The organism is Acinetobacter schindleri CIP 107287 (assembly GCF_000368625.1).
Taxonomy (GTDB): Bacteria; Pseudomonadota; Gammaproteobacteria; order Pseudomonadales; family Moraxellaceae; genus Acinetobacter; species Acinetobacter schindleri.
The window spans coordinates 1-56,452 of record NZ_KB849576.1; the positions used below are offsets into that span (position 1 = coordinate 1).

Below are 56,452 nucleotides of genomic sequence, written 5' to 3' on the forward strand. Positions count from 1 at the left end.
CCCAGTAAACGGCGGCCGTAACTATAACGGTCCTAAGGTAGCGAAATTCCTTGTCGGGTAAGTTCCGACCTGCACGAATGGCATAATGATGGGGGCGCTGTCTCCAGCAGAGGCTCAGTGAAATCGAAATCGCCGTGAAGATGCGGTGTACCCGCGGCTAGACGGAAAGACCCCGTGAACCTTTACTGCAGCTTGACATTGAACTTTGATCTTACTTGTGTAGGATAGGTGGGAGGCTTTGAAGTCGCGACGCTAGTTGCCATGGAGCCGTCCTTGAAATACCACCCTGGTAATATTGAGGTTCTAACTCTGTCCCGTTATCCGGGACGAGGACCATGTCTGGTGGGTAGTTTGACTGGGGCGGTCTCCTCCTAAAGAGTAACGGAGGAGTACGAAGGTGCGCTCAGCGTGGTCGGAAATCACGCGTAGAGTATAAAGGCAAAAGCGCGCTTAACTGCGAGACCCACAAGTCGAGCAGGTACGAAAGTAGGTCTTAGTGATCCGGTGGTTCTGTATGGAAGGGCCATCGCTCAACGGATAAAAGGTACTCTGGGGATAACAGGCTGATACCGCCCAAGAGTTCATATCGACGGCGGTGTTTGGCACCTCGATGTCGGCTCATCTCATCCTGGGGCTGAAGCAGGTCCCAAGGGTATGGCTGTTCGCCATTTAAAGAGGTACGCGAGCTGGGTTTAGAACGTCGTGAGACAGTTCGGTCCCTATCTACCGTGGGCGCTGGAAATTTGAGAGGATCTGCTCCTAGTACGAGAGGACCAGAGTGGACGAACCTCTGGTGTACCGGTTGTGACGCCAGTCGCATCGCCGGGTAGCTATGTTCGGAAGGGATAACCGCTGAAAGCATCTAAGCGGGAAGCCTACCTCAAGATAAGATTTCCCTGTGACTTTATGTCACCTAAAGAGCCGTTGAAGACTACGACGTTGATAGGTTGGATGTGGAAGTGTAGCGATACATGAAGCTGACCAATACTAATTGCTCGTGAGGCTTGACTATACAACACCCAAACAGTTGTTGTATAACGCTCAATTGATTCGATATTAAGCAAAACAGCTTGATTTAGTGATTGCTAAAGAACAAACTACAGCAACTCAGATATTTCTATTAATGAACGATGTTCAAAACACTGTTTTGAACGAGTGCAAGATTTGACCAAGCATTGGCATCTAAATAAGACCAAACGCAAAGTCATAAACAGTTGTGCTGGCGACCATAGCAAGAGTGAACCACCTGATCCCTTCCCGAACTCAGAAGTGAAACCTCTTAGCGCTGATGGTAGTGTGGGGTTTCCCATGTGAGAGTAAGTCATCGCCAGCTCATTATTCTAAACACCCTCTGTCAAATGACAGGGGGTGTTTTTTTTATGGCCAAGATTTAAGAAAGCATCTAAATATTAAGTTTTATATAAAGCTACAGCAGAAAATTTGCTCATTATATAAAGTCATAGTGGTTGTTATCTTCTAGGATGAATTCCCTGTAATAGTGGTTGTTATCTTCTAGGATGAATTCCCTGTAATAGTGGTTGTTATCTTCTAGGATGAATTCCCTGTAATCGATTTTAGTAGTGTTTTTTAGCTGATGCTTAAGTGCAGTATCGCTATTAAATACTTCGCTACAGTGCCTAGGAGGGCGGGTGAAAGGTGAATAACTTTGTTTACCTACCACCATGGTGGTAATAAAACGTTTTGCGAGCTATCGGTAGATAGACTTGTAGCTAGATGGACTCAAATGCCTTATATGAAGGGTATTGATATCTACGGTGTATATTTCATAAAGGATGAAAGATTTACATATAAATATTATTTTTTAGTTATATGCTGTATGTTTACATAGAAATAAAAAACCAGCTCAAAGCTGGTTTTTTATTAGATGGATAATTTAAGCAAACACTTTCATAACCTGATCTAGAAGTACCCATAGGATCACAATCGCCACTACAGGCTCTGCAATTTTTGCCCAAGTTGGCGCATTGACTACAACCACATCTTCAACGTCATGTTCTAGGGACTGATTGTTTTGGCTGACCATCTGATTAAACTCCTTCATCGTTGCCTCCAATGATAGCTCTTCTTGTGGCATTGGTTTAGAGCCTTTCAGTTCTAACAGATTATTTGTTGTCCAAACCCAATCATCTGCTTGACCAGAAAGATGCTCGATCTGACCATATAACAGTTCCTGAATACTGTTCAGATTATGATTGCCGGTATCATGTAGCTGTTTAAGCTCTATGAGCTGAAGTTTGAAAATCTCATAAATATTAGCTTCTTGTACTTCACGAGAAAGAGTAGACTGATTGGATTTAAGTGTACTCAGATGACGGGCAATTTCCTGAATATATAGTTCATCAGGATGATTAATTTCATTATAGATCTTATTCGGATTAAGCTTCCATTCACTAACCAGCTTACCTAAAGTCAGCGCACTGATTTCGGCAATGTATGCACGACGTTCCTGCTTTGGATACTGACTTAGAAGCTCAGGCTTTTGAGTTTCTATCTGTTCAACAAAATATTGTACTAAATCAAAAGCCATTCACTTACTCCGTTCTTATTTAATCTAATAACCTGAGGCTTGGTTTTTTCTTTGGTGTTTCAGGTTCTTCTTCAATGTTTGATTTTAAAGCATCTTCTTCAGTTTGTGTATGCTCATATTCATTTGGATCAAAGAATAGTCCCTGACCATTTTCACGTGCATAGATACCCAGTACCGCAGCCATTGGTACATAAATATCACGTGATACACCACCGAAACGTGCTGAGAATGTAATCGCGTCATTGCTCATATGTAGCGCATGTACGGCGTGCGGTACGATATTTAGAATGATCTGGCCATCTTTAATAAACTGTTCTGGAACCATGGTATTTGGACGCGTAGCATCAACCAACAGGTATGGTGTCATATTGTTATCACAGATCCATTCATAAATCGCACGAGACATATAAGGACGTGTAGGCGTGAGGTTGAATTCCTGTTCAGACATAATGAGTACTCGATTAATTTGATAACTGGGCAGCGTAGCGGTTCTTTTCCTGCAACGTCATTGATTTGATAAAAGCAGGACGGCTAAAGATTCGCTGGCAATACAGATAGAATGGGCGGCATTGCTGTTTAGGTAATTCTACACCCATACTGTGCAAACGGATAAACATCGGCGCAAGCATGCAGTCCAAGATACTGAACTGCTCTGACATGAAATAGGGAAAGTGCTGAAATAGTGGCATCAGGGATACCAGAATATCGCGAAGCTGTTTTTGCGCCTGAGCTTTCGCAGCGGGATCTAAAGAATCCGGGTGTTTGAGCATGATATCGGCCAGTTTAAGCCAGTCATGTTCGAAGCGCCATAGATATTGGCGTTGCTCGGCTCGCGGCATCGGTGCATCGGCATAGAGCTTGTTCTGACGATAGCGATCATCAATATATTCAGAAATAATCTGGCTAATAAATAATTTCAGATCATTTTCAATCAGCATCGGTAGCTGATTATAAGGATTTAGACTGGCCAAGTCCTCATCGTCACTATCGACCAAGATTAAATGATATTTAATTTGTTTTTCGGTAAGAACGTAGCGAATCCAATGGGAACGAAAGTCATCGGCATGGCTATATAAGGTGATTCCTTGAAGTGGCGCGCTTTCGACTGACATAAATCCTGAGCAAATTTTAGTGAGTAGAATAGGATACTAAAAATCAACCTAAAAAGCACGAAGCATAAAAGACCAATTGGCTTTTGACAGGGTAGATTATAAGAAAAAATGAAAGGAGCAGAACAAGATGATCATGAATTTAGGTTTAATCATAGTGTTTGTGATTATAGGTATAGCCAACTATTATCTGACCAAGTCCTTCTGGTGTCATGAAGGGGTATGGGGTAAAGATGTTCATGAACAATAATATATACAATTCTATTCAGTGGTAAATTTAAAGCCATAAAAAAACCCTGGAATAAACCAGGGTTTTTTGTCCTATTCGGTAAACGAATTAACGTTTAGAGAATTGAGGACGTTTACGAGCTTTACGTAAACCAAGTTTCTTACGTTCAACTTCACGAGCATCACGAGTAACGAAACCAGCTTGACGAAGAGCAGGTTTAAGAGTTTCGTCAGCTGCGATCAATGCACGAGTAATACCGTGACGGATAGCGCCTGCTTGACCACCGATACCACCACCAGCAACAGTGATGTAAAGGTCGTATTTGTTAGTTGCTTCAAGAAGTTCTAACGGTTGGTTAACAACCATACGAGCAGTCTCACGACCGAAGTATTGTTCTAAAGAACGGTTGTTAATTACGAGTTTACCAGTACCAGCAGATAGGAAAACACGTGCAGTTGCGGTCTTACGGCGACCTGTACCATAGTTTGTAGCCATGTGCTGTATCCCTTAGATGTCCAAAACTTGTGGCTGTTGAGCTGTGTGAGGATGCTCAGTACCAGCGTACACTTTCATTTTCTTGATCATTGCATAACCAAGAGGACCTTTTGGCAACATGCCTTTAACAGCGCGTTGGAAGATCTCTTCTGGTTTGTGTGCAACTAATTTCTCGAAGTTAGTTTCACGGATACCACCAGGGAAACCAGTATGGCGATAGTATTTCTTATCAAGTGATTTTTTACCAGTCACTTGAACTTGCTCAGCATTAATAACAACGATGTAATCGCCAGTGTCAACGTGAGGAGTATAAGAAGTTTTGTGCTTACCGCGTAAACGACGAGCGATTTCCGTCGCAAGACGGCCTAGAGTTTTGCCAGAAGCATCAACAACGTACCAGTCGTGTTGAACTTCAGCTGGCTTAGCGCTGAGAGTTTTCATTAAACCACTACCTATTATAGTTGGTTTGGACGGTAGAATCTGTCCAAACAAAAGGAGACGAGATTCTAAACGAATACGTGAAGAATCACAAATGAAAATTAAAAATTTCAAGCGCTGTATTTTATATAATCTATGAGCATAAGGGAAGAAAAATTAAGCAAAATGCATAAAAATAACTGGCGAGATTTGTAACGCAGATTTCTCTGAGAATCATAACAGTCCAAAACACTGTACAGATCGCTGCACGCAAGCCTGTTTGAAACAGGCTATACTATTGAAGGCCTTAGTGAATAGAGAAGAAGATGCTGCCTTTATATGTCACCAGCGGTGAACCTGCCGGAATTGGTCCTGATATCTGCTTGAGTCTGGCAAATCGGGTTGATGAGCGTCCGATTGTGGTACTTGCGGATCTGGAAATGTTGGGTCAGCGTGCCCAGCAGTTAAATCTGGCAATAGAGCTGATTGAATATAAGGGACAAGAGTCTTCTTCTGAAGAAGGTCAACTCTATGTAGAGCATGTACCTTTAAAACAACAAGTGATATTGGGTGAGCTCAATAGCCATAACGCTGCTTATGTATTGGAACAATTACGTCGTTCAGCTGACTATGCCATGACCGGGAAAAGTGTTGGTGTGGCAACAGCACCAGTGCAAAAGTCAGTCATTAATGATGCCGGAATCCATTTCAGTGGGCATACTGAGTATTATCAGGAATTTGCTGGTGTGCCTCGTGTGGTGATGATGCTGGCAACTAAAACCTTACGTGTCGCTTTAGCAACAACGCATCTTCCGTTACGGGCAGTCGCGGATGCAATTACGCCTGAGCGTCTGCATCAGGTGATTGATATCCTGATTCATGATTTGAAATCAAAATTTAAAATTGAGCATCCGCATATTTTAGTTTGTGGTCTGAATCCTCATGCCGGTGAGGGGGGGTATCTTGGTATGGAAGAGATTGACGTGATCAATCCAGTGCTGGAAACTTACCGTGCTCAAGGCATCAATATGAGCTTGAGCTTACCTGCTGATACCTTATTTACCCCGGAAAATTTAAAAGATGCGGATGCTGTTCTGGCGATGTATCACGATCAGGGCTTACCTGTGTTAAAATCGCAAGGCTTTGGTGAAGCCATCAATATTACTTTGGGCTTACCGTTTATTCGAACTTCTGTCGATCATGGCACAGCACTCTCCCTCGCAGGTACAGGCCTTGCGAAAAGCTCTAGCTTACATGTCGCTGTGGATTTGGCGCTGGATTTAGAGCGTCAGTGATCTCGTCTTTATTACACGTTGGAAATGTCTATGTATCAGATTAATGCCTTAAACCCGAAAGATGAAGGGCATCACACGCGTAAGCGTTTTGGTCAAAACTTCTTACATGACCAACGTGTCATTGCTAAAATTGTCCGTTCCGTGAATCCACGTGCAGGCGAAAATATTGTTGAAATTGGTCCAGGTCTGGCCGCTTTAACTTCACCTTTGATTGGTGAATGTGATGCTTTAACCGTTCTGGAGCTTGACCGGGATTTGGCAGCTGGCTTGCCGGGTCGTGTTCCGCATCCTGAGCGTTTAACGATTGTTGAAACAGATGCATTGAAGTACGACTTCACCAATTTATTTAAAGAAGGTCGTCCATTACGTGTAGTTGGTAATCTGCCATATAACATTTCGACACCATTATTGTTCCATCTCTTGGAATTCGGTGACAAAGTTAAAGACATGCACTTCATGCTGCAAAAAGAAGTGGTCGATCGTATTACCGCTTCACCGAACACCAAAGAATATGGCCGTTTGTCGGTGATGATTCAGTATTACTGCAAACCGACATTCTTGTTTGAAGTGCCACCAGGTTCGTTTAATCCGCCGCCAAAAGTGACTTCTGCGGTATTCCGTTTAGAACCCTATGACGTTAAACCGATCGTGGCGAAAAATGAAAAAGCTTTGGCACGTCTGGTATCCCACGTATTTACCCAGCGCCGTAAAACTTTGCGTAATAGTCTGAAAGGCATGTTGGTTGAAGATGGTTTTGAAAAGGCAGGTGTAGACCCAATGGCACGTCCAGAGACTCTGACACTTGCTCAATTTGTGGCTTTATCTGATCAAATGGTAGCTTAAAAAGAATGACTCGCACTGTTCGATACAATTATGTGATTGGTGATGTGCAAGGCTGTTTTGAGGCCTTGAAGGCATTACTGAAAGAAATCCGCTTTGATCCGGATCAGGATTTTATCTGGTTTGCGGGTGACCTAGTCGCTCGGGGTGAAAACTCGCTGGGCGCGTTGCGCTTCATTAAAAAGTTGGTCGATAATGGTGTCGCTGCAACAGTGCTGGGCAACCATGATTTGACTTTATTGGCTTATGCACGCGGCATTAAGCCGATTAAAGACAAGGACAATGTCCGTGATGTGATTGATGCCATCGACAGTGATGATCTGATTGACTGGCTGCGGAAACAGCCTATGTGTCTGTTCCCGAATGAACAGACAGTGCTCACGCATGCCGGTATTCCTAAACTTTGGGATGTTACCAAGACTGCTGAGTTAGCCAAAGAAGTAGAAGCAGTCATAGGTCATGATGATTTTGAAGTCATGGATGCGTTCCTGAGCGACATGTTTGGCAAAGAGCCAGCACTCTGGTCAGATGAGTTAGAGGGTCATGAGCGTATACGTTGTATCGTGAATTACCTGACGCGGATGCGTTTAACCGATATAGAAGGACGTTTAGAATACAGTTTTAAAGACTCTCTGAATGATCCAATGCCAGAAGGCTTCAGACCCTGGTTTGAGTTTGAGTCGAAAGCTGCCAAGACGCATCAAATTATCTTCGGGCATTGGGCAGGATTACAGGGTAAGACGATTTCCGAACATGTTCAAAATGTCGATGGTGGCTGTGTTTGGGGCAATCAGTTGCTGGCTTATCGATTAGAAGACCAGCAGATGTTCGCGGTTCATAATCCCGTGCTTTAAGATATCCAGAACTAAAAAGCCACGTTTCAACGTGGCTTTTTTATAGCAGAAATAATGTAAATTAATCCTGACGAATCCAGGTCTGACTACGGCCTAATGCCGATACACCGATATAGCCACGTAAGGTGAGACGCTTGCCAGTCGCATTCAGGCGAGCTTTGGCATCATAAACTTTGCCGGTCAGTGGATCGATGATCCGACCCTTATCATAGTTATTGGCTTTACCTACTTGTTTTAAGCCGGTAAGTACATCCATGCCTAGAATCGGTTGATTGGTATACGGTGCCGGGCAGTTGTTACAGCTTTTTTGTGGGGTATAACCAGGGCGAGGCGTTACTTTCACGATTTTACCCACGTAGGTACCGTTATTTTCTTGACGAATTTCAATAATGGCTTTAGGGGAGCCAGTTTTATCATCAATTTGTTGCCAAGTGCCGGTCAAATCCTGTGCAAAAGCTGACACAGTCATACATGCACCCATTAGCATCATTGCGATTTTAGATTTTTTCATATTAATCATCCCCATGTGGTTTGTTACAGACAGTCACTAGTTATTTTTTGATCAGTCTGCACTAAGAATTCAGTTGTGTTTAAGTCCCATGACCGAAACTTGAGTATGGTCATATAAATTTAAGGAATTTCCATCGACAGCGACCTGATTAATCAGGTCATGAATATGTATATCGGATGCTGATTGCAGCGTAGCGTTTCCAGCATGATGTAATGCAGTGAATTTCAATTTGTTGAAGGCTTCTGGCTCCAGTATTTCAAATGAGTACTGAGTGGAGGGCAAATGATCAGCACCTTGTTTTCTTGGCTTATTACCAAAAAGTGGGTGGGATAATGAGTTGCCTAAATTTCTAGATAAGCCACCTCTATTATATTTCGCCGATTTAATCAGGATCATGGCCGGATCTGTCTTGTCATGCATCTGCTGCCAAATATTTATCCAATTCTCTCCACAAGAAATTGGGTTTAAAGCAACACCAGATGTCCTGAAAACATTCATTGTTTTCATTCAATTTCCTTGTATTTCAAAATCAAATATCCATTTGATTTGCTTCACTCTTGCTGTATATGAAGTTTTAATACACAAAGATTAAAAAAATCTGTATGTTTATTATTCATACAACCTTATATAAAAAAATGCAAGTTGAATATAGGCAGAGATTCATACTTAAGTCTTAAAGATTATAACAATATTCTTGTTGGTGGAAACGTGATTTTTAACCCATATTGAATGATGTATAGGAAAGTGAGAGAAAAATATTTAAAATAACTGACCAAAGAGACAGCGTGTAGCCAAGTTGAAAATAGGGGAATTTAGTCATATTAAAACGCTTGAAAAGATTATAAATATATAAAATTACTAAGTTAAAATCTGTCATTTAGGTCAATTTAATTACTGGTATGAAACTTAAATGAATTTATGAAGTGACTAATTTGTCATTAGAATTTAATAGTTCATATTTTTATCTAAATCGATATAAGAATAAAATGACTATATAAAATAGATATAGTCATCTAAAAATGACGATGTGGTCAGATTAAAGATTCTGAAGATATAGAATAAAAGTCGGTAGCCAGAGGGCCGTAAAGACAGCATTCACTGCCATACCAAATGCTGCGTATCGACCTGCAACACTACCACGCTGCCAGGCTTGCGCTGTACCAATCGCATGGGCGGCAAGACCCAGTGCAAGACCAGAAGCACGTTCGTCATTGATATGACGCAGAATGAGGGGGGAAAACGCAGCCCCAATGACACCAGACAGAATTACAATCAGAATCACCAGGCTAATTGGTGCATCCAGTAAAGTCGCAATATTAATCGCAATTGGGGTAGTAACTGCACGAGTGGCAAAGGCCATGATGTCACCGGCTGCCATATGTAACAGATAAGCGAGTCCCATGGGCAGGGCAACTGCACTGATACTGGCGAAGATCAGAATGCCAATCACACCTTTTAATGGCAGGTCATCATAGCGCATCGCTGCCAGAGGAATTGCCAAGGCCACCGTAACATAACCTAAAAGACGGTTAAACAGGGGATTGGTGTCTTCTGTATAATGTTCATAAGGAACACCCAGTACAAACAGAATAGCCAGCACGAAGAACATGCCAAAGACAATGACCGGAATTTTAGGAATCACACGGTTACATGGTTTAGCCGCAAGATAGGCCACTAGCGTGATCAGGAAACCATAGAGTACAGATAACATAATGATCTCCTAAAGCCAGCGCTTGGCCATTTTTGCATAGACCCATAATGGAATGAGCGTACTAACAAACAGAATTAGCAGAAAGGCTGGAATTTTATGCCCCATATGCACCAGCATCATCAATGAGCCGGCACTGACAGGTAAAAATGCAAAGGCACTTTCTTTCATAATCTTGTTATTGGTATCTACCAGTCGGGCAGGAATTTTGCTCCAGCGACGCCAGCTAAACAGGACGATGAGCAGGCTGATCAAACCGACCAGATTGCCTAATTCAGGGTGCTCTAGCTGGGTCATGATCCATACTGCTGCTTCCCGAAAGACAATAATTAGAAGCAGCGTGCCGATCCATGCTGGCCAATCTATATGCTTAATCCAGTTCATTTTAGAGTCTATTTAATTTGATTTATCGAGTTTTAGTCGATCTTACGCGGTATTTCAAATTCTTCAAGTGGCCGTTGAAACTGAACTGCTTGCTCACCCAAAATATCTTCTAGGGATAGATGTGCCTGGCGGATGATCTGTGCCAGTTTCTGTGGAGCAATACTGACCTGCAAATGCAGCTGACCTTGCTCGTCATAATGTTCGGACTGAATCACGTTCAGATCATAAAGTTGATTACGCAGTTTGCCATGTGCAGGCTGTAACTTAAGTTCAAACTTTTGCAGTTCTCCCATCAACGCTTCATGTACCGCCTTACGTAGCAGGTCAATCCCTTCTCCAGTGTGAGCAGACACATACACCCGTTCTGGCTGATTAGGTTTGTGATAGATAATCTTGGCGTCTTCACCGCTTTGGTCAATTTTATTATAGACACGAAGTACTGGAACATTAGCCCCGATTTCCTTGAGCACACTTTCTACTGCATCAATTTGTTCCAGAATTTCCGGACTGCTGGAGTCAATCACGTGTAGCAACAGGGTGGCTTCTAAAGTTTCTTCCAAAGTCGCTTTAAAAGATTCCACCAGGGAGTGAGACAGGTTACGCACGAATCCTACCGTATCTGCCAGTACTACAGTGCCAATGCCTTCCCAGTCCAGACGGCGCAAGGTTGGATCCAGAGTGGCAAACAGCTGATCAGCTGCATAAACATCGCTATCTGCAAGAATATTAAACAGGGTAGATTTACCGGCATTGGTATAACCAACCAGAGAAATGGTAGGTACAGCAGCTTTCTGACGGGCTACACGACCTTGCATCCGGGTTTGACGGACTTTATCCAGTCGGGCTTTCAGTTGCCCCATCCGTACACGCAGCAAACGTCGGTCAGTTTCTAATAAAGTTTCACCAGGGCCACGTAAACCAATCCCCCCTTTCTGGCTATCCAGATTGCCACGACTACGAATCAGGCGAGAAGAAAGATGCTGTAACTGGGCCAGTTCGACCTGTAATTTACCTTCATAAGTGCGAGCGCGCAGCGCGAAAATATCCAGAATGAGTTCTGTACGGTCCACCACCCGACATTTAACAACGCGTTCAAGGTTACGTGCCTGCGCAGGGGTCAGGGTATGATCAAAAATCACCAGATCAGCTTCAAGAGCTTCAACTTTTTCTGCAATTTCCTCAGCCTTGCCGGAGCCGATAAAATATTTAGGATCGGGTCTTAAACGCTGAGCATGCATATGCTCAAGAATTTCTGCCCCTGCTGAACTGGCCAACAGGTGAAATTCTTCTGCATCCAGATCCTCCAGCATCTGCACGGTCACACTGACCAGAATGACACGATCTTTGGCACGATGCTGTTCAAAATATTCCACTCAGTCCACACTCTACTTAAAAATTTTTTTAATAGAATTCATTTTAGTGGAAAAAGACAGGGACAGGTAGCATTGCTCTGTGAGTTTTGGGTTAGAGTGCAGCAACAAAAAGTTGAGCCAGGCCGACTAAAACAGCCGCATAGAATGCGGTTGCCACAAAAATGTATTTCAGTGCTTGTGTGAGTTGAAGGGTTTCAACCGTAACCTTTGGATCTTGCTGCATGATAAAACTTCATAATTTACTCATTCAATGGAAATATAATAATTCATCGTTTAATTGAATAAAAATTGCAAAATTTAATCCGTCTGAACGGTTTTTATAATCAATGCATGTTCAGAATGAACAGTATAGAATGGTAAAGATACGTGAAGATGATGACCTGAATCGACCTGGAAATAGTGATCCTTGTATGCACTCGACTATAAATAATGAAACATCTGAAATTCGTGGTTTAGCAAAATTTTTGCTCTATAGCAGAAAAATGGTTGCCTCTGTCGCAGCGGTGAGTGAAGGGTTCTATCTAGTTTACCGACACGGTTTATACAAGAATCCGAATAATCCACATAACACGCGATATGTGCAGTATTTCTGTCGTCAGCTATGCAAGGTATTTAATATTGAAGTGCAGGTACATGGCACTATTCCACGAGAACCCGCACTTTGGGTGAGTAATCATGTGTCCTGGCTGGATATTGCAGTACTCGGTTCTAGTGCACGGGTGTTTTTCCTAGCTAAAGCCGAGATTGAACAGTGGCCGCTGCTTGGCAAACTGGCGAAGGGCGGGGGAACTTTATTTATCAAGCGTGGGTCGGGAGATTCAGTCCGAATCCGTGAGCAGATTACCGGATTTTTAAAACAGGATATTCCAGTGCTGTTTTTCCCTGAAGCCACCACTTCAGATGGACGTGCAATCAAGAAGGTCCATGGCAGGATTCTGGGTGCAGCAATTGAAGCAAAGCGCCCGGTACAGATTTGTCTGATTTGTTATGTCAATCAGCAGGGGGAACTGGATACAGTTGCGCCTTTTATTGGTCAGGTCGGTTTCGCTGAGCATGTACGTAAAGTATTAGAGATGCCAAATGTCACGGCACATTTAATGGCATTACCGGGCATTTCTACAGAAGGTCATACGGTGGATACGCTGACGCCGTTGGTGCAGGAAAAGATGAATGAAGGTCTGAAGTATTTACAGAATAAGGTCCTGAAAACACCCTTGGAAGTTACTGCATCAGTTTCATAGGTAAAACAAACAGTATCATTTTCCAAAAAACTAAAATGAGCGCTTATTGGCGCTCATTTTTTTATATTTAGCATTCAGTAGTTTATTGTTTTAACCGGTGTGATCCAGGCGTGAACCTAGGGTTTCGAGATGCATCGGGAAAACATTATTTTTACGGTCTTCAAAATAATGACGTAAGGTTCTTTCTACGCTCGGGAATGCCAGCTCTGCCCAAGGAATATCTACTTCGTCAAACAGGCGTGATTCAATGGTTTCTTCACCAGCGCCAAATTTGCCTTCCACCAGTTGAGTTTTAAACAGCACATAAATCTGACCGATCCGTGGAATATTGTACATGCAGTACAGCTGTTCGATTTCCACTTCAGCTTCGGCTTCTTCACGGGTTTCACGTGCTGCGCCTTGTTCCATAGTTTCAAACAGTTCCATATAGCCGGCAGGTAAGGTCCACAGGCCATAACGGGGTTCAATCGCGCGCCGGCATAGCAGTACTTTGTCTTCCCAGACCACTAGGGAACCGCAAATAATCTTTGGATTAATATAATGAATAAAACCACAGGAGCTGCAGACATGACGAAGTTTTTGATCACCTAAAGGTATTTTTTCAGTTGTCTTATGTCCACAGGCCGTACAAAAGTTCATATTCATCATCAATGACAAAAAGTAGACTCAGGATAACTGAAAAATTGAAATTTGGCATCAATTCTATCCTCAGGAATCAAAAATCAGCTATGATGAAATCATAATGAGAATGAGGAAGGCGTGGATGGATGAACGCGATTTAACACACAGATTACAGCAACGTTTGCGCTTTTCCAGGCGGATTCAGCCAGCGCATGCTGCCGTGTTAATTGCGATTACGGATGAGTCGAATCCCAAGGTCTTACTCACCCGCCGTTCGGCTTATCTGTCCAATCATGCCGGTGAGGTTTCTTTTCCGGGTGGTAAGCGTGATCCGCAGGACACCAGCAATATCGTCGTAGCGCTACGCGAAGCCTATGAGGAAACCGCACTAAATCCTTTTGATGTGCAGCTCATTGGTGATCTGCCCATGCAAAAGGCACGAAATGGCATGTTGGTAAAACCGATTGTTGGACTGATTCCACCGAAAGTTCAGCTGGTTCCACAACCTACTGAAATTGACCGGATTTTCTTTGCCTCACTGCGGCATTTACTTGAAGCCAAACCCACACCTTATGAAGTACGCTTTGCCCAGCAGTCGTTATATTTCCCGAGTATGCGCGTGGAAAATGAAGTGGTCTGGGGACTGACTGCGCGTATGCTGATTTCTTTATTTCAGTATGGCCTCGACTATAAAAAAGACTGGCCATTCTTACTTAATTCACCAGCTTTTAAACGATCAAAATTCTTTCAGGACTGAAGAGGATATTCAGGCATGTTGTATAAATTTCAGGGACATTCTCCAAAAGCGCTGCAACAACCATGGGATGGTTGGGTCGCACCCACAGCGACCGTGATTGGTCAGGTTGAATTGGGCAAACAGGTCAGTATCTGGTTTGGCGCCGTGGTGCGTGGTGATAACAGCAAAATCCATCTTGGAGACTATACCAATGTGCAGGAAAATGCCGTGCTGCATACTGATGCGGGGATTGAAATGCATATTGGTGATTATGTGACGATTGGTCACCAAGCCATGCTGCATGGCTGTACCATTGGTGATAATAGCCTGATCGGGATTCAGGCTATAATTCTCAATAATGCCGTGATTGGTAAAAACTGTATCATTGGCGCGAATGCGCTGATTCCGGAAGGAAAAGTGATTCCGGACAATTCTGTGGTGATGGGATCGCCGGGCAAGGTGATAAAAACCCTAGATGAAGATACTGTACAAAAGCTGAAAATGAGCGCACTGCATTATGCCAACCATTTTCAGAAGTTCCAGCCACTGGAACAAGTTGAGCTTTAAGCAACTCATCTACCTGTATTTATTAACCTGGCGATGGCCAGGTTTTTTTGTATCTGTTTCGGGAAAATCTCGCGTAGCGGATATGAGTGGAGTATCATATCCGCGTTTTTTATATTCTCTGAATTAAGGTTGTGCATGAAAGTGCTGGCATTGGAAACTGCCAATGAGCAGTGTTCCGTTTCTGTGATTGATGACACTCAAGAATTATTTTTCCAACTTGATGCGCGCGCAAAGGCACAAACGCAAACAATTCTCCCAATGATCGAGCAGGCTCTAAAAGATTTAAGCCTGGCGGTTTCTGATTTGACGGCGATTGCATTTAGTCGTGGACCGGGTTCATTTAGCGGTGTGCGTATTAATGCCGCGGTAACACAAGCTTTGGCCTGGTCGAATGACCTGCCAGTGGTACCCGTTTCGACCTTACAGGCCTTGGCACAAGCGGCATACCGTTTGCATGGTCTGACCGAAGTGACCGCGGTACTCGATGCGCGTATGAATGAAGTTTATATCGCCAGCTATCAGCTGGATGCTCAAGGCATCATGCAGCCAGTAGATGAAGAACAGTTGCTTGGTTATGAACAGGGTAGTGCCACAGTAAAATTTGTTGTAGTCGGCTCAGGCGCTCATCTGGTTCAATCAGAAGAGACTGAATACAAGAATGTTACTGCGACTGCACAGGATATTGCCACGATAGCGCGTGTGGCAGCAGCATCAGAAAACTGGGTTAGTGCTGAATTGGCACTGCCGGTCTATTTACGCGATAACGCATGGAAAAAAATTCCAGAACAAGGCAAAGCATAATTAATCAGGATTAAGCATGGATCTATTACTGCTGCTGAAAGCGGCAATCATGGGTATTGTTGAGGGTATTACTGAGTTCTTACCGATTTCTAGTACAGGGCACTTGATTCTGGCTTCAGAATTAATGAATTTCTGGACCAAGGAAAAGAGTGATGTTTTCGTGATTGCCATCCAGATGGGGGCAATCGCAGCAGTGATTTATGAATACTGGACACGTCTGTGGGGAGCCGCCACCGGGATTGTCAGTGGTGAGCCACAAGGACGCCGTCTCGGTATTGGTCTGATTCTGGCTTCGATTCCAATTATACTTATCGGGCTGACTTTTGGTCAGACTGTAAAAGAATTGTTATTCAACAATATTGCAATTGCGATTGGCTTGATTGTCGGTGGTCTGATCATTATCTGGATTGAAAAGAATCCACCTCAAGTCCGTGCCCAAGAAGTTGAAGACCTGACCATTAAAGATGCTATCTGGATTGGTCTGATTCAGGTTTTATCGCTGATTCCAGGTACTTCACGTTCTGGTGCTACCATTATCGGGGCGATGTTCCTGGGAGTATCACGTAAGGCAGCGACTGAGTTTTCCTTCTTTCTGGGTATCCCGGTAATTGTCGGTGCAGGCCTGTTAGACTTATACCAGAGCTATGACGTGTTTAGTGGGACTCAGGACTGGGTGGTACTTACTGTTGGTCTTTTAGTGTCCTTTATTTCAGCATTGTTATTGATCCGTGCGTTAGTCGCTTATGTCGCGAAGCGTGATTTCATGATTTTTGCCTGGTACCGTATTGTATCGGGACTGCTCATTTTATTGTTTGCATACACAGGCTGGACATTATGGTAAGCGAGATTCGCTTATACACTGAAACTGCATATATCGAGAAAGCACAGCACTTTGAGGCTGTGCTTTCTTCTCGTGGTGTACAGGTTCAGATTGAGACCGTAGAAAAACTCAATGCGCGTTTCTTTCGCCTGAATCCCGAACTGGCACTGTGTGTTGATGCGGACGGTTTATGGCTATCTGCCAATGGCATGAAAATGCAACCGGACTGGAAAGCGGAAGTGGGGCGTTTAAAACGTGCTTCACTGAAGTCGGAAATGATTGCACGTGCTTGCAACTTGGGTGAAAAGCCGACCCTAATTGATGCGACTGCCGGTCTTGGTCATGACAGCCTGTTGATGGCACATCTTGGTGCGCATGTCACTCTGGTCGAACGTCATCCGATTCTGTTTACCTTGCTGGAAGATACCCATACGCGTGCGCAGAATGATGCTTTCCTGAATCCGGTTGTATCGCGTATTCATCTGGTCTTCTCTGATTCTGCTGACTATTTAATCCAGCAGGCAGCAGAAAACGCCGTGGTGGATGTCGTTTATCTGGATCCGATGTTCCCGCAGCGTGACCAGAATCAGCAGGCACCCAAGAAACAGGCACAGGTGAAAAAACAGATGCAGCTATTGCATATGCTCTTGCCTGAAGATGGTGAAATGGACCTTGGCGATAACCTGCTAGAACTGGCACAGAAAATTGCTAAACGGGTGGTGGTGAAACGTCCACGTCTTGCCGTTTTTCTGGCTGATAAAGCACCCGATCATCAATGGCAAGGGGATGCTTGTCGCTTTGATGCGTATTTTCAGCATGATCTTGTAGCTGAATAAGATAATTGCTTCAAAATTCGCCAAGGATTTGTTATATAGTTAAAAATAGCATTGATAAAAGTCCTATCAAGCATAAACTTATTCTGCGAATTAGCGAGCCACTTGATCTCCCCGAAATCCTATGATCGACTTCAAACCATCCATTAATTTTTGGCACGATTTTAAGAGCAATCAAATTGCCGGAATATGGTTGTTTCTGGGGTCGAGGCGTTCCCTGCAAATGGTACGTCCCTCCATTCTTCAACTGGTGTTCTGGGGCATTCTGGGTGGTTGTGCCAACAGCCTGTTCAGCTGGCTCAGTTCAGGCCGGATTGGGGAATTTAACTCCCAAGGTCTGGTTAGCTACGCACTCTGGCCTTTTATTGCCCTGATTGTCGGGATTTTTCTGTCACAGCGGATCAATAATCCGCGTTTGATGCTGGTGCCGGCCTTGCTCTGGCTGGTACTGGATACGCACATCATGCTATTTCAGTGTCTGATTCAGTATCTGGGCGATCTCGACTATCTGCCATATATTCTGTATGACTATATCCCGACCTTATTTGTGATGCTGTTTGTCTGGCAAAGTCTGGCTGTGGTCTGGGTATTCTCACGTGAGCTGAAATGGCCGTGGTGGGAACGGGCACTCATTATGCTGGCAACCCTGTTTACCTTGGTCGTTTGGCAAATATCTGTCAAAGATCAGCCGATCTGGAAAGTAGAAGAAGTCCCGCCAAGTTTTGCTGAAGATGCCTTCTATGCACAACCTAATTTACTAAACAAAGCGCTGGATTCTATTGAATATGGCGAGTTTGCGCAGTCACACTGGTATTTTGTGGGTGTGGCAGGTGCAAGCTATCAAGATGTATTCTATTCAGAGATTGAACGGATCAAGGAACAGTTTGATACCCGCTTTGGAACCTTTGGGCGTTCGATTGCCTTGGTAAATCATCCAGCAGCTCGCACCGAGATGCCAATTGCTTCCAAAACCAGTATGGAACTGGCTTTACGCCGTATTGGCCAGCAGATGAATCGCGAAAGTGATGTGCTCTTCCTGTACATGACCTCGCATGGTTTGCCAAACGTATTTGAAATGGAAAATGCACCGCTAGATCTGGCACAGGTCGATCCAAAGTGGCTGCGTGACACGCTGGATGCATCCGGTATCCGCTGGCGAGTTATTGTGATTTCTGCCTGTTACTCCGGCAGTTTTGTTTCTGCACTGCAAAATGAAAATACCTTGATCATCACCGCTTCAGCAGCAGATCGCCAGTCCTTTGGCTGCTCGAATGAAGCCGACTATACCTACTTTGGCCGTGCCTTCTTTGATGAAGCGATGCGTGAGCAGGACAGCTTAAAGGAAGCTTTTACACAAGCCAGCCAGACGGTAGCGAAGTGGGAAAGTGCACAAGGCTTTGAACCGTCTGAACCACAGTGGGTTATCGGTAAGAATATGGAATTGATGTTACCTCAGCTTGAACAACGTCTTTTCCCGCCAGCGACAATAGCTTCAGCTTCCCAGTCAGTCGCTTTGGCGCCCTAAACTGATCAATGACTTTAGAAAATACAAAAAGGAATCATGATGGAACTGCTACAGAATAATAGAAGTTTTGAAGGTGAACAGCGAATCTATCGCTTTGATTCTAAAGTGCTAAAAAATTCAGCGCGCTTTGGTATATTTCTGCCGCCGCAAGCCTTGGCAGGACAAAGCTGCCCAGCGTTATTCTATTTGGCAGGTCTGACCTGTACTGAAGAAACCTTTGCGATTAAAGCGCATGCGCAGCGTCTGGCAGCACAGCTTGGCTTAATCCTGATTACGCCAGATACCTCGCCACGTGGTGAAGGGGTAGCTGAAGGGGATAACTGGGACATCGGACAGGGTGCCGGTTTCTATATCAATGCAACGCAGTTTCCTTGGGCTGAACACTTCCAGATGGAAAGCTTCATCATGAATGAGCTTTATCCCTTGGTAAATGAAGAATTTGAAATTCAGCCGGGCAAAATCGGTATTTTTGGACATTCGATGGGCGGTCATGGTGCCTTAACCTTGGCATTTAAATATCCAGAAAAATTTGTCTCTGTTTCTGCCTTCGCTCCGATCTGTGCACCAAGCCAATGCCCTTGGGGTGAAAAGGCCTTTAGCAATTATTTAGGTGAAGATCGTGCAGAATGGGCCAAACATGATGCGACTGAACTGGTCAAAGCCAAAGGCGCACTTTATCCGGATATCCTGATTGACCAAGGCTTTAATGATCAGTTCTATAGCCAGCTGAATCCTGCCTTATTCCAGCAAGCTTGTGATGCCGTGGGACAAAAGCTTACCTTACGTGAACATCAGGGCTATGATCACGGTTATTACTTTATTCAAAGCTTTGTTGATGACCATCTACAGTTCCATGCGGTACAGCTCGAAAACTGATTTTTAGCTATAATCAAAAGCAAATGACTCATGACATGGATGCAAATATACATGACATCCATGTCTGATCATGCGCTATACTTGCAAAGATTTATATAATAAAAACAAGGCAGTTTATGCAAAATACCAGTGATATAGACGCATCTACAATTCCTCCAGTCATTCCACCATTCCCACCTGATATTTCAGCCATGCCGGAAGTAAGACCTATACGGGTAGGCGAATTACAGTATTTTCGTTTTCATGGGACTGCCAGTGAATATTTCGGTATCTGGATTGTGAATATCCTGCTGACGATAGTCACTTTAGGATTGTATTCACCTTGGGCCAAGGTACGCCGTCTGCGTTATTTTTATGGTAATACTGAATTTGTACAACGCCGTTTCGACTTTACCGGGGTACCAGTCAAAATTTTGATGGGGCGTCTGATTGCGCTAGGACTATATTTTGCCATTTCGATTGCTTCAAACCTGTCTACTACAGCGACACTGGTCGGGTTACTGATTCTTTATCTGGCAGTGCCCTGGCTGATTCGGGCGACACTACGATTTAATGCCCGCAACAGTAAATTTGGCAATGCCCGGTTTTATTTTGGCGGTACCAATAAGGAAGCTTACTGGACCTTTATCAAAGCCATCCTGATTTATATCCTGACCCTAGGGATCTTTTTCCCGGTATTGGTCTGGCTATATAAACGTTATTGCTTTGATCATCTCTATGCAGGCCAGTTGAAATTCAAGCTGAATGCCACATGGGGCGATTACATGAAGGCCATGTATGTCCCATTGTTTATTTTCATGGGTTTTCTGGTTGCGGTGATGATCTTTGGCATAGGTTCCAGTTTTGCCAATCTTGGCAATCCTGGAGTTTTAAGCTCGCTAATCGGCTGGATTGTGGCGATTTATCTATTTGGTTTTTTCATCATTTTCCCCCTGATGCAGGCCCGGATTTTTATTACCACCTGGAACAATACATCTATCAGTCGTAGCCAGTTCAAGACCGAGTGTACCCAATGGCACTATACCTGGATTCTGGTGACTAACTGGATCGCACGTATTCTGAGTTTAGGTTTGCTTACACCATGGGCAGCGATTCGTCTATATCGCTATCAGGTGGAATCATTAACCCTGAATTTACGTAATGATCCGGACATGATGATGAACAGAGCACAGCAGGATCACAGTGCGCTGGCAGAAGAGATCAGTGACATCTTCGATATTGATGTGTCGTTATAACAGGAGAAAAGTATGTCTACTCAGGTCACTGACGTCATTTTCTATGATGGCATTATCTCAAAACCGCAACCGGCGCAGGTGTCCCGGATTGATGATCAGTCGGTACTGATTCGTTATGGCGAAGCTTATGCACAGCAGCGGCGTTATCTGTATGCAGACATGCAGCTGATTGGAGCACTTGGAAAAATTCAGCCAGTGATTGAACTCCAAGATGATGCCCGCCTGGAGTTTTCTTCTGAGCTGCCAGAATGGTTTAATTTACAGCGTAAGGGATTACAGCACTCGATCTGGAAACTGGAACGCACCCCGGCTTTAATTCTGTTTAGTGTGGCATTTGTACTGGCACTGGGTTTTGCGACAATTAAATGGGGCATTCCAGCAGCTTCCTATCATGTGGCTCATCATCTGCCTGCCAACACTTTGACGCGTATGGGCGATGAAGCAGAAAGCTATGTCCTGAAGATGACTGAAGACACTAAACTGCCTAAGGCACGTCAGCAGACGATAGTAGCTCAATATCAACAACTGGTTGCAGGAGATCAGCCGGCGAAAGTGGTGTTCCGTCAAGGTGGAGCAATCGGTGCCAATGCACTGGCGATTCCAAACAATACCATTATCCTGACTGATGAACTGGTCGCACTGGCTCAGGATGATCGGGAAATTATGGGGGTGTTGGCACATGAACAGGGCCATCTGGTACAGCGGCATAGCCTGCAACAGGCACTTTCCAGTTTAGGGTTTAGCGTAATTTTAATCATGATTACCGGTGATGGTTCAGACCTGCTTACCAATTTACCGGTGGCCATGGTCGGCGCCAGCTATTCGCGTAATTTTGAGGCTGAAGCAGATGACTATGCTTTAAATGCGATGCAGGCTCAGCATATCCCTACCATTCATTTTGCCAACTTCCTAGAACGCTTGGCTAAAGACAGTGGGGAAGATAAGGAGGCCGAAAGCTCAGTATGGGATTTCTTTAGTAGCCATCCTGCAACACAAGAGCGGATTAAGGCGGTAAAAGCATTTGAGGCAGAACATACACTACGACAGCCCTGAGGCTTAGAGTTGCTGAATTTGCCATTCTGCCTGTAAAGGCTCCTGACCCATCCGTTCGAGATGCTCAATGACCACCTGCTGTAGTCGCGGCAGGTCGACATCTTCCTGCTGTGCCCGAATCTGTACCCGTAAATGCTGATCCGTAGGTATCATTTCCACCATCGCATTCGGCATGTGAATTTGAATATTCTGTTCAGTCGAGGCCACTTCAAATTTGTGTTGCCAATGTTTCATTAACCGTAAGGCAATACGTTGAGCTTGTAAGGTCGGAATATCAGCATAACTTTCTTGCATGGTTTGAATGATCTTGTTGAGAGGTATTCATCATAGGCGGGAGCATCCATAACCGGCAAGTCTTGTCCTATAACAATTTGTTAAGCGGATGCGATTATTCAGGCGAACAGACGCAGGCGCAAATACAATTTGTTATAATGCGGTATTCATCTCATATTCAGCCAGGTTCTTCCATGTCCAAGCCGTATTTAATTGCACCTTCTATTTTGTCTGCTGACTTTGCCCGCTTAGGTGAAGAAGTTGAAAATGTACTGGCAGCAGGTGCTGATGTTGTTCATTTTGATGTCATGGACAACCACTATGTGCCAAACCTGACTTTTGGGGCAGGTGTGTGTAAGGCATTGAAAAAATATGGCATTAAGGCACCGATTGATGTGCATCTTATGGTCAAACCGGTCGATCGCATGATTGGTGATTTCCTTGAAGCCGGTGCGGACATTATTACTTTTCATCCGGAAGCTTCTGATCACGTTGACCGTTCTTTGCAGCTGATTAAATCTGGCGGTGCTCAGGCGGGTCTGGTATTTAATCCGGCAACACCTTTGCATTACCTTGATTATGTACTGGATAAAGTGGATCAGATCCTGTTGATGAGTGTAAACCCGGGCTTTGGTGGTCAGAAATTTATTCCGATGACTTTGGATAAATTACGTCAGGCACGCAAGATCATTGATGCTTCTGGTCGTGATATCCGTCTAGAAGTAGATGGTGGTGTAGGACCAGCCAATATCCGCGAAATTGCAGAAGCGGGTGCGGATATGTTTGTGGCAGGTTCAGCGATCTTCGGTAAACCGGATTATAAAGCTGTGATTGATGAAATGTGTGCAGAACTGGCGAAAGTAGGACAAGTCACTGTCTGATCGGAATTTTATGTTATTCACAGCAGACTGTGGATAACTTTATGGATAAGTATATGGATATCTATGTGGGTAACCCTATGGATATCCAGCATAAATTGTAATCAATTGTAGCTTGGTTGTTTAAGCATTATACAAAATATGTATAAAAAGAACTCAATTTGGGTCCTTTTTCTATTTTGAAAGGCTTACAAATTCTGGTGTTTTATTCATCAGCGCTTACAAATCAAGCTTCATAAAAAGTGATCAACTTATTTTAAATTCGTGTTTCATTGTGTAACTTCTCCGAACAATTTTAAATTTAATTCATGTGCATAACTTAATTATTTGATGGGGATAAACTTCTTGTTTTGGAGCAGTGCTGAGCACCTTGTTGTCATTTTTAAAGTGACTGAGAACTCTGTTTTATTCTTAACTGTGTATCTAAAGTAGCGATTTTTTCGAGGGCTGTCTTGGGTGCTTGAGTTAAGCTGAGTTAAGTTACATCTCATACGGTCAATTTTTGTAATCTGCACTATATTTTTGCAAGTAATTTTATACAATCTCACAGTTTTAGGAGGAACGACCTCCCTTGATGTAAAATATTGCTTTTACTCAGGAAAAATCGTCAGGACGGCCTGATTTCTTAATTCATGAAGGAGGGTATATGGCCTGGTTTTTACTCATACTGGCAGGTCTTTTTGAGGTAGTGTGGGCCTACTCAATGAAGCTATCGGAAGGCTTCAGCAAACTGACCCCCAGCATTATTACTATCTTTTTCATGTTTCTAAGTTTTGCACTGCTGGCTTACGCTATGCGTACGCTACCTTTAGGCACCGCCTATACCATCTGGACCGGAATTGGTGCAGTTGGTTCTTTCCTGATTGGGATTTTTATTTTGGGAGAACCTGCGACTGCCATGCGCATGCTAGCAGCTGTCTTGATTATTTCCGGTCTGGTTTTGATGAAACTCTCATCTTCTTAAAGTTTATAGGGTGTACCCTAATGTAAATGTTTCAGTATTTATTTATATCAGCCTTATATTGATCATTGCGTTAAAATAATCTTTCTATGGCAATCCAACAGGGTGAAGACATGAACTTAAGCTATATCTATATGGATTCACCTGTAGGGCAATTGCGATTGGTCGCCAGTACTGAGGCACTGGTTGCGGTGCTCTGGGATTGTGAAACGCCGAACCGGGTAAAGCTGGCAACTTTAATGGAAGATCCTGAGCATCCTGTTCTGGTTGCGACTAAAGTACAGTTGGAACAATATTTTGCTGGTCAACGTAGCTGTTTTGATGTGCCACTCGATTTTGCTGGTACACCATTTCAGAAAAGTGTCTGGCAGGCCTTGCTGAATATTCCTTATGGAGAAACTCGAACCTATCGTGATATTGCCCTGGAAATTGGTAATCCGAAAGCGGTTCGTGCCGTGGGGGCTGCCAACGGTCGTAATCCGATTTCGATTATTGCTCCATGCCATCGTGTGATTGGTGCCAATGGCGCTTTGGTGGGTTTTGCAGGTGGACTGGAGCGCAAGGAAATCCTGTTAAATATTGAACGAAATAAGTAAGATATATTCTATCCTAATAAAAATCTGACCTGACAAAATGAATCCATTTTTTGCTCCAGTGATTGAAAATTTCTGGTGGCTGTTTCTTTTATTTTCCTTAGCAGCTTTATTCAAGCTATTTAAACCATATCTCAAAGGGAAATTCGGTGAGTTTACCGTTGTTGTGCATGCTAAACGCTATCTTAAACAGCCGCATTATATTTTGATGAATGACCTGACCTTTGAGGATGGGCAAGGGGCTACTACCCAGATTGATCATTTACTGTTAAGCCCATTTGGGCTATTTGTGATTGAAACCAAGAACTATAAAGGCTGGATTTTTGGTGGTGAACGTCAAAAAATGTGGACTCAAAAACTTTATAAACAGAGTTATAAATTCCAGAATCCGCTGCATCAGAATTATAAACACGTCAAAGTGCTGGAACAGGTTCTGACAGACGTTTTAAGTCCAGAACATATCCATTCACTGGTGGTGTTTATGCCAGAAGCTGAGTTTAAGACCGCGATGCCAGCAAATGTTTTTCGTAATGCCAGCTGGACGGATTACGTGAAAAGCTTTCAGGAGCCGGTAATTTCTGAAACCAAACTCAATCGGATTCAGCTGCATCTGGAGAAGGCTATGCTGGAGAAATCCAGGCAGACCAATCGTCAACATATAGAAGGCTTAAAGCAGCGTAAGCAAGTTAAATAAAAAATCCCTGAAAAGTTCAGGGATTTTTAGCTGAATGCTGAGCAGCTTTGAGCTTTTCAGTAATTTCTTCCAGCGGTTTTACCCGTTTTACTTCATCCCACAGCGACTTCGCTTCAGGATAATGCTTGGACATCATGCCGAGCCACTGCTTATAACGACCGACCATATTCATTTCTTTTTTATAGGAACCATTCAGAAAACGAATTTGCAGACCAAGCAGTTCGTTCCAGCTAATGAGTGGATCATCACTATTTTTACGGATACATTGAGTCAAATCAGGCGTCGTTACTGCACCGCGTCCAATCATCAGATCTTCACATCCAGATTCCAGCTGACATTGCTTGGCATCCGCATTTGTCCAGATTTCACCATTAGCAATGACATTAATCTTTAAAGCTTCACGAATCGGTTGCAGCTGGTCCCAGAATGCAGGGGGGGTATAGCCATCCGCTTTAGTCCGTGCATGCACTGTTACCCAGGCAGCACCAGCATCTTCAATGGCATGGGCATTTTCCAGCATAAAGTTACGGTCCATATAGCCAAGCCGCATTTTTGCAGATACCGGAATATGTGCAGGAACCGCATCACGCACTGCTTTCACCAGCTCATACACGACTTCTGGCTCATCCAGCAGCACTGAACCGCCACGATGACGGTTGACGGTTTTAGCCGGACAGCCAAAATTCATATCAATTGCGGGTGCCCCCATAGCAGCAACTTTGACTGCGTTGGCTGCCAGCATTTCCGGATTATTCCCCAAGAACTGTACATGTACCGGTGTACCGGCTGCAGTTTTACCTTCATTTAGGAGTTCAGGGCAATAATTATAGTAAACATGGTCCGGCAGCAGCGAATCTGTGACACGAATAAACTCGGTCACACACCAGTCAAAGCTTCCGACGGATGTCAGTACATCGCGCATAATCGGGTCCGTTAAGCCTTCCATGGGTGCAAGAACAAGTTTCAACGTGTTCACCTGTGAATTTGAAAAACGGTGTTATACGGCTTTTTCGCCTGAATGTCCAGGCAGTTTAAATTTCATGCTTATAAAGGGAGGGAGCGTGAGAATGGATTTAGTACATATCGATAGAACGACTGTCTTCAGCACAATAAAATAATAGAGTTTTACATATTGATGGCTATATTGAAAAGAATAATAAATCTTCAGGATGGCAGTATGGAACAGCCTCATTTCAAGGATTATTTCTCCCAGCAGTCACAAGACTACGCTTTATTTCGTCCACATTATCCAGACATGTTGGGCAAGATATTGTCAGAGCTGTCACCTGATATACAACTGGCTCTAGACGTTGATTGTGGTTCAGGGCAGTTTTCAGAGGTCTTGGCAAATTACTTCGATCAAGTGATTGCAATTGATGGCAGTGCTGAACAGCTTGCCCAAGCCAAGTCTCATCCAAAAATACAGTATCTTCAAGCTGCAGCAGAAAATATTCCTCTGGTTGATCAGAGTGTTGATCTGATTTCGGTAGCGCAAGCTGCACATTGGCTGGACCTGGACAAGTTTTATGCAGAAGTCCAACGTATTGCGAAACCAAATGCCATTCTGGCTTTGATTACTTATGGTGTTTTTAATGTTGATGAGGAGCATTTGAATCATTATTTCAGGCATTTTTATGAAGTGACACTTGCATCATACTGGCCACCAGAACGTCATCATGTAGATGAAGGTTATCAAAATCTGGCATTTCCATTCCAAGAAATTTCAATTTCGTCCCCTGTGCTGCAAGTTGAATGGAACTTTTACTAGCTGATTGGTTATATGAGTACCTGGTCAGCTGTTAAAGTAGCCACTAAAGCTTTGGGACATAACCCACTCAATATACTGGCAGATACCATGTTATCCGAATGGGAAGATCCGGAATTGCCCAGAGTCATCCGCTGGCCCCTGTCGGTACGGGTAGGCAGAGTAAATCCAGATTAAGTTTTGGCAAATAAAAAGCCCAGTAGTTGGGCTTATGAAAATATTAATTTTAAAAAAATCTTAAACTTACTTATTCAACAACATTTCCAGCACAAACTTGGAACCGATAAAACCTACAGCCAGCAAACCAAAACCGATTAAAGTAAAACGAACCGCTTTTTGTCCACGCCAGCCAAATTTCCAGTGACCAATCAGTAAAGCGCCATAGACCAGCCAGGAAATAATACTAAATGCTGTTTTATGTGCGAGGTGTTGGGCGAAGAAATCATCAATGGTAAAGAAGCCGAAACCTAAGGCAATAGTCAGTAGGACAAAACCGGTCATCAGCATATCAAACAGCAATGATTCCATATCCTGATACGATGGTAACAAATTGACCCAGACCCGGCGTTTCTGTTTTTTCTTGAGTTCACGGTCCTGAAAACGCAGAATCACCGCCTGAATGGTGGCCATCAGCAGCACTGCATAGGCAGATAATGACAGGATAATATGAATATCAAGACCAAGCGAGTTCTGCACAATGATTTTGGCTTGTGGGGTAAAAGCAAAGCCTAAAATCAGGCCAGTCGCTGCAACCGGAATACCAATCAGATTCAATGGCAAAATAGGGCGATAGGTACTATAAGCCAGACTCAGTAAAAGCATCAGTCCGGAAGTAAACGAAACCAGAACAAAAACATCATAATTTATCCCCATCGGGGTGTGCATGTCACCATAAAGAACCATGCCATGTAATACCAGACCAAGAGCGGCCGTGATACCAACAAACCACTGATTTGGAATACGTTTCGACATTAAATGAACAAACAAATACCAGAAAGATGCGGTATAGGCGACTAATGCCAAAATTGTATAAACCAGAGGGAGGCTAACCATGTCTAACCTTTTTAAGGGTGATGAATATTCATTTATATAAATTCGATGCGAACTACAGTATCCTATAGCATTCTATGCATAAATTTTCTATTTTAAGAAACAATTTTTTGCTCACGGCTATTTTAAGCGGATTTTGCAATGTTTGATACCTTAACAGAACGACTCACGCAGAGTTTAAGAAATGTTACTGGCTCAGGGCAGCTAACCGAAGACAATATTAAAGATACGTTACGTGAAGTACGTATGGCACTTCTTGAAGCCGACGTTGCGTTACCTGTAACTCGTGAATTTATCGCGAAAGTTAAGGAAGAAGCATTGGGCCAGGAAGTGATGACTCAGTTATCTCCAGGCCAGGCCTTCGTCAAGATTGTCTATGACGAATTAACCAAGATGATGGGTGCGGCGAACGAGAGCCTCGACCTGGCAGCAAAACCACCTGTGGTTGTGCTACTTGCTGGTTTGCAGGGTGCGGGTAAAACCACGACTGCTGCAAAACTTGCACGTTTCTTACAAGAACGTCAAAAGAAAAAAGTCGCGATGGTGTCTGCCGACGTATACCGTCCAGCAGCGATCAAGCAGCTACAAACGGTTGCGGGTGAAGTAGGTGCGATTTTCCTTGAATCGAATGCCAATGAACGTCCAATTGATATTGCCAACCGTGCCATCGAACAAGCAAAAATCCAGTTTGCTGATGTCCTGATTGTCGATACCGCAGGCCGTCTGCATGTCGATGATGACATGATGGATGAGATCAAAGAGTTGCACGCTGCGATTAGCCCAACTGAAACCCTGTTCGTGGTCGATGCCATGACTGGTCAGGATGCGGCAAATACTGCAAAAGCCTTCAACGATGCTCTACCTTTGACTGGTGTAATCCTGACCAAGACTGATGGTGATGCTCGGGGTGGTGCAGCACTTTCTGTTCGTGCCATTACCGGCAAGCCAATCAAGTTCCTGGGGATGGGTGAAAAGCTGGATGCGCTTGAGCCATTCCATCCGGAACGTGTGGCACAGCGTATTCTTGGTATGGGTGACGTGCTTTCTCTGGTCGAAGAAGTTGAACGCAAAATCGACAAAGAAAAAGCCGAGAAAATGGCGAAAAAACTGCAAAAAGGCGGCAGCTTCAACTTTGAAGATATGCTGATGCAGTTTGAGCAAATGAACAAGATGGGTGGCATGATGGGCTTTCTGGATAAACTTCCAGGAATGAGCAGTGCTGGCCTTCAGGATGCAATTGCTCAAGCCAACCCTGAAAAACAAATCAAGAAAATGGAAGCGATCATCCAGTCTATGACTGTTAAAGAGCGTCGTAACCCTGACTTGATGAACCCAAGCCGTAAGAAGCGTATTGCAGCAGGCTGTGGTATGGATGTTGCTGAAGTGAATAAACTGATCAAGCAGCATGCCCAGATGGCGAAAATGATGAAGAAATTTGCCAATCCATCAGGTATGGCAAAAATGATGAAGTCACTCGGCGGCTTGCAGAAACAGTTTGGCGGCGGTGGTGGCATGGGTCCACTGTTCGGCGGCAACGACAAGAAATAAGTTCTTTGTTTAAAAAAAGGTGCTTCATGCGCCTTTTTTGCTTTTTAAGATATACAGTTTAATCAAAGCATACATTTACTTACCCAATCCTGTCGTTAGCTGAGGCAGACTCTTTAAAAAATGCAAATACAGGAGTAATAAAATGACGCAAGTGATTGTGGTACACGGCTATACGGCTGGTCCAGATGAAAACTGGTATCCCTGGATTCAGCAAAAAGCTAAGGAAGAACATGTAAGCCTAAAAGTTTTACGACTTGATCCCTCTACCACACCTCGGCTGGAAACCTGGCAAAAGCAGATGCAGGAGCAGATAGAAAGCGTCGATGAGAACAGTATCTTTATCGCTCACAGCTTAGGAACTATTGCAGCTTTGCATTATTTATCTCATAAATTGAAACAACAGAAGATCAAGCAACTCGTACTCATCGCTGGTTTTAATGGTCGACTCGGACGTCTGGAAGAGGTTAATCCATTTATTGATGCTGCCCAAATTGACTTTGATTTATTGAAGCAGCAGATTCAGGAACGAGTGGTCATCTACTCTGAAGGTGATGATCGGGTAGCACCAAAATTTAGTCTGGAGCAGGCAGAAAGTCTGGATGCACAAGTGATTAAGGCTCAGCATTTTGGTCATTTTATTGACTCGCAAGGCTGCACTGAACTGCCTGAAGTCTGGCAAAGTATTGAACCAAATCTTATACGCCAATAAGCGTTTCGAGGCTGAAAGATTAAACTTTACAAAATGGGTGCTAGTGGTCTGGAAATTTGCTTGAAAGCTTTGTAAAACATGTTAAAACAATGAGCCGGTAGCATCATTATTTTAACAATTAGTATAAGTATACAGCTATGACAAATAAATCAGGAAACGTTTATATCATTCATGACTATCAGTCGACCTCTAATGACCATTGGTATCCGTGGTTAAGTCGACAGGTCAAGAAACTTGGTATTGATGCTAAGCGCATCATGTTAGCCAATCCATTAGAACCGAAAATGCAAGATTGGCAACAAAGTCTGGCAGTGCAGATCCCGCAAATGGATGCCGATACCATTCTGGTAGCACACGGGTTGAGCTGCCTGAGTGTGCTGAAATTCGTAGAACAGCACTATCTGACTCACCGTAAAGCTATTCGTGGGGTAGTGATGGTGGCAGGTTTTGATCAGCCGCTGGTGATGTGGTCAGAACTGAATGATCTAGTGCGCAGTGTAAAACTGGATTTCAAAACACTTTCTAAAAGCTATAAATACGGGGTTATGTACATTTCTAACAATGATCCACATGTACCCACTGCCATGTCTTTAAGTCTGGCCCATCGACTTCTCAATACTCAGATTTTTGAAGTCTTGCAGGCCGGACATTTTGAAAAAACTGATGGTTATGCGGATTTCCCACAGCTACTGGAAGTTATCCACCGGCTGTATGGTCTAAATGAGCTGCAAAATGCTGCAGGCCTTTAAGTAACAGGTCGGGTTCAATCACGGGCTGGAAGGATTGTAAATGCTGTGCAAACAGTGGCGCATCACCACCTGTAAGAATCAGCTGGGCAGGGAAGTCACTTAATACCTTTTCAATGGTGCTGAGTAGACCGAGCAGAATACCGTGATGTACGGCATCAATGGTATTGCGTCCCGGGCTCAGCTCTTCAAACGCAGCATCTGGAATTTTAATGCCTTTGGTATTCTGAATCAGGGCATCTCGCTGTAGATGTAAGTTTGGCAGGATAAAACCCCCCAGATGTTTTTGCCCTTGAGCCAAGTCAATGGTGAGAGCGGTACCACAGCTAATGACGCAATAGTTTTGTGTATTCGATGTTGCAACTGCCAACACCTGTAACCAACGGTCAATTCCGAGTTGAGCCGGATCATCATAACCACAGATCAGGCCTGCATATTCAGCATGAACTTTGGCAAAGATCACTGGAATATTCAGGCGTTTTAGAATTTTCAGGATACGTTCATTATTTTGCTTATCTAGTACAGAAGAGATTCCCACCTGATGCAAGCCTGATCCCATAAAATGCTGAATCAGACCCAGCAGTAAATCCGCTGGAGACTGTAGATGCATTTCAGCCGCATGTTCAATGATACGATCTTGTTCCGTGATCCAGTATTTAAGACGTGTATTGCCAATATCCAGCCATAATTTTTTCATTGATCTTGCCTTAGCTACCAGTCTTTAAACGTAATTGCCCTTGATAAAAGGTCTGAATACCAGATTCAGTCTCAATCTGCACCGCGCCATCTTCCTGAATACCGGCAAAGATACCGGCATATTGTCCTTGTAGGTCAGTAAATTCCACCTGTTGCTGAATAAAAGCGGCATAATGATTAAAGCGGGCCGCCAGATTGTGGCTGCCATGATTAAACCATTGACCCGCCTGTTGAATGGCCTGATAGAGTTCAGCAATCAGCTGGTTGCGTATCACTGTAGCCAGGCCCAGTTCAGAAAGGGAAGTGATCGGCTGATCCAATTGTTCTGCTTCAATCGGGGCCAGGTTAATTCCCACACCGACCACTGCCTGATGGGTAGAGATCGGCTCTACCAGAATGCCGCCCCATTTGGCATTCTGACTATATAAATCATTTGGCCATTTCACTTGCAGATCAAGCTTTTGCAAGCCAGGCATTTGCAGAATATTGAGTGCAACTTCAAGCGCGAGACGACCATCAATCGGTATCTCTGTATTCAGCAATGTGCTTAAATAGATATTGCCTTCCGGAGAAATCCATTGGCGTTGACGCTGGCCTCGGCCCTGAGTTTGGGCACGACTGCTGACCAATACCTGTCGAATGCCTTTTTGAGCGAGATCCCGGACATCATCATTGGTCGAAGTGGTGACGGGTTTCAGCAACAGGACTTCAGGCAGTTGTCCTGCATCTTTAAGCAGTTGTTGCAGTTCGCGAGTTTCTATATCCATCTGAATTTAAACGTGGTAAATGTCGTTATGGAGTTAATCATATATTTGTTGATTGGTGCAATTGCTGGTTTCACCGCAGGCCTGTTTGGAGTGGGTGGTGGCCTGATTGTTGTGCCGATTCTGTACATTGTATTTACCCAGCTCCAGTACGATCCAAGTGTCATCATGCACATGGCAGTGGGAACCTCTTTGGCGACGATTATTGTGACCTCAATCAGTTCGGTCATGGCACATCATCTCAAAGGTGCAGTACTTTGGCCCGTTTTCCGCAATCTGGCACCTGGTTTGGTGATTGGGTCTTTCCTCGGTGCAGGCATTGCAGACTATTTACCGGGTCAAGGCCTGCAGCTTCTGATCGGTTTCTTTGCAGTATGGGTAGCTTTACGAATGTTTAGCCGTGCCAATGTCAAGATTGATCCAGCAAGCACACTACCTTCTACGCCAAAACAAATGGCGACTGGGGCTGGAATTGGTATTGCCTCTGCAATCTTTGGAATTGGCGGCGGCAGTCTGACAGTGCCATTTTTAAACCGTTGTGGCGTAGTGATGCAAAAAGCCGTAGCGACTTCAGCTGCATGTGGACTCCCCATAGCGATTGCTGGCGCACTCGGATTTATGTGGTTTGGTAAGCAGTCGGATGTTACGGTACCGAATACCATTGGCTATATTCATATATATGCTTTTATCGGCATCAGTATCATGAGTTTTTTTACTGCCAAAGTGGGGGCAAAAGTGGCACATCTATTGTCACCGGTCATGTTGAAGAAATGTTTTGCGGCCTTATTAAGCGTTGTCGGTAGCTATTTTATTTATCAGGGTGTCAGTGCCTTTCTGTAAGGTAATTTCTTTAATGCAGATTTCAGAAAAGAGAGTTTAAGTACTCTCTTTTTCTATTTGATCAATATGTTTATGCTGATAAAGAGAATAAAAACAGAATAAACAACCGCTAAACTGGTTTATATAGAGGCTGGTTGGCTGCATAGACAGAATATTGTCTGACAATGTCAAAGCATTCCTTTAATAAAATAGGTTAAATAAATGAAAAGTCATTCAGCATGACAAGAACTGCATCAATAAAAATAAAGACAGGATGGCCATGCACGAGGAAAAAGCAAACAGCTTGTCTGAGCAGATCGCCAGGCATATCAGTGAACAGATTATTCGTGGTGAGCTTGTGGAAGGTGAGCGGATCCAGGAACTGAGAATTGCATCAGAACTTGATGTCAGTCGTGGTTCTGTACGCGAAGCATTATTATTGCTGGAACGCACCCAGCTCATCGAAATCTACCCGCGCCGCGGTGCCATTGTCTCGGAAATGTCTGCACTGCAAGTTCGTGCCCTGTTTGAAATGTGCTGTCTTCTGCTAGGTCAGATCGTACACCGTATGGCTGAAACCTGGCGCCCGCATGAGGCAGAGCGTGTTCAGCTATTATTAGAACAATTAGAAGCGGAAACCCGTCAAGGTCACACCGAAAAGTTTTATGATTTGATCTTTCAGGGCTTGGCGCAGCAGCAGGACATGGTTGGCAATCCCTATCTGATGCGTTACTACCATGAGCTACTGCCTTCACTGCGGCGCAGTTACTTTTTAACCCTGAATATTTCCAAGCGCGAGCTACAGGAATCTTTTGATCTGTTTAAGCTGGTAACTGATGCAATTCTGAGCCGAAAATCACATCAGGCCACTTTATTTATGGAAGATTTTTGTCGACACTTGCGCAACCTTGTGTTGGAATCACTAACACGGATGAAACAAATTGAACTTGCGTGGGCGAGACGCTCGCGCCGTTAAATCAGGACATTATGCGTTTAAGCAGTTTAAAACTTTCAGGCTTCAAATCTTTTGCCGATAGTACAACTTTACACTTTAAAGATAACCGGACTGCCGTTGTGGGGCCCAATGGTTGTGGCAAGTCCAACGTCATTGATGCAATTCGCTGGGTGATGGGGGAATCGAGTGCGCGCCAGTTACGTGGCGGCAGCATGCAGGACGTCATTTTTACCGGAACTGCGAAGCGTAAGCCAGTGGGTGTGGCGAGTGTAGAGCTACGCTTTGAAAATACCTACGGAAAACTTGGCGGTGCGTATAATGCCTATAACGAGCTGGCCGTACGCCGTCAGGTCAACCGGGATGGCAAGTCTGAATATTTCCTGAATGGTACCAAATGCCGCCGTCGTGACATCACTGATATTTTCCTGGGTACCGGTCTGGGACCACGTTCCTACGCCATTATTGAACAGGGCATGATTAACCGTCTGGTCGATGCCAAGCCTGAAGAAATGCGGGTTTATATCGAAGAAGCAGCGGGCGTATCGCGCTATCAGGCCCGCCGTCGCGAAACCATGCAGCATCTGGAACATACCACCCAGAATCTGTCTCGCTTAGAAGATATTGCTTCCGAACTCAAGTCCCAACTCAAAACCTTAAAACGCCAGTCCGAAACTGCAATTCAATATAAAGAACTCGAAGGGCAGATCCGTACCCTGAAAGTTGAAATCCTGTCATTCCAGTGCGAGCAAAGCCAGCGCTTGCAGGAAGAATATACCGTTGAGATGAACACGCTAGGTGACAGCTTCAAGTTAGTACGTTCTGAACTGACCACGGTTGAGCACGATCTGGGGACAACCAGTGAGCTGTTCCAGCGTTTGATCCAGCAGTCCACCCCATTACAAAATGAATGGCAACAGGCTGAGAAAAAGCTGGCTGAACTGGAAATAAACCTGAAGCAGAAACAGTCTCTGCTGGAGCAAAACTCAACCAGTCTGGTGCAACTAGAACAACAGAAAGCTCAAACCAAAGAACGTTTACAGTTGATTGAATTACAACTGGATACCCTACAAGAGCAACTAGAAGATCAAACTACACAGTTACAACAACAGGAAGGTTTAAGTCAGGATCAGCAACAAGGTTTGCAGGAACTGAAATCTCAACAGGCTTCAGTCGCGACCCAATTTGCTCAGATTAAAACTCAAGTCGAACAGCAACAGCAGCGCAAGATGCAGATGCTGGCACAAAGCGAGCAACTAGCTAAAAATATCGTTCGTATCGAGCAGCAGAAAGAAACCTTGCAGCAACAGTCCGCCCAGATTCAGAATCAAGCACAGCAAGATGAGCTGGAACAGTATCAGCGGGAGAAAGCTGATACTGAACAACAGCTGATTCGCCTAGAAAGCCATTATGCTGAGCTGAGCCAGCAGATGGAACAGGTTAAACAGGCACATAGCGAACAACAGCAACAACAGATGCAGTTGAAATCTGAATTGCAAGTATTGAATGCAGAAAAGAAAAACCTTTCCCAACTTCTGACGAAAGCTAATCCGGCAGCTAAAGCGGATACCGTGCAACTGATGCATGTGCTAAAACTGAATGAGCAGGGCAAAGCCCATGCCAGCCTGATCGAAAAATTCCTGGCAAAATGGCTGTCTGCTCAGGTACTTTCGGATTCAGATCATTTTCTGGAAAATACAGCACGTCAACTGAAAGCACAGCAATCGCCTGCTAAAATCCAGCTAGCAAATGTCCAATCTCTGGCGGACTGGATTGAAAAACCACAGTATTCTTTATGGCAGCAGGTCGCCGTAGTGGAAACCCTACAGCAAGCGCTACAACTACAAGACCAATTGCAGTCGGGTCAATCCATCCTTAGTTTAGATGCTTATCATGTCGGTCCAGACTGGGTGATTGGACTAGAGTTTGATGAAGCCAGTCAGGCAGGTCAAGGCGCACTGAGCCACCGGATTCGTCTGGATGAAATTGAACTACAACTAGCTAAGCTGGAAGAGCAATCCTGCCAAGCTGAACAGCATCTGGCTGAAGCAAAAGAACAGCTCACAGCGCTGCAAATTCAGCTACAGCAGGTCACCAGCCAGCAGCAACAGGCACAGAAGCAGCTGCAACAGCTGGATTTAAATATTGCCAAAGTACAAAGCACTGCTCAGGCTTTTGCTGTGCAGAAACAGCAGTTGCAGAACCAGCTCCAGCAGCTGGATGAACAGCTTGAAGAAGATGCAATGCAAAAAGATGATCTGGAAATTGATCTGCATGCATTAAATCTAAAACTGGAACAGGCTTTACCGAATTATAAGACCTTGCAATTCCAGCTGGATGAACTGACTACGCAACTGGAAGATTGCCAGCAGCAAACCCACAATGCTCAGCAGGAACTGGAAATTACCCGTCGTCAATCGGTTCAGTCCAAACAGCAAGTCGAATTGCTACAAAAAGACCGAGTATTCCTGAAAGAGCAGTATCAACAAATTCTCCAACAGATTGAACAGGCCAAGAAATTTATTGATCCGGTACAGTTAGAACTGCCGCATCTGGAAAGCCAGTTTAACGAGCAGGTGGAATTGACAGGGAAACTGCAAAAAACCTGGTCGGAATGGCAGGTCGAACTGAATCAGGTACAAAATAAACAACAGCAGCTCACTGAAAAGCGTCATCAGTTCCAGCAGCAGGATGAAAAGCTGCGGAATGCACTGGAACAGAAACGCCTGGCTTGGCAAGCAGCTAAATCTGATCTGCAACACTATTCTGAGCAGCTAAAAGAATTGAATAGTGAAGTCATTAATGGTCTGAATATCGAAGTCAAAGTACATCAGGCCAAGCTGGAAAAAGCCCAATCGCAGTTCGACAAGCTCGGAGCGGTGAATCTTGCAGCATCTGAAGAATATGAAGAGGTCTCAAAACGCTATAATGAGCTGAGCCATCAGATTCAGGATCTGGAAAATACCGTCGAGCAGTTGCAGGCAGCCATGAAGAGCATCGATCAGGAAACGCGCAAGCTGTTTATGCATACTTTTGATCAGGTCAATGCCGAATTGCAAAACCTGTTCCCGAAAGTATTTAATGGCGGTGAAGCGAGCTTAAGTCTTGAAGACGGATGGCAATCAGGTGTAAAACTGATGGCACGACCACCGGGTAAGCGTAACAGTTCATTGGCTTTATTGTCTGGTGGCGAAAAAGCATTAACAGCATTGGCTCTGGTGTTTGCGATTTTCCGTCTCAATCCGGCGCCATTCTGTGTGCTCGATGAAGTCGATGCACCATTGGACGATGCGAACGTGGGGCGTTTTTGTAATTTAGTCAAAGAGCTTTCAGAACAAGTGCAATTTATTTACATCACACATAATAAGCTTGCAATGATGATGGCAACAGACCTCTTGGGTGTGACCATGCCTGAACCGGGCACATCAAAACTGGTTACAGTGAATTTGGAACAGGCAAAAGAATACGGCTTAGCTGCGGAGGCATAAAATGGAAATCACTACTATTCTCGGGATTGTTGTAGCAGTCGTGATTATGCTCTTGGGCATTCGAATGATCATGAAAAAACCTGCTGATGCAGCACCATCATTGGATTCGGAATTACATATTGATCCGGACAGTCAGACACCGGTTATTCCGCGTCATGTACGTGCCCAGCTGTCAGCACAGGAGGCAGAGGCGCAACGTGTTGAACCGAGCCTGAATGCGGAAACTGTTGAAAGCACAGCACCTGCAACAGAACCAAAAGAAACAGCAAAAGTAGAGCCGACATTGACGGAAACAGCCAAACCTGTAGCAGAATCTGCAAGCCCGCTGGATACGCCAATCGTTCAAGAGGCTGAAGTAGAAGTTACAAAAGCTGAAGTAAAAGAATCATCTGCTGAGGAAGCTAAGGCCGAAAATGCTGCTACAGAGGAAGTCAAACCTGTTGAATTTAGCCTGAACAGTAATATTGAAAAAGCTGAAATTTCAGACTTTGAAGATGAAAGCAGTATTCTTGATGCGCATCTGCATGAACAGAAAGTCGTGGATGATGAGTGTGCATTGGCGAATGCAGAAATGATTATTTCGCTGAGTGTCATTCCACAAGGCCGTGTATTGTCTGGTGAAAAAACGCTAAAAGTTCTGCTGAAATACGGCCTGCGCTATGGTGAGCTGGCTTGTTTCCATCGCTACAGCGAAGATGGTTCTAAGCTGCTATTCTCGGTATTGCAGATCACGGATACGGGTATGGAAGGTTTTGATCTGGAAACTTTGTCAACTGAAGAAGTGAAAGGTCTGGCATTCTTCCTGGCACTGCCGCACAGCGATGTACAAAATGCTTTTGACACCATGGACAGCATTTCACGTCTGATTGCCCGTGAAGTAGACGGTATTGTCTATGATCAGAACCAGCAGGAGTTTACACCGCAGCTGCGTGAGTTCTGGCGTCATCAGGCCATCGATTACCGTGCGGGACAGCCAGCAGAAGTCTAAGTTTCTGTATTGAAACCGGACATTTCGATTTTTATAATAGCCAAAACTGAAGAATATACAGGGCGGGTTTTCCGCCCTTTTTTATGGTGAAACTATGACCCAGGAAACCACTGTCGTTGCGCAAATGCGCCAGCTGATTCAACTGATTGCCAAACATAATCATGCCTATTATGTAATGGATCAGCCGATGATTGAGGACAGTGAATATGATCAGCTTTTTCATCAGCTCAAAGCCCTTGAAGAACAATATCCAGCATTGGTGCAGCCGGATACACCGACTAACCGTGTCGGTGGTCAGCCTTTAGCAAAATTCATGACTGTAACGCATGCCGTACCGATGCTGTCTTTAGGCAATGTATTTAATAAAGAAGATTTATTTGCCTTTGCCCGCCGTATTGAAGAACGCTTGCCGAACCAGAAAATTGAATATGATGTCGAGCTGAAATTTGACGGTCTGGCGATTTCCCTGTGGTATGAACATGGCGTATTGGTACGTGGTGTAACGCGTGGCGATGGTGAAACTGGGGAAGACATTACCCAGAATGTAAAAACTATCCGCAACCTGCCAAAATTATTATGTGAAGGTCACTGTAAGGTGCCTGACCTGCTGGAAGTACGCGGTGAAGTCTTGATGCCGAAATCCGGTTTTGAAAAGCTGAATGCGGCGAACCTGGCCAAAGGTGAAAAGACTTTTGCCAATCCACGCAATGCCGCCGCAGGTAGTTTACGTCAGCTGGACCCAAATATTGCTTCTTCACGTCCACTCGCATTCTATGCCTATGGTATTGCGCAGTGTGTGCCGCATCATGGACAGACCACGATGTCAGCCAGTCTGGAATGGCTACAGCACTTCGGTTTCGCCGTGGGTGAGCGTCATTTTATCTGCGATAGCATTGAAGACGTACAGCAAGTCTATGAGCAGATCATTGAGGAACGTCCAAATCTCAGTGTTGAAATTGATGGCATGGTGATCAAGGTCAATGACCTGAAACAGCAAAAGCAATTGGGTTTTTTAAGTCGTGAACCACGCTGGGCAACGGCTTATAAATTTCCTGCGGTTGCAGCACTGACGACAGTTGAAAATATTGACTGGCAGGTGGGGCGTACCGGGACTTTGACCCCTGTCGCACGCTTGAATCCTGTCGCAGTTGGTGGCGTAACAGTTTCCAATGTGACCTTGCATAACATTGGGGAAATTCATCGTCTGGATGTCCGGATCGGGGATACGGTCAGCGTTTACCGTAGTGGGGACGTCATTCCTAAAGTTGAAAAAGTCTGGCCAGAATTCCGTCCGGTTGACGCAGTTGAAGTACATCTGCCAGAAAACTGTCCGGTGTGTGGTTCCCCTGTAGTGATGCCAGAAGGTGAAGCACTTGCACGCTGTTCAGGTGAGTTGTATTGTGCAGCACAGCGTATTGAAACCATCCGTCACTTTGTGTCACGTAAGGCGATGGATATCGAAGGCTTGGGCGATCGTTGGGTAGAATCTCTATTACACCTGAACCTGCTGAAAGATGTGGCCGATATCTATCACCTGCATGAACATCGTGATCAGCTGCTACAGATTGAAAAAATGGGCGAGAAATCTGTTCAGAACTTGATTGATTCTATCGAGAACAGTAAGAAAACGACATTGGCTGCTTTCATTTATGCATTAGGTATTCGTGGTGTCGGTGAGACCACAGCACGTATGCTGGCCAATACTTTCCAGACGCTGGATGCTTTACGTCGTGCTGATCTTGATGCGTTAAAGAAAACCCCAGATGTCGGTGATATTACGGCTGAATGGATTCTGGATTTCTTCCAGGCACCGCATAATCTGGAAGTACTGGATCGTCTATTGGCAGCGGGTATTCACTGGGATGCACCAATTGCGCCAACACGTCAGCCTTTGAATGGCGAAAGCTGGGTGGTAACTGGAACTTTAAGTTCCATGGGGCGTGATGAAGCAACTCAATTGCTGCAAGCCTTAGGCGCACGTGTGAGTGGCAGTGTATCGAGTAAAACCAAATGTGTGGTTGCAGGTGAGAAAGCTGGTTCGAAGCTGGATAAGGCAGAAAAGCTTGGCGTGCCAGTATTAAATGAAGAACAGTTTATTACCTTAATGAAAGAGCATGGTCAACTTCCTGCTTAATCGATCTTAAGCAGGAATTAAAAAAGACATCCGAGGATGTCTTTTTTAATGGCTTGATTGGGTCGGGCTCGTCATGATGAACTGAATTCACGTACAATATCGATCTATTGACAGGTATTGAGCCTGTCTCATCAGATGATTCTGTTCTCCCGTTGATGATTGGCATACACATGGCGCAAGCAAAGAAAACTTTTCCGCAACAAAAATCGGAATTACATATACGAAATCTGCATCGCAGTCGTTACGATTTCCCTCAGTTAATGAAGACTTGTCCGGAACTTGCACCTTTTGTTAGCCTAAATAAATATAATGATCTTTCAGTCGATTTTTCTGATCCACACGCTGTGAAAATTCTCAATAAAGCATTGCTGAAACATTTTTATGGCATTCAATATTGGGATATTCCTCAAGATTTTCTTTGTCCGCCTATTCCGGGTAGAGCCGACTATATCCACTATCTGGCTGACTTGTTGAGTGCCAATCATCAAGGTCAGATTCCAACAGGACCTGCAGTTCAAGTCTTAGATATTGGGGTTGGTGCGAACTGTATTTATCCAATCATTGGTCATCGTAGCTATGGTTGGAAATTTGTCGGCTCAGACATTCATTCTGCATCCGTTAAAAGTGCTCAATTTATTGTCGAGGCGAATCCAAATCTACGTAAAGGGATTCAGATTCGATTGCAGAAGAACTCAAACAATATTTTCAAAGGTCTGATTAAACCTACAGACCGTTTTGATTTGACGATGTGTAACCCGCCATTTCATGCCTCGCAAGATAAAGCAGATGCCACAGCAACGCAAAAATTAAGAAAACTCGGCAAGCCGGTTGATCGGACAAAGGTGGTGTTAAACTTTGGTGGTCAAAAAAATGAACTCTGGTGTGACGGTGGTGAAGAACGCTTTGTCTGCCAAATGGTACAAGAGAGCATACAGTTTGCTGAGCAATGTCTTTGGTTTAGCACACTCGTTTCTAAGAAAACCACATTGCCTGTGCTTTTAAATGCGTTGCGTAAGAGCGGAGCAGGGGATGTGAAAATCATTAAAATGACGCAGGGGCAAAAAGAAAGTCGTTTTGTCGCTTGGACTTTTTTAGATTCAAAGCAACAACAAGCATGGAGAAATGCACGTTGGACTTCAGCTTAAGCTTATTTTCATCTGAGGATGAGTGAGCTTGTCGGTGCATGACGAAGATTTGGCTTGTTTATACCAATGAACAAGCTCAATTTTGCTTATATGATAACTTGATGCCGATACACTCAGCGTTTCTGATTTGATACGCATGCAGTTCAATGAATATAGGCCACAATGATTTTGAATCTAGTTACAAAAAACAATACATTATAAAAGTACTTTGATCTTGTTCATCTAAGCTGAGTACTGAGTGCAAGATATTGTTTTATAAATGGGAATTTATTCAACTAAAACTGTAAATGAAAGTACTTCTCATTTTAATTATTTAAAAATCATATATTTACGTAAATTTTATTTTGCAAATCCAGAAGATTTTCTCCATAATAAGTCCATAAAGGTAGGGAGTTATAAAAATGCGTGGTAATCCAGAAGTCGTAGATTATTTGAATATGTTGATCGGTGGCGAACTGGCTGCTCGCGACCAATACCTGATCCACTCTCGTATGTACGAAGATTGGGGCCTGACTAAAATCTTTGAACGCATTGATCATGAAATGCAGGAAGAAGCACAGCATGCGGACGCAATTATTCGCCGTGTTCTGTTCCTGGAAGGTACACCGAACATGACCCGTGATGATGTAGAAATCGGTGAAGATGTGGTGAGCTGTCTGAAAGCAGACCTGAAACTGGAATATGAAGTTCGTCAAAAACTGGCAACAGGCGTGAAACTGTGTGAAGAGAAGGGTGACTATGTGACGCGTGACATGTTACGTCAGCAAATGTCAGATACAGAAGAAGATCATACTTACTGGCTTGAAAAGCAACTACGTTTAATTGAGCTGATTGGTCTGCAAAATTATATTCAGTCCCAGATGTAAGATTTGAAAAATCCCGCCAGTTGAGCGGGATTTTTTTAACATCGAATTTTCAAGGATTTTAATAACATTTGGATGGTTCGTTGATCCTCAGCTGAAAACTCACTCATGTTAATATCAAATTCTTCCTGACCAGTTTTAAGTTTAAATAGATGAATGTCGGGGTTATGCGGTGGAATTAAAATGCACTGAATTTCAGTGTAGGCATTCAGTGGAAAGATTTGACCGATTTTCATATGACCCAAAGACCAATAAATTTGATCTGCGTCTATCTCCAGTTTCTTGAACTTGCTGATTCCATAAAGTGCCAAATAAGCCATCATTATGGTCAAGGTGATAATACTGATGTAGTGATCAGTATATTGAGCAGGTTGATAAAAAATAGCCGAGAACCACTGACTTAGTATTGCAAGCTTAAAGTTCCAGTCCTGATCAGTGATTCGCAGATAATAGCTGAATTGAAAAAGTAGATAACCTATTAAAATATAAGTCAAGAATAGAAAGGGATGCAATGAGCTTTGACAGTAGAAGGATCTTTTCATATTGTTATTTTTAGAGCTAAAAAAACCAGGCAACTGCCTGGTTTTTATCTTAACAAAGGCTTAGAACTTGTTAAAGCCTTTGTTTACGCCATAAGGACGACGTGGTGTGTTTTCATCACGTTCTTCACGTCGGCCAAAACCTGATTCGGGACGATTGTCACGGCGTACAAACTGAGTACCATTCTGGTTTTCACGACGACCAAACTGTGAGCCGGCTTGATTATTGTCACGACGGCCAAAACCACCTTCACGACGTTCACGGCCAGTATTCGCTGCCGGTTCATCACTGTCACGGCGCTGCTGACGCAGGAAACCACCACGACGTGCTGCCATAGGTTTTTCCTGCATACGCTCAGAACGGCGTTTTGCCATGCCGTACAAACCAGTACCTTGACGTGGTTTAAGCTCAACAGCTTTTGCCAGGTTATCGATATCCTGCTTGTCCAGTTCAATCCAGCGACCAGTACGCAGTTCGCGTGGCAGAATTACTGTGCCATAACGGGTACGTAACAGACGGCTGACTTTCAGACCTTGGGATTCAAAGATACGACGTACTTCACGGTTACGTCCTTCTTTCACCACCACCTGATACCAGCGGTTGATACCGTCACCGCCCAGTTCAGAGAATGATTCGAATTTTGCCGGGCCATCATCCAGTACGACGCCTTTGAGCATGTTATTTTTCAGCTCAGGCGTTACCTCACCCATGACACGAACTGCATATTCACGTTCGATTTCATTGGAAGGGTGCATCAGACGATTCGCCAGTTCACCGTCATTTGTGAAAAGTAACAGGCCAGTGGAGTTAATATCCAGACGACCAACCATCACCCAACGATCACCTTGGATCGCAGGCAGGTTATCAAATACAGTCGGACGTTGTTCAGGATCGTTACGTGAACAGATTTCGCCTTCAGGCTTATAGTAAATCAGTACGCGACGACGGATTTCGTCCTCAATCTGGAATTGTACCTTACGACCATCGATGCGAAGCTCATCACCTGGTTCGATACGCTCACCCACTTGGGCAACTTGCCCATTCACACTTACACGACCAGCGGCAATGACTTCTTCCATATAACGGCGAGAACCCAAACCAACACGTGCAAGCACCTTTTGCAATTTTTCACTCATGACAGCATAACCTTAGAAATAATTATCAACAGTTCACCTATTTATGACTTCGGTGCATTTGAATCGAGGGCCATAAAAGCTTCCTTGGCATCCTGCAGGGGAGGCAATTGGCCTAAACTGGTTAAGCCAAACGCATTTAAAAATTGTGGCGTTGTCACTAACAACGCAGGTCTTCCAGGGAGTTCACGAAAACCAGATTCTTTAATCCAGTTCCAGTCAAACAGCGAACGCAAAATCTGACTGTTATTTGTGACACCACGAATTTGTTCTATATCTGCCCGGGTCACCGGCTGGTGATAGGCAATTACGGCCAAAGTTTCAAGTAATGAAGGAGACAAGCGCGCTGGTCGCTCGGGCCATGTCTGAGCAATAATATTACGATACTTCGCACGTACTTGAAAACGGAAACCTTGAGCAGTTTCAATCAGTTCAATTGAGCGGCCATGCATCAGCATAGACAGTTGCTGTAGGTACTGACGTAATTCCTGCTTGGTATATCGATCCTGAAAAGCTTCTTTTAGACGTGCCAGAGACACCGCTGAATCACTCGCAAAGATAATCGCTTCCAGCTGCATTAGAACATCATGCAGACTATCTTCCGCTGTAAGGATTGAGCTATGGTCAATGGTCATAAAGGTGCTCCCTGAATTGCGAGCGGGGCTTCAACGCCTGTAGCAATAATCTGAATTTTTTGTTGACGTGTCAGTTCCAGAACCGCCATGAAGGTGACGACCATGCCCATCCGGCCCTGGTTTGGTTTGAGTAAATCTGCAAAAGAAAGCACTTCACCAGTTTCCAGGCAGCTTTCAATGTAGGCAATGCGTTCTTCAAGTAGCACCGGTTCCTGTTGCACCTGATGAATCACCGGCTCAGGACGGTTAAAGATACACAGCAGGGCATCACGCAGCAGATTGACGTTATGACCTTCATTCGGTTGAATGAACTCGCCCAGACTGACATTGGTCTCAAACGTATCACGTTCAAGCACACTCATTTTGTTCAGACGTTCTGCGGCCTGTTTAATGCGTAAATAATTTTCCAGACGATCGATCAATTCCTGTTTCGGATCTTGTTCCGTCGCAGAAATACTTTTGGGTTTTGGAAGAAGTAAGCGGGATTTGAGGTCCGCTAATAATGCCGCCATTACCATATAGTCTGCGGTCAGCTCAATATTGAGTGACTTCATCGCATCCATATAGGACAAGTATTGGGCAGCAATCGGCGCAATGTCGACTTGCAGCAAGTCAAAGCCATTTTTTTGGATCAGGTAAATTAAAAAGTCGAGCGGGCCTTCGAAATGCTCTAACAGGATTTCAAACGCTGAAGGAGGAATGTAAAGATCCTCAGGAATCGTCTCCTGCCATTCATCCAGTACACGGATGTGTGGAGTAGGTTCCATCATATTATGGATGCTTTGATTCATATACAGTTGTTGGCCACGCGAATTTTCAAAGGCATGAAGGCTGATTCTTCGATCTCACATCGAAAGAAAAAGCATGTAAAAGTTGATCTTAGTGTACTCGAAAAATACCTCTAAATAAATTGGATATGGAGTTAGATACAAAAAAACAGTAGCTTTTACGGCTATTCTTCGGTTTTTGATCATCTCAAATACAGGGATGCCTTTCTGAATTAAGGGTTCAGAGAAATAAGGTTAAGCTCCAGTTGAGTTTGCAACCCTTAAGATCGATCATGAGCATTGACAAATATTAAAAATTAGATCAGGAAAAATCATTCTTTAGCAGTAATTAAAAAGTAAAAGTTTTAAAAATAAACCTTAAAAACATATATCTATCGTTCAAAAAGTATTCTAATATCTCAGAAAAATATACTGATGAATAAAACAACTAAAAACAGGACGGGTGATCAATATGCCTATTATGCTGGTACTTATTGCCGTGATTGGCTTGGGGTATTTTGGGGTTATCCCAAATATGAAATGATGCAACTTGAAGACCAAACACGTCAGCAGCTTCAATCAGGTAGATTTGCCGATTTAGAAGCGAAGTATCAACCCATACTTCAAAGAGAAAAGGTAGAGCTTACAATTCTGGATCAGTATCCGAATATTCGCTTTTATACACGCTGGCTTGAAAATGAAAATAAAAAACTTTCTGTAAAGAGTGAACAGAATGTCAAAAACATAGCCTGTAATTCTGTAGAGGCGTTTCAAAACTTTGATTACAAGTCTCGAACTGCCGTCTTAAATGTGATTGAAGAAGATCAAATAGTTTTTCATATGAATGTCAAAAATAAATTTGGTACGGACATGATGCAACATCAGCAAAAGCTGTTGGATTGTCCAAGTTTTTTACAAGTGAGAGCATTAAAAGCTGGGGAAGAATATATCCCACCACCTCAAAAGAATACCCCAGTAGACATGGTTGCACTTGCTGCATCGGTTTCGGAAGAGGCTGCGCAACCTTTAAGTTAAAATCCTACGGATAAAAATATGAATATAAAATTTGTTGTTGTTGGCCTTTTAGTGATTGCCGGACTATTTTTCGGAACTGAAAAGTATTGGGAGCATAAGTTTCAACAGCAGGCACGAGATAATCTAAAACAGGTACACATGGATGCACAGACTCAACAGCGACTGGAAAATAGTGGTCTGCCCATCTCTGGAGATATACTGAATCAGTATCCGAATATTATTACCTACATGAAACTCACCACTTTCGCGGATAATCAATTACCGGCAGAAATCCAAAGCCATGTACGACAACTTGGTTGTATGCAGGTTGATCAGTTACAAGGTCAAGAGCCAGATTTGGTAAAAGCCTATATAACGGTTCTTGAAGAAGATCAGGTTTCATCCAGCTATACCATTCAAAATAAATTTGGCAAGGCTGTGTTTGAGCATAAACAGATACTAGCAGATTGCCCAAATTTTATGACTTTGAGTCAGTTATAAATATGTTGTGGTCCTACTGCTTTAACGCATATTCAATTATTCGCTGGCAGGTGTCTGCTAGACAGAGATTATTTGTTGAATAAATGTTCAGCAGTTTTCTTGTCATCGCAACTTCAAGAAAATACTGGTACTCAATATTGTCGATATTCAGACTTAAGACAGGCTTAGAATTCTTTTCGATAGAAATTGCCTTAGATTCTAATGTCCAAGGCCGTTCGACGTAGATCAGATGATTGGCAGGAAACTCATTCAAGTTTAGAAGGAGATAAAACAGATTCACTTTATTTCCTCCTGAAACTGAATTAAAACGTTTTAATTATTCAAAAGCACTTACATCACCGACACCACGGCGAATCACTTCAGGCTGATCACCCGATAAATCCACGATAGAAGTTGTGCTTAATGTACCTAGGCCACTATCAATAAATACATCGATGCGTTTGCCGAGCTGCATTTCAATCTCGTATGGATCATCCATTGGATCAGTCTGATCTGGCAGGATCAGGGTTGAGGTCAACAGGGGTTCACCCAGTTCTTGAAGCAGCATCTGACACACGGGATTACTTGGGATACGTAAACCGATGGTTTTTTTCTTCGGATGCATTAAACGTTTAGGTACTTCACTGGTGGCTGGCAGAATAAAAGTAGTGACAGCAGGCGTATTATTTTTCAGCAAACGATATACGGCATTGTCCACTTTGGCATAGGTCGCAATGTCCGACAAGTCACAGCAGAGAATGGCATATTGGTGCTTAGGGCCTAGACCACGAATTTGGGCAATGCGCTCCATGGCATTTTTATTTCCGATCTGGCAACCAATTGCATAAGCGGCATCAGTCGGATAAACAATTACATCGCCGGCACGGATACGTTCCACGGCCTGACTGATCAAACGTGGTTGGGGATTATCTGGGTGTACGCGTAAATGCAACATAAACTCTGTCTCCGATTCTGTGCTGACTTTATTATGAGATTGCCTACGACGGACATGCAATCTCAATAACGATAAATTTGTATAATTTAATCAAGCATTTCACGAATAAATTCGTCGGATTGTAAACTTTTGCCATTCCGTGTGCAGGCACAGATACAATCAATAAAACGTTTTGCATCACGCGGTAGTTTGGCTTCACCACTAAAATAACGCTGTACCTGTGCATAGACATTATCTTTAAAGCTGCTGCCATTGCCGCCTTCACCGGTCAGGTTGTCTAAAGACACGCAAAATTTACGCCCAAAGGCTTTGGCAAACATCCATTCAATCGCCTGGGGCTTGACTTCTACCTGTTCAAATAAAGCTTGCTGTTCCTGGGTGCGGCCATCTGGCGCATACCAGTAGCCCAGATCTGGCAATAGACGACGCTTATCACCGGCAATAGTCCAATGGCTGATCTCATGCAGGGCACTATTGAAGAAACCATGCGCAAATTGAATGCGGGCAGGGGTATCTTCAGTAGCCGGGAAATATTCTGGTTCAAAATCACCACGGACTAATGTGACATTTAGGTGGGAAAACCAGTGATTAAAGTGTAAGATGAGCCAATCAACCTGTTCTGCTTCTGGCGATACATTCGCCCACGGTAAGCGTTGCACTTGCTGTAGTGAGCTGTCAGAATCCAGAGTTGAAAGTGTGCTAACGAGTGATGAAACATTCACTTCTGTTTGCGGCTGCAACAGATGCATGACTGAAATTACCCAATTGGTCTGTCTAAAAATAAGTACAAAATTGTATCTTAATCTTTGACAGAGTTCTGATGAATTTGTAGAATTGCCGCCTTAATTATGTCAGCAAATACCTTTCCGGCACAGATTGAGCCGTTTAAATGGGCTGAACAGGGCTTTAAATGGTCAGGTCAACTGCCTTTATCCCGCTTTGTTCGTATTGCTCGTGAAGCTGTTGGATCAATTGATGATCAATTGATTAACATAGACTGTAAGCTATCAATGGATGCTTATCATCGCATTGTGTGGCTAGATGGCCATGTTGAAACGAAAGTTCCAATGGAATGCCAGCGTTGTCTGGAAACCGTTGAGATTGAACTCGTTTCAGATTTTCATCTTGCCCTTGTGGATGACGAATCACTGATAGAGCGCTTGGATGAGGATGCTGATTTCATCGTCTTAGGTGAAAGTGAAGCAACGACGAAAGGTTCATATGATGCACCTGCCACCGCTGATTTACTGGCACTCATAGAAGATGAATTGTTATTGTTGATGCCGTTGTCTCCTAAGCATGATGTTTGTGAGCATAAGCACCAACCCGCTCAAGAAGAAGTTGTTGAAGAAAAACGGGACAATCCGTTTGAAGTTTTGGCAGCTTTGAAGGGTAAACTTAACTAATTTTTGTGTTATACTTATACGTATAAGACAATCGAATTTGTTCTGATCCATTTTTTCGATATTTGTAAGGAGCCATCATGGCCGTTCAGCAAAACCGTAAAAGTCGCTCTCGCCGTGACATGCGCCGTTCACATGACGCTTTAACTGAGAATGCATTAACTGTAGACCAAGCTACTGGTGAAACTCATCGTCGTCACCACGTATCTAAAGATGGTATCTACCGTGGTCGTCAATTATTCGCTAAAGCATCTGCTGAATAATTAATGATGTATTAAGCGTCAAGCTTGATAGAAAAAATGGGAGCGTTAAGCTCCCTTTTTTTTGTCTGTCACTTTTAGGCGCTTTAATAAAGTCGGGCTTTTTGTTGTATTTGGCAATTACCCCAGCCAAAATTACGTGCTAAATTGCGCTCCACAATGAGTTAGGTGGTATTTAGCTGTTAATTTTCATCAATTCTGTGAAGATTAGCGCCTCTTAATTGAAAGGATTTTATTATGTCTGCTAAACAACTCGAGCAAGCAGCTCAGGCAACCAAAACTGCATTTGTATTCCCGGGTCAGGGATCGCAGAAGGCGGGCATGCTCGCTGAACTGGCTGAGCAGTTTAGTAGTGTAGGTGACACATTTGCCGAGGCATCTGAAGCAGTAGGCTTCGATCTGTGGCAGATTGCACAAAGTGGTGAAGGTCTGAATCAGACTGAATTCACTCAACCGGTTCTTCTGACTGCATCGATTGCATTATGGCGTGTATGGCTGGAACTGGGTGGTGTTGCACCAAAGTATCTGGCTGGCCATTCTTTAGGTGAATACAGTGCGCTGGTTGCGGCGGGTGCGTTAAGCCTGGGTGATGCAGTGAAACTGGTCAACCTGCGCGGTAAGCTGATGCAAGATGCAGTCCCACAAGGTGTCGGTGCAATGGCGGCAATTCTAGGACTGGAAGATGCTCAGGTTGTTGAACTTTGTGCACAGGCAACAGCAGCCGGTGAAGGTTCGGTTGAAGCAGCTAACTACAATGCCAAAGGTCAAGTTGTTGTTGCAGGGAACAAAGATCGTGTTGATGCGGTAATTGAACTGGCAAAAGAAAATGGTGCTAAAGCGATCGCATTGCCTGTATCTGTTCCATCCCACTGTTCACTGATGAAACCTGCGGCTGAACAGTTTGCTACGGCTTTGGAACAAACTGCCATTGAGCTACCACGTATTCCTGTAATACAAAATGTGGGCGCAGAAATTGTAACAGATGTGAATGCATTACGTCAGGCACTGACTGCGCAATTGTATGAATCTGTACAGTGGACCAAAACCCTGCAGTTCCTTCAAGACGAAGGTATTGCATATATCGTGGAATGCGGTCCGGGGAATGTACTTGCCAATATGGCAAAACGTTTACCAAATATCGAAAAAGCACTTCCACTGGATACTCAATCCCGTCTGGAAGATGCATTAAACACCGTATTGGTGGCAGAAGGGAAAATTGCATGACACAGGAACGTAAAGTTGCCTTGGTGACAGGTGCAAGCCGCGGCATTGGTGCTGCAATTGCACAACAACTCATTCAGGATGGCTACTTTGTGGTAGGAACTGCCACTTCTGAAGCTGGCGCTGAGAAACTATCTGCACAGTTTTCTGAAAATGGTGCAGGTAAGGTCCTTGATGTGCGTGATGGTGCAGCCATTGATGCACTGGTGACTGAAATTGAACAGAACTATGGTCCAGTTCTTGCGTTAGTGAACAATGCTGGTATTACCAAAGACAACCTGTTATTACGCATGTCGGAAGACGACTGGGATGATATTTTAAACATCCATCTGAAAGCCGTTTATCGTTTATCTAAACGTGTGCTGAAAGGTATGACTAAGGCACGTTTCGGCCGTATCATTAATATCAGTTCTGTGGTGGCGCATTTTGCTAACCCAGGTCAGGCGAACTATTCAGCTGCCAAAGCAGGTATTGAGGCGTTTGGTCGCAGTCTGGCTAAAGAAATGGGTAGTCGTCAGATTACAGTCAATGCTGTTGCACCTGGCTTTATCGCAACTGAAATGACTGAACAGTTAAGTGAAGAAATTCGCAAAAAAATGAGTGATCAAGTGGCTTTAAACCGTTTAGGTGATCCACAAGATATCGCGAATGCCGTAAGTTTCCTGGCATCGGACAAAGCCAGTTACATTACAGGTACAGTCATTCACGTTAATGGTGGTTTATACATGAGCTAAACGGCACATGTATTAACTTTCCAAATTTTATAGATTCAATTAAACTAACGGCATTAAAAACGCCACAAGCAATGAGGAGAATTCCTGTGAGCGATATCGAACAACGCGTTAAACAAGCGGTTGCAGAACAACTTGGTATCAAAGTCGAAGAGATTAAAAACGAAGCATCTTTCATGGATGACTTAGGTGCTGACTCTCTAGACCTGGTTGAACTTGTTATGTCTTTCGAAAATGACTTCGACATCACTATTCCTGATGAAGATTCTAACGAAATCACAACTGTTCAATCTGCGATCGACTACGTTTCTAAAAAACTTGGTTAATGCTGATTTTCAGCTTTGCTGAACCTAAAGACCACCGCAAGGTGGTTTTTTTGTGCCTGTGTTTTTCTTAATGGTAACTTACATTCATTAACAGGAAGCTTACCAATGATTAACTTCTGTTTAGGTGAATTCCGCTATAAACAATAGGGAGATAAAAAATCAGACAACAATAAGGGAGTCTTCCATGGGTATTTTTGATTTTGTAAAAGGTATTGGTAAGAAAAATACCGCAGCGGCAGAACCGCAACAGACACCTGCTGCACAACAAGCACCTGCGGCTGCGCCTAAAGCAGCTCCGGCAGAGCCATCGGCACAAGAAATTGCCAACAAGTTATTGGGTCATGTTAAAAGTTTAGGGTTGCCAATTAAAGGTTTGTCGATTAGCTATAACTCTACTTCTGATCTGGCAACTGTGCGTGGGCAGGTACAAAATCAGGCCGATCGTGAAAAAATTATTCTCGCGGTAGGAAATATTGATCATGTGGCCAAAGTGGATGATCAGTTGACTGTGAGCAGCCCTGAACCGGAAAGTAAATTCTACACGGTAAAATCAGGCGACAGTTTGTCAAAAATTTCTAAAGAATTTTATGGCGATGCCAATCAATACAATAAGATTTTTGAAGCCAACCGTCCATTATTAAAAGATGCTGATGATATTTTCCCAGGTCAGGTACTGCGTATTCCTGATTAATATTTTTGAACTTTCAGATTAACAACAAAGCTCCTTTTGGGAGCTTTGTTGTTATTGTCGATAACTAGAGTATTAAATACCGACATCCAGATATAGCGTCTCTTTTACTTCCTCCATCACCACATAACTGTGTGAAGAGGCGGAAGAAGGTAGTTTCTTTAATAGATCGCCCAGCAGGCGGCGATAAGCACTCATCTCTTTCAGGCGCGCTTTGACCAGATAATCAAAATCTCCAGAAATCAAATGGCATTCCAGTACTTCAGGAATTTCACTCAGGTCTCGTGCGACCTGCTCAAATACATCACCGGATTTGGCTGAAAGTTTGATTTCAAGAAAGACCAGTAAATTGCGTTCCAGCTTTTCTGGATTGAGTCGGGCGTAATAGCCCATGATAATACCATCACGTTCCAGTCGCTTCACACGCTCAGAGCACGGAGTGGTGGATAGGTTCACCCGAGCTGCCAGCTCGCTAATGGCAATCCGGCCATCTCGTTGCAGAATATCCAGAATCATGCGATCAATACGGTCTAATTTGCGCATTCATTATTCCCTTAATTTTTTAAAATCACGCGAGAAATCTAGTGGATTCACTGAATATATTACTTTAAAACAGTGAAATTAACTATTGATCCAAAAATATACTAGTTAAATCAACTAGAAGGATTTTGAGGGTGAGGCAATGCGTGTTTTGGTCTTAGGTAGTGGTGTAATCGGTGTGGCAAGTGCCTATTATCTGGCACAGCAGGGTGCAGAAGTTACTGTACTTGACCGTCAGACTGGCCCTGCTGAAGAAACCAGTTTTGGTAATGCAGGCCAAATCTCTCCAGGTTACTCGACACCGTGGGCAGCACCTGGCATTCCATTTAAAGCGGTGAAATGGATGTTTCAGCATCACGCACCCTTGGCTATCAATTTAGATGGCAGCATGTGGCAGTTGAACTGGATGGCGCAAATGCTGAAAAACTGTAATCCAGCCAGCTATGCCATTAACAAAGAACGTATGACTCGTGTGGCTGAATATAGCCGTGACTGCTTACGTGAATTGCGTAAAGAAACCGGGATCAGCTATGAGCATCGTTCCAAAGGTACTTTACAGGTATTTCGTAATGAAGCCCAGTTGGATATGGTGCAACGTGATATTGCTGTATTGCAAGAGTGTGGTGTGCCGCATGAATTGTTACTGGGAGCTGATTTGGCAAAAGTTGAACCTGCCTTGGCACATGCTCAAGATAAACTGGTCGGTGGCTTACATTTACCCAATGATGAAACCGGTGATTGCTATCTATTTACCAACGCCTTAGCCAATGTTGCCAAAGAATTGGGAGTACAGTTCAAGTTTAACCAGAATGTGGAACATCTGCTAACTGAGGGCAATGAAATTAAAGGTGTTGTCGTCAATGGTCAGATATTCACTGCGGACAAATACGTGCTGGCATTTGGTAGTTATTCACGTGATTTCTTGAAACCGTTGCATCTGGATTTACCAGTTTATCCAGTAAAAGGCTATTCACTCACGATTCCAATCGTTGATGCCGATTTTGCGCCGCAATCTACGGTGCTGGATGAGACCTATAAGATTGCCATCACTCGCTTTGACCAGCGCATTCGTGTTGGCGGTATGGCTGAGCTAAGTGGCTTTAACCATAATTTAAAAGACAATCGCCGTGCCACGTTGGAAATGGTCACTCAGGAATTGTTCCCGGGTGGTAATTTGGCTGAAGCCAGCTTCTGGACGGGGTTACGTCCAATGACCCCAGACAGTACCCCAATTATTGGAAAAACCCGTTTTAAAAACCTGTTCCTGAATACCGGACATGGCACTTTGGGTTGGACCATGGCCTGTGGTTCGGGCAAGTTAATCAGCGATATTGTGCTGGATCATAAAACCGAGATTAGCACGGAAGGGCTGTCACTCGGACGCTATTCACACGCGGCTTAAATTACTGTTTCAAGGAAGAATCTATGCCACGTCCAATTCAAGCTGTAGTGCATTTAGATGCATTGCAGCATAACCTGAATATTGCTAAAGCTTCTGCTCCGAATGCTGAAGTGTATGCTGTGCTCAAAGCCAATGCCTATGGTCATGGCATTGAACGGGTTTATGCTGCATTTCAGTCTGCAGACGGTTTTGCTTTTCTGGATATTGAAGAAGGCAAGCGGCTACGTGCACTGGGATGCAAAAAACCACTGCTGTTGCTCGAAGGTATTTTTGCGCTAGCGGATTTATTTGCATGTGTGAAGCATGACATGAGCTTTGCCATTCATTCTCGGTATCAAGTGCAATGGCTGAAACAGTTTGCCGAAATAGCCCCAGATGCACAGTTTGATGTGTTCTTGAAAATGAACAGCGGCATGAACCGTTTAGGTTTTCAGCTGCATGAATATGCAGATGTTTGGCAACAGTTAAGCCAGTTCGAAAATGTACGCTCAATGACGCATATGACCCATTTCTCCGATGCGGATGGCGAGCGTTTTGGATTGGATGGCATTGAACATCAAAACCTGATTTTTAGCCAGACCATTCAGGGGCTTGAGGCTAAAACCTCACTCAGTAATAGTGCGGCCATTCTACGCCATCATCAAAGCTTGCATTCCGATATTGTACGTAGCGGCATCATGCTCTATGGCAGTTCACCAGATTATCCAAGCCATAGTATTCAAGACTGGAATCTCCAACCAAGTATGAGCTTACGCAGTGAAATCATTGCTATTCAAGATATTCAGGCTGGGCAAAGTGTGGGTTATGGCTCTAACTTTATTGCGGAGCAGGCGATGCGAATTGGTGTTGTGGCTTGTGGTTACGCGGATGGTTATCAGCGTATCAGCCAGACCGGTACGCCCGTGCTGGTAGATGGCGTCAGAACCCAGACGATTGGCCGGGTCAGTATGGATATGCTGACAGTTGATCTGACTGAACTTCCTCAAACGAACATTGGTAGTGAAGTAGTGCTCTGGGGGCGGTCGACCCACGGCACAGTGCTGCCAATTGATGAAGTTGCAGCAGGATCAGGAACAGTGGGCTATGAGTTGATGTGCGGCATTACCGCTCGTGTGCCAGTACAGGTTGAAACCGGAAATTCAATATTGACCCATTAACGGAAAAAATGGAGAGGAAAATTTATGATGGAACATAGCGATATTCAACGTATCCGCAGCAAT

63 protein-coding genes, 2 rRNA genes and 1 pseudogene (1 of these 66 cut by a window edge) are annotated in these 56,452 nt (G+C 44.0%); 41 read left to right on the forward strand and 25 right to left on the reverse strand.

Annotated features, from left to right (window positions below):
* Together F955_RS07570 and rrf are read left to right on the forward strand one after the other, a co-directional pair.
* Positions 1–1,012: ribosomal RNA gene (locus F955_RS07570) — 23S ribosomal RNA — on the forward strand; the annotation flags it as partial.
* A 206-nt stretch (positions 1,013–1,218) separates the two neighbouring features.
* A 5S ribosomal RNA gene (rrf, locus tag F955_RS07575) occupies positions 1,219–1,333 on the forward strand.
* 561 nt (positions 1,334–1,894) lie between these two features.
* Here rrf and F955_RS07580 read toward each other — a convergent pair.
* The 5 genes from F955_RS07580 to rplM form a co-directional block, all read right to left on the reverse strand.
* A complete protein-coding gene (locus F955_RS07580) occupies positions 1,895–2,548 on the reverse strand; it encodes a hypothetical protein (protein WP_004811309.1) in 654 nt (217 codons plus the stop codon).
* A gap of 19 nt (positions 2,549–2,567) precedes the next feature.
* Positions 2,568–2,996, reverse strand: a complete 429-nt coding sequence (locus F955_RS07585; protein WP_004811307.1) for a ClpXP protease specificity-enhancing factor — start codon at positions 2,994–2,996, stop codon at positions 2,568–2,570.
* Between the two features lie 13 nt (positions 2,997–3,009).
* Complete coding sequence (locus tag F955_RS07590; protein WP_004811304.1) at positions 3,010–3,660, reverse strand: glutathione S-transferase N-terminal domain-containing protein; 651 nt, start codon at positions 3,658–3,660, stop codon at positions 3,010–3,012.
* A gap of 334 nt (positions 3,661–3,994) precedes the next feature.
* Positions 3,995–4,381: a 30S ribosomal protein S9 gene (gene rpsI / locus F955_RS07595; protein WP_004811301.1), complete on the reverse strand. Its 387-nt coding sequence runs from the start codon at positions 4,379–4,381 to the stop codon at positions 3,995–3,997.
* Positions 4,382–4,393: 12 nt separating this feature from the next.
* On the reverse strand, positions 4,394–4,822 hold the full coding sequence (rplM, locus tag F955_RS07600; protein WP_004811299.1) for a 50S ribosomal protein L13: 429 nt from the start codon (positions 4,820–4,822) through the stop codon (positions 4,394–4,396).
* 302 nt (positions 4,823–5,124) lie between these two features.
* Here rplM and pdxA point away from each other — a divergent pair, with 302 nt between their 5' ends.
* The 3 genes from pdxA to F955_RS07615 are packed head-to-tail and all read left to right on the forward strand — an operon-like array spanning position 5,125 to position 7,787.
* Complete coding sequence (pdxA, locus tag F955_RS07605; protein WP_004893217.1) at positions 5,125–6,093, forward strand: 4-hydroxythreonine-4-phosphate dehydrogenase PdxA; 969 nt, start codon at positions 5,125–5,127, stop codon at positions 6,091–6,093.
* A 30-nt stretch (positions 6,094–6,123) separates the two neighbouring features.
* Positions 6,124–6,936, forward strand: coding sequence for a 16S rRNA (adenine(1518)-N(6)/adenine(1519)-N(6))-dimethyltransferase RsmA (rsmA, locus tag F955_RS07610; RefSeq protein WP_004811295.1), 813 nt, complete (start codon positions 6,124–6,126; stop codon positions 6,934–6,936).
* Positions 6,937–6,941: 5 nt separating this feature from the next.
* The gene (locus tag F955_RS07615) at positions 6,942–7,787 is read left to right on the forward strand and encodes a symmetrical bis(5'-nucleosyl)-tetraphosphatase (protein ID WP_004893218.1); all 846 of its coding nucleotides are present in this window, start codon (positions 6,942–6,944) and stop codon (positions 7,785–7,787) included.
* A 61-nt stretch (positions 7,788–7,848) separates the two neighbouring features.
* Here F955_RS07615 and F955_RS07620 read toward each other — a convergent pair whose 3' ends face one another.
* The 6 genes from F955_RS07620 to F955_RS16980 all read right to left on the reverse strand — a co-directional run bounded on the left by F955_RS07620 (position 7,849) and on the right by F955_RS16980 (position 11,986).
* A complete protein-coding gene (locus tag F955_RS07620; RefSeq protein ID WP_004893219.1) occupies positions 7,849–8,298 on the reverse strand; it encodes a DUF2147 domain-containing protein in 450 nt (149 codons plus the stop codon).
* Positions 8,299–8,367: 69 nt separating this feature from the next.
* Positions 8,368–8,805, reverse strand: coding sequence for a hypothetical protein (locus F955_RS07625; protein ID WP_004893222.1), 438 nt, complete (start codon positions 8,803–8,805; stop codon positions 8,368–8,370).
* Positions 8,806–9,334: 529 nt separating this feature from the next.
* Positions 9,335–10,009: an LrgB family protein gene (locus F955_RS07630; RefSeq protein WP_004811286.1), complete on the reverse strand. Its 675-nt coding sequence runs from the start codon at positions 10,007–10,009 to the stop codon at positions 9,335–9,337.
* A 9-nt stretch (positions 10,010–10,018) separates the two neighbouring features.
* On the reverse strand, positions 10,019–10,390 hold the full coding sequence (locus tag F955_RS07635) for a hypothetical protein (protein ID WP_004811284.1): 372 nt from the start codon (positions 10,388–10,390) through the stop codon (positions 10,019–10,021).
* A gap of 32 nt (positions 10,391–10,422) precedes the next feature.
* A complete protein-coding gene (hflX, locus tag F955_RS07640; protein WP_004893227.1) occupies positions 10,423–11,763 on the reverse strand; it encodes a ribosome rescue GTPase HflX in 1,341 nt (446 codons plus the stop codon).
* Positions 11,764–11,854: 91 nt separating this feature from the next.
* Positions 11,855–11,986, reverse strand: coding sequence for a hypothetical protein (locus F955_RS16980; protein ID WP_004893229.1), 132 nt, complete (start codon positions 11,984–11,986; stop codon positions 11,855–11,857).
* 187 nt (positions 11,987–12,173) lie between these two features.
* Here F955_RS16980 and F955_RS07645 point away from each other — a divergent pair, with 187 nt between their 5' ends.
* Complete coding sequence (locus F955_RS07645) at positions 12,174–13,004, forward strand: lysophospholipid acyltransferase family protein (protein WP_026056800.1); 831 nt, start codon at positions 12,174–12,176, stop codon at positions 13,002–13,004.
* A gap of 90 nt (positions 13,005–13,094) precedes the next feature.
* Here the strand turns inward: F955_RS07645 and F955_RS07650 are convergent, their stop codons facing one another.
* On the reverse strand, positions 13,095–13,643 hold the full coding sequence (locus F955_RS07650) for an NUDIX hydrolase (RefSeq protein WP_008304383.1): 549 nt from the start codon (positions 13,641–13,643) through the stop codon (positions 13,095–13,097).
* 124 nt (positions 13,644–13,767) lie between these two features.
* Between F955_RS07650 and F955_RS07655 the strand changes: the two genes are divergently transcribed.
* From F955_RS07655 to F955_RS07695, 9 genes are all read left to right on the forward strand, one after another.
* Positions 13,768–14,382, forward strand: a complete 615-nt coding sequence (locus tag F955_RS07655; protein ID WP_004893234.1) for an NUDIX hydrolase — start codon at positions 13,768–13,770, stop codon at positions 14,380–14,382.
* Positions 14,383–14,397: 15 nt separating this feature from the next.
* Positions 14,398–14,928, forward strand: coding sequence for a gamma carbonic anhydrase family protein (locus F955_RS07660; RefSeq protein WP_004893238.1), 531 nt, complete (start codon positions 14,398–14,400; stop codon positions 14,926–14,928).
* 135 nt (positions 14,929–15,063) lie between these two features.
* Positions 15,064–15,729: a tRNA (adenosine(37)-N6)-threonylcarbamoyltransferase complex dimerization subunit type 1 TsaB gene (gene tsaB, locus F955_RS07665; protein ID WP_004893243.1), complete on the forward strand. Its 666-nt coding sequence runs from the start codon at positions 15,064–15,066 to the stop codon at positions 15,727–15,729.
* Positions 15,730–15,745: 16 nt separating this feature from the next.
* Positions 15,746–16,570: an undecaprenyl-diphosphate phosphatase gene (locus tag F955_RS07670; RefSeq protein WP_004893246.1), complete on the forward strand. Its 825-nt coding sequence runs from the start codon at positions 15,746–15,748 to the stop codon at positions 16,568–16,570.
* Positions 16,564–17,385: a class I SAM-dependent methyltransferase gene (locus tag F955_RS07675; protein WP_004893249.1), complete on the forward strand. Its 822-nt coding sequence runs from the start codon at positions 16,564–16,566 to the stop codon at positions 17,383–17,385. The genes F955_RS07670 and F955_RS07675 overlap by 7 nt, the downstream gene beginning before the upstream one ends.
* A gap of 121 nt (positions 17,386–17,506) precedes the next feature.
* Positions 17,507–18,907, forward strand: a complete 1,401-nt coding sequence (locus F955_RS07680; RefSeq protein ID WP_034429690.1) for a C13 family peptidase — start codon at positions 17,507–17,509, stop codon at positions 18,905–18,907.
* 39 nt (positions 18,908–18,946) lie between these two features.
* A complete protein-coding gene (gene fghA, locus F955_RS07685) occupies positions 18,947–19,783 on the forward strand; it encodes an S-formylglutathione hydrolase (protein ID WP_004893253.1) in 837 nt (278 codons plus the stop codon).
* Between the two features lie 116 nt (positions 19,784–19,899).
* Positions 19,900–21,018, forward strand: coding sequence for a YjgN family protein (locus tag F955_RS07690; protein ID WP_004893261.1), 1,119 nt, complete (start codon positions 19,900–19,902; stop codon positions 21,016–21,018).
* 12 nt (positions 21,019–21,030) lie between these two features.
* Positions 21,031–22,071, forward strand: coding sequence for a M48 family metallopeptidase (locus F955_RS07695; protein WP_004893264.1), 1,041 nt, complete (start codon positions 21,031–21,033; stop codon positions 22,069–22,071).
* A gap of 3 nt (positions 22,072–22,074) precedes the next feature.
* Here F955_RS07695 and F955_RS07700 read toward each other — a convergent pair whose 3' ends face one another.
* Positions 22,075–22,365, reverse strand: a complete 291-nt coding sequence (locus F955_RS07700; protein ID WP_004893266.1) for a DUF2218 domain-containing protein — start codon at positions 22,363–22,365, stop codon at positions 22,075–22,077.
* 173 nt (positions 22,366–22,538) lie between these two features.
* Between F955_RS07700 and rpe the strand changes: the two genes are divergently transcribed.
* The 4 genes from rpe (at position 22,539) to F955_RS07720 (ending at position 25,470) form a co-directional block, all read left to right on the forward strand.
* Positions 22,539–23,225 carry a ribulose-phosphate 3-epimerase gene (gene rpe / locus F955_RS07705; protein ID WP_004893268.1) on the forward strand — a complete coding sequence of 229 codons (687 nt, stop codon included), beginning with the start codon at positions 22,539–22,541 and terminating at the stop codon, positions 23,223–23,225.
* A gap of 643 nt (positions 23,226–23,868) precedes the next feature.
* The gene (gene sugE / locus F955_RS07710; RefSeq protein ID WP_004811247.1) at positions 23,869–24,186 is read left to right on the forward strand and encodes a quaternary ammonium compound efflux SMR transporter SugE; all 318 of its coding nucleotides are present in this window, start codon (positions 23,869–23,871) and stop codon (positions 24,184–24,186) included.
* 110 nt (positions 24,187–24,296) lie between these two features.
* The gene (locus F955_RS07715) at positions 24,297–24,779 is read left to right on the forward strand and encodes a methylated-DNA--[protein]-cysteine S-methyltransferase (protein ID WP_026056795.1); all 483 of its coding nucleotides are present in this window, start codon (positions 24,297–24,299) and stop codon (positions 24,777–24,779) included.
* A 37-nt stretch (positions 24,780–24,816) separates the two neighbouring features.
* Positions 24,817–25,470, forward strand: coding sequence for a nuclease-related domain-containing protein (locus tag F955_RS07720; protein ID WP_004893270.1), 654 nt, complete (start codon positions 24,817–24,819; stop codon positions 25,468–25,470).
* A 16-nt stretch (positions 25,471–25,486) separates the two neighbouring features.
* Here the strand turns inward: F955_RS07720 and F955_RS07725 are convergent, their stop codons facing one another.
* On the reverse strand, positions 25,487–26,437 hold the full coding sequence (locus F955_RS07725) for a tRNA dihydrouridine synthase (protein WP_004893272.1): 951 nt from the start codon (positions 26,435–26,437) through the stop codon (positions 25,487–25,489).
* Positions 26,438–26,647: 210 nt separating this feature from the next.
* Between F955_RS07725 and F955_RS07730 the strand changes: the two are divergent.
* Positions 26,648–27,412: pseudogene (locus F955_RS07730) on the forward strand (class I SAM-dependent methyltransferase).
* A gap of 66 nt (positions 27,413–27,478) precedes the next feature.
* Here F955_RS07730 and F955_RS07735 read toward each other — a convergent pair.
* Positions 27,479–28,288 carry a cytochrome C assembly family protein gene (locus tag F955_RS07735; protein ID WP_004893275.1) on the reverse strand — a complete coding sequence of 270 codons (810 nt, stop codon included), beginning with the start codon at positions 28,286–28,288 and terminating at the stop codon, positions 27,479–27,481.
* 138 nt (positions 28,289–28,426) lie between these two features.
* Here F955_RS07735 and ffh point away from each other — a divergent pair, with 138 nt between their 5' ends.
* The 3 genes from ffh to F955_RS07750 all read left to right on the forward strand — a co-directional run bounded on the left by ffh (position 28,427) and on the right by F955_RS07750 (position 31,291).
* Positions 28,427–29,833, forward strand: a complete 1,407-nt coding sequence (gene ffh, locus F955_RS07740) for a signal recognition particle protein (RefSeq protein ID WP_004893277.1) — start codon at positions 28,427–28,429, stop codon at positions 29,831–29,833.
* A gap of 142 nt (positions 29,834–29,975) precedes the next feature.
* Complete coding sequence (locus F955_RS07745) at positions 29,976–30,542, forward strand: RBBP9/YdeN family alpha/beta hydrolase (RefSeq protein WP_004893278.1); 567 nt, start codon at positions 29,976–29,978, stop codon at positions 30,540–30,542.
* Between the two features lie 137 nt (positions 30,543–30,679).
* Positions 30,680–31,291 carry an RBBP9/YdeN family alpha/beta hydrolase gene (locus F955_RS07750; RefSeq protein WP_004893279.1) on the forward strand — a complete coding sequence of 204 codons (612 nt, stop codon included), beginning with the start codon at positions 30,680–30,682 and terminating at the stop codon, positions 31,289–31,291.
* Here the strand turns inward: F955_RS07750 and F955_RS07755 are convergent.
* Together F955_RS07755 and F955_RS07760 are read right to left on the reverse strand one after the other, a co-directional pair.
* Complete coding sequence (locus tag F955_RS07755) at positions 31,239–31,985, reverse strand: type III pantothenate kinase (protein WP_004893280.1); 747 nt, start codon at positions 31,983–31,985, stop codon at positions 31,239–31,241. The genes F955_RS07750 and F955_RS07755 overlap by 53 nt on opposite strands.
* A gap of 10 nt (positions 31,986–31,995) precedes the next feature.
* Positions 31,996–32,751, reverse strand: coding sequence for a biotin--[acetyl-CoA-carboxylase] ligase (locus F955_RS07760; RefSeq protein WP_004893281.1), 756 nt, complete (start codon positions 32,749–32,751; stop codon positions 31,996–31,998).
* A gap of 27 nt (positions 32,752–32,778) precedes the next feature.
* Between F955_RS07760 and F955_RS07765 the strand changes: the two genes are divergently transcribed.
* The 7 genes from F955_RS07765 to ftn all read left to right on the forward strand — a co-directional run bounded on the left by F955_RS07765 (position 32,779) and on the right by ftn (position 43,140).
* The gene (locus F955_RS07765) at positions 32,779–33,588 is read left to right on the forward strand and encodes a sulfite exporter TauE/SafE family protein (protein WP_004893282.1); all 810 of its coding nucleotides are present in this window, start codon (positions 32,779–32,781) and stop codon (positions 33,586–33,588) included.
* A 259-nt stretch (positions 33,589–33,847) separates the two neighbouring features.
* Positions 33,848–34,543, forward strand: coding sequence for a GntR family transcriptional regulator (locus F955_RS07770; protein WP_004811224.1), 696 nt, complete (start codon positions 33,848–33,850; stop codon positions 34,541–34,543).
* Positions 34,544–34,554: 11 nt separating this feature from the next.
* On the forward strand, positions 34,555–38,007 hold the full coding sequence (smc, locus tag F955_RS07775) for a chromosome segregation protein SMC (protein ID WP_004811222.1): 3,453 nt from the start codon (positions 34,555–34,557) through the stop codon (positions 38,005–38,007).
* A gap of 1 nt (position 38,008) precedes the next feature.
* On the forward strand, positions 38,009–38,995 hold the full coding sequence (locus F955_RS07780; protein ID WP_004811220.1) for a cell division protein ZipA C-terminal FtsZ-binding domain-containing protein: 987 nt from the start codon (positions 38,009–38,011) through the stop codon (positions 38,993–38,995).
* A 94-nt stretch (positions 38,996–39,089) separates the two neighbouring features.
* On the forward strand, positions 39,090–41,129 hold the full coding sequence (ligA, locus tag F955_RS07785; protein ID WP_004811218.1) for an NAD-dependent DNA ligase LigA: 2,040 nt from the start codon (positions 39,090–39,092) through the stop codon (positions 41,127–41,129).
* A gap of 170 nt (positions 41,130–41,299) precedes the next feature.
* Positions 41,300–42,274, forward strand: a complete 975-nt coding sequence (gene rlmF, locus F955_RS07790; protein ID WP_004811216.1) for a 23S rRNA (adenine(1618)-N(6))-methyltransferase RlmF — start codon at positions 41,300–41,302, stop codon at positions 42,272–42,274.
* A gap of 401 nt (positions 42,275–42,675) precedes the next feature.
* Positions 42,676–43,140 (forward strand): heteropolymeric bacterioferritin subunit Ftn, encoded by a 465-nt coding sequence (ftn, locus tag F955_RS07795; protein WP_004811213.1) that lies wholly within the window; start codon positions 42,676–42,678, stop codon positions 43,138–43,140.
* Positions 43,141–43,175: 35 nt separating this feature from the next.
* On the opposite strand, the gene F955_RS16835 is transcribed toward ftn, so the two are convergent.
* The 4 genes from F955_RS16835 to F955_RS07815 all read right to left on the reverse strand — a co-directional run bounded on the left by F955_RS16835 (position 43,176) and on the right by F955_RS07815 (position 46,236).
* Positions 43,176–43,631: a hypothetical protein gene (locus F955_RS16835; protein WP_228127677.1), complete on the reverse strand. Its 456-nt coding sequence runs from the start codon at positions 43,629–43,631 to the stop codon at positions 43,176–43,178.
* Positions 43,632–43,739: 108 nt separating this feature from the next.
* On the reverse strand, positions 43,740–44,813 hold the full coding sequence (gene rluB, locus F955_RS07805; protein WP_004811208.1) for a 23S rRNA pseudouridine(2605) synthase RluB: 1,074 nt from the start codon (positions 44,811–44,813) through the stop codon (positions 43,740–43,742).
* 41 nt (positions 44,814–44,854) lie between these two features.
* Positions 44,855–45,445, reverse strand: coding sequence for an SMC-Scp complex subunit ScpB (scpB, locus tag F955_RS07810; protein ID WP_004893287.1), 591 nt, complete (start codon positions 45,443–45,445; stop codon positions 44,855–44,857).
* A complete protein-coding gene (locus tag F955_RS07815) occupies positions 45,442–46,236 on the reverse strand; it encodes a segregation and condensation protein A (RefSeq protein ID WP_026056761.1) in 795 nt (264 codons plus the stop codon). Before F955_RS07815 ends, scpB begins: the two co-directional genes overlap by 4 nt.
* Positions 46,237–46,647: 411 nt before the next feature.
* Between F955_RS07815 and F955_RS07820 the strand changes: the two genes are divergently transcribed.
* Both F955_RS07820 and F955_RS07825 read left to right on the forward strand, forming a co-directional pair.
* Entirely contained in the window at positions 46,648–47,247 is a 600-nt protein-coding gene (locus F955_RS07820) for a hypothetical protein (protein WP_004893288.1), read from the forward strand.
* Positions 47,248–47,265: 18 nt separating this feature from the next.
* A complete protein-coding gene (locus F955_RS07825; protein ID WP_004893289.1) occupies positions 47,266–47,727 on the forward strand; it encodes a hypothetical protein in 462 nt (153 codons plus the stop codon).
* 13 nt (positions 47,728–47,740) lie between these two features.
* On the opposite strand, the gene F955_RS07830 is transcribed toward F955_RS07825, so the two are convergent.
* From F955_RS07830 to F955_RS07840, 3 genes are all read right to left on the reverse strand, one after another.
* Positions 47,741–48,007 carry a hypothetical protein gene (locus F955_RS07830; protein ID WP_004893290.1) on the reverse strand — a complete coding sequence of 89 codons (267 nt, stop codon included), beginning with the start codon at positions 48,005–48,007 and terminating at the stop codon, positions 47,741–47,743.
* A gap of 36 nt (positions 48,008–48,043) precedes the next feature.
* Complete coding sequence (locus tag F955_RS07835; RefSeq protein ID WP_004893292.1) at positions 48,044–48,661, reverse strand: L-threonylcarbamoyladenylate synthase; 618 nt, start codon at positions 48,659–48,661, stop codon at positions 48,044–48,046.
* A gap of 86 nt (positions 48,662–48,747) precedes the next feature.
* Entirely contained in the window at positions 48,748–49,410 is a 663-nt protein-coding gene (locus F955_RS07840; protein ID WP_004893293.1) for an elongation factor P hydroxylase, read from the reverse strand.
* Positions 49,411–49,509: 99 nt separating this feature from the next.
* On the opposite strand from F955_RS07840, the gene F955_RS07845 reads away from it, so the two are divergent.
* From F955_RS07845 to lysM, 6 genes are all read left to right on the forward strand, one after another.
* Positions 49,510–50,067 (forward strand): YceD family protein, encoded by a 558-nt coding sequence (locus F955_RS07845; RefSeq protein ID WP_004811191.1) that lies wholly within the window; start codon positions 49,510–49,512, stop codon positions 50,065–50,067.
* Between the two features lie 77 nt (positions 50,068–50,144).
* Positions 50,145–50,327, forward strand: a complete 183-nt coding sequence (gene rpmF / locus F955_RS07850; RefSeq protein ID WP_004279227.1) for a 50S ribosomal protein L32 — start codon at positions 50,145–50,147, stop codon at positions 50,325–50,327.
* 234 nt (positions 50,328–50,561) lie between these two features.
* Complete coding sequence (gene fabD / locus F955_RS07855; protein ID WP_004893294.1) at positions 50,562–51,548, forward strand: ACP S-malonyltransferase; 987 nt, start codon at positions 50,562–50,564, stop codon at positions 51,546–51,548.
* Complete coding sequence (gene fabG / locus F955_RS07860) at positions 51,545–52,279, forward strand: 3-oxoacyl-ACP reductase FabG (protein WP_004893296.1); 735 nt, start codon at positions 51,545–51,547, stop codon at positions 52,277–52,279. Before fabD ends, fabG begins: the two co-directional genes overlap by 4 nt.
* 86 nt (positions 52,280–52,365) lie before the next feature.
* Positions 52,366–52,602, forward strand: coding sequence for an acyl carrier protein (gene acpP / locus F955_RS07865; RefSeq protein ID WP_004893297.1), 237 nt, complete (start codon positions 52,366–52,368; stop codon positions 52,600–52,602).
* A gap of 184 nt (positions 52,603–52,786) precedes the next feature.
* Positions 52,787–53,293: a peptidoglycan-binding protein LysM gene (lysM, locus tag F955_RS07870; RefSeq protein WP_004811186.1), complete on the forward strand. Its 507-nt coding sequence runs from the start codon at positions 52,787–52,789 to the stop codon at positions 53,291–53,293.
* 72 nt (positions 53,294–53,365) lie between these two features.
* Here the strand turns inward: lysM and F955_RS07875 are convergent, their stop codons facing one another.
* Positions 53,366–53,833, reverse strand: a complete 468-nt coding sequence (locus F955_RS07875) for an Lrp/AsnC ligand binding domain-containing protein (protein WP_004811183.1) — start codon at positions 53,831–53,833, stop codon at positions 53,366–53,368.
* A 139-nt stretch (positions 53,834–53,972) separates the two neighbouring features.
* On the opposite strand from F955_RS07875, the gene F955_RS07880 reads away from it, so the two are divergent.
* The 3 genes in view from F955_RS07880 to F955_RS07890 are tightly spaced (at most 27 nt apart) and all read left to right on the forward strand, a layout consistent with a single transcriptional unit that may run on beyond the window.
* Positions 53,973–55,232: a D-amino acid dehydrogenase gene (locus F955_RS07880; RefSeq protein ID WP_004893304.1), complete on the forward strand. Its 1,260-nt coding sequence runs from the start codon at positions 53,973–53,975 to the stop codon at positions 55,230–55,232.
* Between the two features lie 23 nt (positions 55,233–55,255).
* Positions 55,256–56,389: an alanine racemase gene (gene alr / locus F955_RS07885; protein ID WP_004893305.1), complete on the forward strand. Its 1,134-nt coding sequence runs from the start codon at positions 55,256–55,258 to the stop codon at positions 56,387–56,389.
* Positions 56,390–56,416: 27 nt separating this feature from the next.
* Positions 56,417–56,452: the beginning of a RidA family protein gene (locus F955_RS07890; protein ID WP_076754866.1), read on the forward strand. The gene runs 324 nt beyond the window's last position; the window shows 36 of its 360 coding nt (coding positions 1–36); it begins with the start codon at positions 56,417–56,419; its stop codon lies off the right edge, out of view.

Coding starts and splice junctions, on each gene's coding strand:
- F955_RS07755 (WP_004893280.1), bottom strand. CDS start 31,985: ATGAAAAAATTATGGCTGGATATTGGCAATACACGTCTTAAATACTGG.
- rluB (WP_004811208.1), bottom strand. CDS start 44,813: ATGAGTGAAAAATTGCAAAAGGTGCTTGCACGTGTTGGTTTGGGTTCT.
- F955_RS07780 (WP_004811220.1), top strand. CDS start 38,009: ATGGAAATCACTACTATTCTCGGGATTGTTGTAGCAGTCGTGATTATG.
- fabD (WP_004893294.1), top strand. CDS start 50,562: ATGTCTGCTAAACAACTCGAGCAAGCAGCTCAGGCAACCAAAACTGCA.
- ftn (WP_004811213.1), top strand. CDS start 42,676: ATGCGTGGTAATCCAGAAGTCGTAGATTATTTGAATATGTTGATCGGT.
- F955_RS07660 (WP_004893238.1), top strand. CDS start 14,398: ATGTTGTATAAATTTCAGGGACATTCTCCAAAAGCGCTGCAACAACCA.
- sugE (WP_004811247.1), top strand. CDS start 23,869: ATGGCCTGGTTTTTACTCATACTGGCAGGTCTTTTTGAGGTAGTGTGG.
- rpmF (WP_004279227.1), top strand. CDS start 50,145: ATGGCCGTTCAGCAAAACCGTAAAAGTCGCTCTCGCCGTGACATGCGC.
- F955_RS07630 (WP_004811286.1), bottom strand. CDS start 10,009: ATGTTATCTGTACTCTATGGTTTCCTGATCACGCTAGTGGCCTATCTT.
- F955_RS07620 (WP_004893219.1), bottom strand. CDS start 8,298: ATGAAAAAATCTAAAATCGCAATGATGCTAATGGGTGCATGTATGACT.
- F955_RS07745 (WP_004893278.1), top strand. CDS start 29,976: ATGACGCAAGTGATTGTGGTACACGGCTATACGGCTGGTCCAGATGAA.
- F955_RS07700 (WP_004893266.1), bottom strand. CDS start 22,365: ATGCAAGAAAGTTATGCTGATATTCCGACCTTACAAGCTCAACGTATT.
- rpsI (WP_004811301.1), bottom strand. CDS start 4,381: ATGGCTACAAACTATGGTACAGGTCGCCGTAAGACCGCAACTGCACGT.
- F955_RS07655 (WP_004893234.1), top strand. CDS start 13,768: ATGGATGAACGCGATTTAACACACAGATTACAGCAACGTTTGCGCTTT.
- F955_RS07825 (WP_004893289.1), top strand. CDS start 47,266: ATGAATATAAAATTTGTTGTTGTTGGCCTTTTAGTGATTGCCGGACTA.
- F955_RS07750 (WP_004893279.1), top strand. CDS start 30,680: ATGACAAATAAATCAGGAAACGTTTATATCATTCATGACTATCAGTCG.
- ffh (WP_004893277.1), top strand. CDS start 28,427: ATGTTTGATACCTTAACAGAACGACTCACGCAGAGTTTAAGAAATGTT.
- F955_RS07645 (WP_026056800.1), top strand. CDS start 12,174: ATGCACTCGACTATAAATAATGAAACATCTGAAATTCGTGGTTTAGCA.
- fghA (WP_004893253.1), top strand. CDS start 18,947: ATGGAACTGCTACAGAATAATAGAAGTTTTGAAGGTGAACAGCGAATC.
- F955_RS16980 (WP_004893229.1), bottom strand. CDS start 11,986: ATGCAGCAAGATCCAAAGGTTACGGTTGAAACCCTTCAACTCACACAA.
- F955_RS07585 (WP_004811307.1), bottom strand. CDS start 2,996: ATGTCTGAACAGGAATTCAACCTCACGCCTACACGTCCTTATATGTCT.
- scpB (WP_004893287.1), bottom strand. CDS start 45,445: ATGACCATTGACCATAGCTCAATCCTTACAGCGGAAGATAGTCTGCAT.
- alr (WP_004893305.1), top strand. CDS start 55,256: ATGCCACGTCCAATTCAAGCTGTAGTGCATTTAGATGCATTGCAGCAT.
- F955_RS07675 (WP_004893249.1), top strand. CDS start 16,564: ATGGTAAGCGAGATTCGCTTATACACTGAAACTGCATATATCGAGAAA.
- F955_RS07590 (WP_004811304.1), bottom strand. CDS start 3,660: ATGTCAGTCGAAAGCGCGCCACTTCAAGGAATCACCTTATATAGCCAT.
- rlmF (WP_004811216.1), top strand. CDS start 41,300: ATGGCGCAAGCAAAGAAAACTTTTCCGCAACAAAAATCGGAATTACAT.
- pdxA (WP_004893217.1), top strand. CDS start 5,125: ATGCTGCCTTTATATGTCACCAGCGGTGAACCTGCCGGAATTGGTCCT.
- lysM (WP_004811186.1), top strand. CDS start 52,787: ATGGGTATTTTTGATTTTGTAAAAGGTATTGGTAAGAAAAATACCGCA.
- smc (WP_004811222.1), top strand. CDS start 34,555: ATGCGTTTAAGCAGTTTAAAACTTTCAGGCTTCAAATCTTTTGCCGAT.
- F955_RS07815 (WP_026056761.1), bottom strand. CDS start 46,236: ATGAATCAAAGCATCCATAATATGATGGAACCTACTCCACACATCCGT.
- F955_RS07680 (WP_034429690.1), top strand. CDS start 17,507: ATGATCGACTTCAAACCATCCATTAATTTTTGGCACGATTTTAAGAGC.
- F955_RS07720 (WP_004893270.1), top strand. CDS start 24,817: ATGAATCCATTTTTTGCTCCAGTGATTGAAAATTTCTGGTGGCTGTTT.
- F955_RS07690 (WP_004893261.1), top strand. CDS start 19,900: ATGCAAAATACCAGTGATATAGACGCATCTACAATTCCTCCAGTCATT.
- F955_RS07880 (WP_004893304.1), top strand. CDS start 53,973: ATGCGTGTTTTGGTCTTAGGTAGTGGTGTAATCGGTGTGGCAAGTGCC.
- F955_RS07615 (WP_004893218.1), top strand. CDS start 6,942: ATGACTCGCACTGTTCGATACAATTATGTGATTGGTGATGTGCAAGGC.
- F955_RS07625 (WP_004893222.1), bottom strand. CDS start 8,805: ATGAAAACAATGAATGTTTTCAGGACATCTGGTGTTGCTTTAAACCCA.
- rplM (WP_004811299.1), bottom strand. CDS start 4,822: ATGAAAACTCTCAGCGCTAAGCCAGCTGAAGTTCAACACGACTGGTAC.
- F955_RS07715 (WP_026056795.1), top strand. CDS start 24,297: ATGAACTTAAGCTATATCTATATGGATTCACCTGTAGGGCAATTGCGA.
- F955_RS07695 (WP_004893264.1), top strand. CDS start 21,031: ATGTCTACTCAGGTCACTGACGTCATTTTCTATGATGGCATTATCTCA.
- F955_RS07580 (WP_004811309.1), bottom strand. CDS start 2,548: ATGGCTTTTGATTTAGTACAATATTTTGTTGAACAGATAGAAACTCAA.
- ligA (WP_004811218.1), top strand. CDS start 39,090: ATGACCCAGGAAACCACTGTCGTTGCGCAAATGCGCCAGCTGATTCAA.
- F955_RS07650 (WP_008304383.1), bottom strand. CDS start 13,643: ATGAACTTTTGTACGGCCTGTGGACATAAGACAACTGAAAAAATACCT.
- F955_RS07735 (WP_004893275.1), bottom strand. CDS start 28,288: ATGGTTAGCCTCCCTCTGGTTTATACAATTTTGGCATTAGTCGCCTAT.
- F955_RS07770 (WP_004811224.1), top strand. CDS start 33,848: ATGCACGAGGAAAAAGCAAACAGCTTGTCTGAGCAGATCGCCAGGCAT.
- tsaB (WP_004893243.1), top strand. CDS start 15,064: ATGAAAGTGCTGGCATTGGAAACTGCCAATGAGCAGTGTTCCGTTTCT.
- rpe (WP_004893268.1), top strand. CDS start 22,539: ATGTCCAAGCCGTATTTAATTGCACCTTCTATTTTGTCTGCTGACTTT.
- fabG (WP_004893296.1), top strand. CDS start 51,545: ATGACACAGGAACGTAAAGTTGCCTTGGTGACAGGTGCAAGCCGCGGC.
- F955_RS07765 (WP_004893282.1), top strand. CDS start 32,779: ATGGAGTTAATCATATATTTGTTGATTGGTGCAATTGCTGGTTTCACC.
- F955_RS07820 (WP_004893288.1), top strand. CDS start 46,648: ATGAATAAAACAACTAAAAACAGGACGGGTGATCAATATGCCTATTAT.
- F955_RS07840 (WP_004893293.1), bottom strand. CDS start 49,410: ATGCATCTGTTGCAGCCGCAAACAGAAGTGAATGTTTCATCACTCGTT.
- F955_RS07875 (WP_004811183.1), bottom strand. CDS start 53,833: ATGCGCAAATTAGACCGTATTGATCGCATGATTCTGGATATTCTGCAA.
- F955_RS07760 (WP_004893281.1), bottom strand. CDS start 32,751: ATGGATATAGAAACTCGCGAACTGCAACAACTGCTTAAAGATGCAGGA.
- F955_RS07835 (WP_004893292.1), bottom strand. CDS start 48,661: ATGTTGCATTTACGCGTACACCCAGATAATCCCCAACCACGTTTGATC.
- rsmA (WP_004811295.1), top strand. CDS start 6,124: ATGTATCAGATTAATGCCTTAAACCCGAAAGATGAAGGGCATCACACG.
- F955_RS07670 (WP_004893246.1), top strand. CDS start 15,746: ATGGATCTATTACTGCTGCTGAAAGCGGCAATCATGGGTATTGTTGAG.
- F955_RS07635 (WP_004811284.1), bottom strand. CDS start 10,390: ATGAACTGGATTAAGCATATAGATTGGCCAGCATGGATCGGCACGCTG.
- F955_RS07845 (WP_004811191.1), top strand. CDS start 49,510: ATGTCAGCAAATACCTTTCCGGCACAGATTGAGCCGTTTAAATGGGCT.